Below are 56,104 nucleotides of genomic sequence, written 5' to 3'. Positions count from 1 at the left end.
GGGCTAAGCCTTGGAATTAATCCTAACTATTACTACCACCGTCTCTTTCAAAGAATAGTTGAAGCAAATGCAAAACATCAACCGATTGATAAGAAATCAACAGAAGGACATGAGCTCGAAGAGATGGAGTGGGAATCTAATTCTATTGGAGTAAAAAAGAAACTCTTTAAAGGTGAGCCACTTGAAGCAGATGAAGTGACTTTACTATTAAAGACTAAATTTCATAATGCACGTGAAGTTGAACACTATCAACACGATATTCTAAACCGTATTATTCAAAAGAGTGTTTCACTTGTTGCGCTTCCATCATCAAACCTTAAGCTCACAGGAGTTTTCCCAGACTTTAAAGACCATCCATTTTCATGGTGGGAAAAGAAAGGCGTTAAGCTTGGGGTTGGAACAGATAATTACATTACCCTTTCGACAAATTTCATTCGAGAGATGCTGATTCTACTCTACTCAGACCCAAAGAACCTTAAGATCACAAAGCTTCTAATGCTTACGACTAAGGAGTCGAGAAGGCCTTATATTAGTAATCTTCTATGGGAAATGCGAAAGAAATACGCGAAGTAAGATATTAATATTACATAATACTAAACTTTTTTGCGCGGTCTTCCGACAAGTCTCTATCTATCTATGATTTATAGAAGCTATACGATGAAGGACGTAATTAATGACATTTGAGTACTCTCATTTCAAGTCACTAATCAATGTCGCTATTGACAACAATGCGAGTGACATACATATAAGGGCAGACGAAACCCCTTGCTTTAGAATAAGTGGTGACATGGTCGCCGTTAAATCAAATAAATTACTAACCCAAGAAAGCATCTACGATATCCTTCGCCTACTCGTTGGAGATAAGGAACAGCAAGAGCTTGAGGCAATCAAGGATCTCGATGGCTCTTTTGACTTTGAAGATAAGTGTCGTCTAAGATTTAATTACTTTAAATTCAACAATAAGAATGGCCTTGTTTTTCGTGTCATTAAAAAAGAAATTCCAAGCTATAAGGCCTTAGGCTTAAGTGATTCACTAAAACAAATTATCCGTGCTAAACGTGGACTAATTCTTGTTACAGGAGCGACAGGCTCTGGTAAGTCGACGACTCTTGCAAGTATGATCAACTATATTAATGAGCGTCGTGCAAAACATATTATTACAATCGAAGATCCAATTGAATATATCCATGAACAAAAAAAATCGCGCGTCACCCAAAGAGAAATTGGAGTGGATACCGATAATTTTGAAGATGCTCTAAAATATGCTCTAAGACAGGACCCAGATATTATCTTACTTGGAGAGCTTAGGGATCAAAAATCAATTGAAATTGCTCTAAAGGCATCTGAAACTGGTCATTTGGTACTAGCAACGATTCATACGACAGATGCGATATCGACAATTAGTCGAATCATTTCAATGTTTCCAGGTGAAGAACAGGCCGATGCACGAAAACGTTTGGCCGACTCCCTTTATGCCACAATCTCACAACGAATGATACGTTCAAAAAAATCTGCTAATGGTGTACGAGTTGCCCAAGAAATTATGGTCACTGGCCCAGGTGTTAAAGAATGTATTCGTGGAGATGAGCCTCTTGATCGCATCATTCCAATTATTGAAAATGGTGGAACAAATTCAGCAGACATCCCTTGCCAGAGTTTTGATCAGGCAATCCTTAATCTTCTTGAAGGTAATTATATTAGTGAGGAAGATGCTGCTAAGGAAGTGCGAAGCGCAAGTGACTTCATGAGAAAACTAATGCTGACAAAGTAGTAAACAAGAACGCTACCTCAAGAATAGAAAAGGCCCTGGTGGGGGCCAGGGCCAATCCGTCTAACGCGAATTAGACTAACTTGATGTGAGGATAGTAAGAAAAGACTTACATGGTATTTATTATTCGCCATTTTTCCCTTTTTATTAAGAGGAAGAAATTTCAGCAAATAAAAAGTAAAAGGCCAAGTACTTATGACTTGGCCTTTGTTAATTTTTAATATAAAAAAAATCTAAAACTTTTACTCTTTTTTACCTTAAAAAATTATTTTTGATGTGAAAGAATCTCTTTTACGACTTTATCAACCAGCTTTTTTGCATCATCACATTGAGTCTTCCAATGTGCATGATCTAAACTAGGATCGTGATTCATTAACAACTCTCCTAAGGCCTTAGTGCTATCATTAAATTTTCTAAGTAGCTCAACTGATAATTGCTCATCATCCATTTCCTCAAGAACTGCCATCACATGATCAATATCTGAATTATCAATTAATTTATTAAAATCCATTTCTTATCCTTATTATTTCTTTGCTTCTTGAGCAATCATATCACGCATAATATAGATTGCTTCCTCAAGCCCTGCATCCTTACGTAGAGATGATACCCATTCTTCCTTACGTTGTTTAAAGTCTTCTTTCCACTGCTTTTCATCACCTTCTTTTACAGTCTCATGTGACTTTAGTGATTCTTCGAAGTGAGTAACAACTAAATCTTTATTTTCTAGATCTAGTTTTAGACTTTCTAGCTTCTTCTTATTTGCCTCTTCTTCTTTCATCCAAGAGTCAATATTAAGCTTAAGCTCAGTCTCTTTACGTCTCTTCTTAAGGTAAGCAACGCTCTCTTCAATCTTTTGCATGCGCTCATCTTTTTGAACACGTTTTTGAGACTCACTAATAAGCTTTTTCATATCATAAGACATACCTGCCCACTTCTGATATTTCTTTGGCTTAATTTCATCCCACTTAAGTGAGTAAGTTAAATCCTTTTCACGGTTTTCAGCATATGACATTGGATCTGGAATTACAATATCAGGTGTTACACCTTTATACTGTGTTGATACTCCATTTATTCTGTAGAATTTTTGGATCGTAAGTTTTAATGCTCCAAACTCTTCACCAATCATTTTATTTAGACCTTGATCAAGGCTATAGACAACCTGAACAGTCCCTTTACCGTGAGTAACTGCACCACCAACAATTACAGCTCTCTTATAGTCTTGCATTGCTGCCGCTAGAATCTCTGATGCAGAAGCTGAATAACGGTTAACCATAACAATTAGTGGGCCACCATATTCAATACTTGGATCTTCATCTGCAAGAGTTTCAACTTGATTCATATAGTTTCTAGTTTGAACAATTGGCCCTTCCTTAATAAATAGACCTGACATAAGTTGTGCATCAGTCAGGGCCCCACCACCATTATTTCTAAGGTCAAGGATGACACCATTAACTTTTTGTTTCTTTAATCTTTTTAGTTCAGCTCTTACATCATCAGTACAATTAATAGTTCCATTAAATTCACGGTAGAATTTCGGAACATTAATATATCCAAACTTACCTTTCACACCTTTAAGTTCAAGAACTGAAGACTTGGCAAAAGAGGCCCCCATCTTAACAACATCTCTTGTGATACCAATTGACTTACGTGAGCCATCGGCCTTCTTAACATGAAGCTTAACAACTGTTCCTTTCTTACCACGAATGTATCTAACGGCATCATCAACTCTCATCCCAACAAGATCAACCGGCTCCTTCTCTGAGTCACCTTCACTTACAGCAAGAATTAAATCATCAACTTCAAGTTCCTTTTGTCTCCATGCAGCTCCACCTGGAACGATTTCAACAACTTTGATATAACCTTCATCTTCAGATAAGACAGCACCGATACCTTCAAGTTGCCCTGACATATCGATATCAAAATCTTCTTTTCTCTTTGGAGCAAGGTACGCTGTGTGCGGATCAAATACAGCACCAACAGAGTTATAGAAAAGCTCCATATAGTCATCTCTTGTGTCTTTTAAAAGTCTTTCGAAATAAAGGCGATATTTCTTGTCGATAGCTTCGTGGGCCTTAGCTACGATTTCTTTTTCAGTTAGAATTTTTTCAGACTCAAGCTTCTTCTTTCCATTCTTTTTATTCTTAGCAGTCTTTTTAGCATTCTTCTTAGGATTCTTGAGGTCTTCTTGGTCTTCTTTAATCGAGATATAACGGGCCATTACTGATTGCTTGTAAGTAAGGCGCCAGTTCTTTTCAAACTCACTCTTATCTTTTGCAAAATGTCTCTTTTCTGGGTCTAGCTCAACAACTTCATTTCCATGAAAGTTAAACTTACCTTTAAACATTTTCTTTCTTAAAGCATCTGCTTCTTCAATTCTTTGCTTTTTAATTTTCATGGCATCAAGAACAAGCTTGTAGTTTCCTGATCTCATCTCATCATCCATTAAAGACTCATACTTCTTAAGTTCTTTAACATCCGAATCATATAGAAATTGCTTTGAGTAATCGACTTTTTGAACAAATTCTTTGAAAGCATTTTTAGAAAGATCATCATTAACTTTTAATTTTTTATAATGAAGTTTTTCGAGAACATCGATTAATAAGTTCCCTAAAACTTGATCTTTATTAATACTAAATAAACCATTTTCCGCTCTTAAAACAAATGGCGTTGATAAAAGAATGAGACCTAAAAATAGTCCCAACGACTTTCGAAATTTCTTGTGCATTGAAGCTCCAATTCTAATAATATTAGGTAGTTCCTAAATTATATTTTAAAGCCTCTTCAGTATTAATCAAAGATTAATTATTCAGGAAGAAATTACTTGCAATGCACAATAAAATCTCATTCCGCTCATTTTTTTTCAAAGTTACCTTGAATATCATACTGATATACTTCAGCATTATTAACGCATTCTTTAATTAACTCTGATAAATCATGCTCTTCGCAAAACTCCATAAAGTACTTTATTTCTGCCTTAATTACTGGATGTTTCGGTGCAAACATTGAACAAGCGTCATCATGTGGAATAATAGATGTTTCAAATGTATCAATCTTTTTGGCCTCTGTAATGATGTCCAGCTTATTCATCCCAATAAGTGGCCTCATCACAAGCATCGGACAAGAACGATCAAGTACACTCATATTCTGAAGAGTCTGACTTGAAACTTGTGAAAGGGCATCTCCCATAATTAGGGCACTCGCCTTTGCTCTTCTTGCAAGATACGCAGAAGTATCCATCATATATTTTCTAAAAAATAATGTTCTGTAATCTTCCTTACAATTTTTTGCAATATAGTTTTGAATATCTCCATAAGGAAGAACATATAATTTAAAGCTATCCTGAAACTTAGAAAGAATTTTTCCAAGCTCTAAAATCTTCTCTTTTACTTCCTCTCCAACATATGGATAGGCATAAAAGAAAGCAAAAGATTGTCTCACGCCTCTTCTTGCCATTAAATAACTAGCAACAGGTGAATCAATCCCACCAGATAAAAGAGTAATAGCATGTCCGCTTGTCCCAACAGGTAGACCACCAATACATGGAATTTTTTCCCAAGATAGATAGATCTCTTCATTCATGACTTTTACATCAACCATGAGATCAGGATTTTTTACATCAACTTTAAGTTCCGTATTTTTTAAGATTGCAGTTGCAATATAGCGGTTAATTTCATCACTATTTTTTGGAAATTGTTTAAGAGCTCTTTTTGTTTGAACTTTAAAAGTCTTAATATTTGATAATTGACTTAATTCTTTTACGGCAAGATCACAAACATAATCAAGATCTAATGGACACGCTCGCATCGGAGTAACAGAGCTTAGGCCAGCAACAGAAGTTAATCTATGGATTAGCTCTTCACTAAACTCTTCTTCACTTTCGGCCACTAGTCGCTGTTGATTATTTTTTAGCTTCCAAGATGTGTGATGATACTTACTAAATATTCGACTTAGATTTGTCTGAAGTTTCTTATAGTAGCTCTTTCTGTTCTTACCCTTAAGCCATAATTCATCAACTGTTAAAATTAAACTTTTATACATCTTTATTATTCCTATTTAATTAAAAAACCAATTTCTTCAATAACTTCGCCAAAACCTTTTAAAAGGCCTTCCACCTCTTCTTGTGTTGTTGACTTACCAATCGATATCCTAAGAATATTTTTATGAAACTTCTCTTCAATCCCAAGTCCTGCAAAGAGAGGGTTTAATCCCTTAATCTTTGATGAACAAGCTGTAGATGAAGAGATCATGATTCCCTTGGTTTCAAGGTGTCTCATGATGATATCACTAGCAATTCCCTCAAAGAGAACACATAGAATAAATGGTGAAGTATTTCGATCCTCAAATGGATAACTTATATTTTTATGTAGAGCACATAGCCCTTTTTTAATTACTTCTTTAAGAACTTCTGCTTTTTCAAATGAACTCTCTAAATCCTTAAAGGCCAATTCACATGCTCTCTCAAGAGCTACAACAAGAGAAGTAGGAGGTGTCGATGCTCTTAGGCCTTTTTCATGTGCGCCACCTCTTAGGTAGCGTTTAAGAAATTGAACCTTACTTTCTTTAAAAATAAGACCGCCAATTCCTCTTGGACCTCCCATTTTATGAGCACCAAAAGTGACATAATCAATTTCAGAGTCTTTGAGTGTGAAAGGAACTTTACCAAAGCCTTGTGTCGCATCCACATGAACGAGACACTTTCTATTCTTGGCCTTCACAGCTTGCGCTATTTTTTCAACTTCAAAGTATTGTCCAGATTGTGAGTTAACAAGGCTGATACATACAAGTTGTGTTTCACTTGTTACGCCATCGACAATTTCATCAATGCTTTTATAACCTTGTCCATTATCAATGACTTTAGTGACAGAAGGATGATCTCCACTAAAAAAAATAATCCCCTCCTCAATCGAGCGAATCACCTGATTATTTGCTTCAGTTGCAGAAGAAGTGAAGATTAGGCCATAGTTTTTGGCCTGAATAAGTTTTAAGATATTACTTCTAGCATCCTCAATTTTCTTAGCACATTCCTTTCCTGCTAAATGCTTAGCAGCAGGATTTGGATAGTCCAGTTCGAAGCTTTGCGATAAAACTTCAATAACTTCAGGATAGAGCTTAGTTGAGGCAGCGTGATCAAAATAGTACATAATTTGCCTTATACCATGTTTTAAACAGTAAGTACCTTAAATAACGATATTTTTAGACACTGTCCATATACTAAACACTCCAAGTTACTGAAAGCTCGTATAAAACTGCCCTATTTCTTGGCACTTTTCTTGCTTTATAAAATACATATGAAACTAAGATACTTTATCTTTATATTAATCGGAGTCTACTGGCTTTCAAATACGGTTCATGCAGTTGGACCTAAGGCCAATGACTACCTCTTTCGCTCTCAAGTGAAAATTGAAGAGTTTAATAACTTTTCAAAGAAAGGACTGGGCCATCTTGCGGCCAGAAGTCTTAACGAATCAAAAGATTATCTAGAAAGATTAGCACAGATTAAGCACGAACTCTCCCAAGAACAATTAAATCTCTTAAATAAACTACACGAAGAAGTGACTCAAAAAGAAAAAATTGAAGCCGAAACAATCAGCACTTGTGATTATCGAAATATTGAGCACTATAAAGAGATTGAAAAGCTAAAAGAGCTAAAAGTGAATGGTAGTATTCTCACATTCAGATCTCATAAGAATCTCTACTTATTAAAGGCCAAAGAAGTCCAAAAATGCCAACAATTCAGTACTTGGATGGAAAACTTTAACGAAATCTCTGTATAATGTTCATACTAACGCGATACATGGTGAAATTAGTGAATTCATTCAATATGATTTCTTCATGAAAACAAGAAAGATGAAATCAGTAATCCTAGTATTAATGTTAAACCTCTTAGCTTCGGCAACACTAGCTTTTACTAAAGATAGTGGGAAGACGATTCTAATTTCAGATATCGACGACACAATTAAAGTTGGCCATATCAGATCAAAAGTCGATGCCGTTTCAAACGCCTACCGCACAAATAATATTTTCCTTGGCATGGCCGACCTTTATCACATCATAAAGAATCGCCTTGATGCAGATGTTTTTTATCTAACAAATGCGCCAGAGGAAGTGATGGCATGGTCGCACAATGAACTCCTTAAAAACGGAAACTTCCCAGAGGGAAGCTTGGAAATTAGACCTTTTAAAGTATCGAGCAAGGTATTTAAAGCGCAAAGACTTCAAGAGCTAATCGCTGAGAATAGACCTGATACAGTTATCCTAGTTGGTGATAACGGAGAACACGATAACTCTTTCTATAATGGTATCAAACAGACTTATCCAGGAATTAAGTTTCATACTTTTATACGTGCTGCCTACAACTTTGATGAATCAAATGAACTATACAAAGGTCAAGCAAGTTTTGTTACACCATTTGAAATCGCAGATACTCTTTATCAGAGAAAAGTTTTAGAAAGATCTGATTCGAAAGAGCTCTTAGATAAGCATCTTCAAAATTATATGGAAGAGTACCTTTTAAGAGATAAAGGACAACTTTATACTCCTCACTGGCAAAGATGTTATGGACACGAAGTAAATAGCGGATCAAGCCTATTTTCAACACTACCTAAAGAACTGACAAAGAAGATCTCAATTCTTTGTCGAAATTACGATAACTAGTATAAGATTTTAGATATCAATCCAGCACAATCTACTTGTGCTGGATACTTTCTCTTATGGCATTTCGGTCAACTCGAGAAAAATGCCTTGAATCAACAGGAACTCGGCCAAATTCAACAAGCGCTTCACCAAGATTCCAATCATTTAAGATTTCACTAATATGTTCTTTTATCTTAACTTCACCCTCAACGAGACACAATATCGTATCATTGACTTGAACTAGAGCTGCTCTTTGAACACCATCAATACGGGCCAATTCATTCTCATAGTGAAATGTTGGAACGAGCTTGCCATTAACCTTTAAACAATCTTTGAGTCGCCCAAGAAGATAAATCTGTCCCCCACTCACATATCCAACATCACCAGTGAGGTGCCAAAGTCTTCCCTGTTCATCCCATCTCTTAGTCGTTTTATTGGCTGGATGATTATCAATATACTCTTTAATAACATGAGGTCCACTTAGATAGATTTCTCCCCAAACGACTCCTTCCTGAAAATCAAAACCATTAGCGACCTTATCAATCTTAGTATCTAAAACTTCAATGATATGCCCCAACTTAAGTCCAACTTTCTTATTTGAAATATACTCTTCAATTGGAACAAAACTAATGGGCTCAACTTCAGTAGAGCCATAGATAATATGAATCTCAACCAACGAACAGGCCCTATCGAATTGTTCCTTCACAAAACTTGCATGCTTTGTCGATATTTCAGCACCACCAATAATAATACTTCTTAACGATGGAATTTTGATATCATTTGATGCAAGGTAATCAGCAAGTCTTTTGATAATCATTGGATTAGCACTAAATCGTGTGACACCATATTGATTCATTTGCGCAATAACCCTTGAAGCATCAAACTCAGCTAATTTACGATAGTCGATATCTGGGAAAATTGTGGTGATTCCAAGGCCCAAGTTTTGTAGAACAAGAGTTGGGAAAAATGGCATATCAACTTCATCTTCTTTATGTAGCCAAAAATATTCTGAGACAATCTTTTGTGATAAAAAGATATCAAGACTTCGATTTGCAGCCTTAGGTCTTCCAGTAGAGCCAGTTGTAAAAGAAATAAGTGTCTGAGCATCTTGCTCAATTGGTGTTTGCGAGAAATTAAGATTATCTTGCGCTCTAATACTTGTTAAAGTTTTAGTAAAAAGACAATTTTGATCAAACGTAAAGCGCTTCATTTTCCACAGAGCAGGAATTAAAGGCGTCCATTTTAAAAGCTCTTTAACTGAGATGATCCCTTGAGCATTTGCATCTTCAATGGCCTGCTTAAGTTTATCCTTTGGCATAGTAGAATCAATTGAGACGACAACTGATCCCATATAGAACAATGCCACCATTATCTGATAAAGCTCCAGTCGCAATGGAATGAGTACGATAACTCGATCCCCTTTCTTTATTCCAGCATCAGATAATGTCTTTATCCATGCCCCAACCTGAGACATAAACTCGCCATAGTTCTGATCTTTATTTTGATAGATCAAGCATCGCTTTTCTAAATTATTTCGAAAGTGAGAATCCAGGTAGTGACATCCATTTATCGGTATACCTTCGTAACCCAGTTCTTGCCTTATATCTTCAATTTTTTTCATATGATAATATTAAATGAAAATAATATAATTTGTAATGTTAGGTAGTAAATGTATCTATTAAGTAAATTTGATTCTCTTCTTACAACAAAAACACAAGTTGGTGGTAAGGCCTATAACCTTGCTAAGCTTGAAAAGTGTCGTGTTAATACACCAGATTGGTTTTGTATCACTAGTGATTACTTTCAAACATTAGTTGACCAAAATGAGGTATTAAAGCAACTCATTGTAAGCTACACACAACTTCAATTTATTGATGATTTAAAAGAACTAATCGCAAAAATTCATGCTGAAATTGATAAGTGTGAAATTTCCATTATTGATGAAGTTATGGAGAGAATTAATCCTAATATTCACTATGCTATTAGAAGCTCAGCTGCTGATGAGGATGGTAGTCACTTCTCTTTCGCTGGACAATTAGAGTCTTTTCTCTATGTTCAAGGAAAAGATAAAATAGAAGATGCCATTAGAAATTGTTTTAAAAGCAACTTCTCTCTAACGGCCCTTACATATCGCTTTAAAAATCAAATCCATCAATCGACACCTAAAATGGCCGTCATCATTCAAGAAATGATTGATCCTGAGAAGTCAGGTGTTCTCTTTACGGCCAATCCAATTAATGGATACAGAGACGAGATGCTTATTTCAGCAAACTACGGTCAAGGAGAAGGTGTTGTAAGTGGTGAATGCAATACTGATGAATACACAATCAATGACCTTGGTATCATTAGAGATGAAATTAGAGAAAAAGACTTTAAGATAATTGCTGACTACGAAAACAAAACAACAAAGAAAGTTGAAGTTACAGGAAATGATATCAATTCAAGTGTCTTAACTCACGCAGAAATCATTGAGTTAAATAAACTTGCCCTAAATATTCTTGCATTAAAGAAGAAGCCTCAAGATATAGAATTTTGTTTTCAAAATGGAAATATCTATATTGTCCAGACACGAGATATCACATCTCTTCCAATGGATAAGCGTGAAGACTTCGCCAATGTTTTTGATAACTCAAATATCCAAGAGTCATTCAATGGAGTTACAACGCCCCTAACTTTCTCTTATGCCTCAAAGATGTACTATAAGGTCTATCATCAACTACTAGGCTTAACTGGGCTAAGTGAAGAAGAGTTAAAAAAGCACGAAAAAAGACATAAGAATATGATCGCTCTTATTGAAGGTCGAGTATTCTACAATATTCAATCTTGGTATAAAGGGCTCCTTTTGCTTCCGTCCTTTAAACAATCTAAAGGAGATATGGAGAAAATGATGGGGATTACAGACCCTGTCGACTTTATTGAAGATAAAGACCTACCTTTATGTGAGAGATTAAGAATGTTACCAGGTCTGATAAAAACCTTTGGAAGTCTTCTTTGGTATTTCTCAAAAATAGATAAAGTTGTTGCCGACTTTATGTCTGATTTTTATAAAGTTTATAATGACATTGATTTCACCAAACTCAATAGACTTAATCTTACTCAACTCTATGATCTAACTGAAGAGCTCGATCAGAAGATCACGAGTAAATGGCACGCTCCACTTATAAATGACTTCTACGTTATGATGATGAATGGAAAGATGTATCGCTGGATGGATAAGCTTGGTGTTGAAAATGCCGATATCACTCTTGGAAATTTATTATCAGGAGAACATGATATTGCCAGTACTCAACCAACTAAAGAACTTTTAAAAATAAGTGATGAAATTAAGAAATGCGATCAAAATCTTAAGGATCAATTCCTAAAACTAGAAAATTCAAAAGTTATGGACTTCTTCTACATCAACAAAAAGGCCATTTTTGATTTATGCCAAGATTATATCGAAAACTATGGTGATCGCACAATTGGTGAGCTTAAGCTTGAAAGCTTATCACTGAGAGAAAGCCCAGACTTTCTCATCAATATTCTAAAAAATTACGTGATTAAAGAAAGCCTAAGTTATGAAAGCTTCATTGCAAATGAGCTTGAACTTAGAGAGTCTGAAGAAAAAAAGATTGAGCCAATAGTTAAGAAAAAGCTTTCAATTTTTGGAAGAAAACGTTTTTATAAAGATCTGGCAAAACTTAGAAAGGCCATTCGTTATCGTGAAAACACAAGACTTCTTAGAACAAAATCTTTTGGTATCTCACGTCAAATTTACCGTGAAATGGGAAATCAATTAGCAAACTTCAATCTAATCAGTACACCAGATGATATTTTCTTTTTAACTCTTAGTGAAATTGAAGAACTAAAAGATGGGCGTATTGTTCAGACAAATCTAAAAGAACTAATAAGCTTAAGAAAGTCTGAGTACGATTCATATGAAGATGAGGAACCTGGTCATCACTTTAAGACATTTGGCTTCGTTCACGCAGGAAATAAATTTATCTATGAAGGCAATACAAATCTTGATCATGATGGTGCATTAAAAGGTATAGGATGTTACCCAGGTCACATCACAGGAGAGGTTGCCCTACTCTTTAAGCCGGATGATGGAATTGATGTTAATGACAAGATTCTATGTACAGTAAGAACTGATCCAGGATGGGCACCATTATTTCCGTCAATCAAAGGACTACTTGTAGAAAAGGGATCGACACTTTCTCACTCAGCAGTTATTGCTAGAGAACTTAAGATTCCTACAATCGTCGGAGTTCCAGGAATTACAAAAATTGTAGAAAATGGACAAGAGATTGAAATGGACTGTGAAAAAGGTCTAATCAACTTATTACAAGAAAACCAAGAATAATAAAGGCCTCATTAGAGGCCTTTTCTTTATGAAACTCTTTTATAAAATCTTATGTCGTAAACTCCGACCTTTTCTTTCTTTATAAGATCTTTAAATTCAGCTGTGATATCTTCAAAGCCTTCTAGTTCCGGCGTATGGACACGTAGATAATAACGGACACAAATAACTCCACCAATAGCAATTGATGGCCTTGCCTTCTTAATAAAATCCTTACCTAGTTTATCATCAAAGTAACTAGGAACATCTGAGTAAGAAAAGTAATCAAATTGATACTTACCACTTTCAAGCTCCGCAACCACATCACCAATATGATAATTAACTTGCGTTGTCTCTATGCACTCTTTAAGCTTAGAATAATTTCGACATCGAAGGGGTGTATTTGTCAAAGTAACTTCACCAAAAAAGCACAGGCTTAAGAAAAAATTATCTTTAATAAGATTGTTTTTAAATAAACGAGCAAATCGGTTTCGATAAAATTTCACATAACTTTCTGGGATATTCTTTCTAATGAAGTCACCTCGATACAAGAGAGAGTTCATTAAGGCCTTGTTTCCAACAATTGATAAAACAACTGTCCACTTAACCTTAAAGCTTACTGTATCCATTATATTCAATTGCTCTTGAATTGTTTTACAATTTCTAAGGGCCTCAATAATACGATGTCCTAAAATTTTACGACAAAGCTTTGAAAAGGTAATAAATGTTTTTTCCCATGATCCGGCAAGTGCCGCAATTTCATTGGCCTCAAAATAATCATTAAGTCCAACATTAGCACCAACTGTTTTTAAAATCGCGGAATCATCATGGTATGCTCTTAAATAATCCACTTCTTCAAGTGCAAGAATCGCCTTCTCATACGCTCTTGCCCATTCAATCTGAAGGCCCGATACATCAAAGAGGTCTAACTTTGAGTCAGTATTTGTAATAAGGTATAACCCTCTTGGTCCTGCACCACAAATAGAGCCAATTTTTTTAGGAGAAAGTTTTTCACAAACTTTTGACTCCATCTCAATATCTTCATTTGCTAGTGAGTAATTTAATTTGTCAGTAAAATATTTTGCCATGTCACAATTATAGTTGTTTTCATTATATAATGGTACAAAGAAAATAAATTCAGATGAGGATGTATGAGCAAAGATATAAGTCATATTACAATAGAAGATTCATTTATTAAGAGATATTTAGCTTGGTCAAACGAGCGCTTCCCAATGGCCAATGTCATCTCCGGTCTAATAACTTTCTTTGTCATGAGTCGCCTTGCTCTATTCTTACAAGATAAAGCATTAGATTTTACACCATTAGATATCCTAGGGGCAGTTGCTGTAGTCGGACACTACTTTGTCTTAAGAGTATTTGATGAACATAAAGATTTCAAAGTTGACTGTATTAATCACCCAGAGCGTGCGCTTCAAAGAGGCCTCATTAAACTTTGGCACCTAGATATTATTGCTGCAGTTTTTACTATTATTGGATTAATTTATTCTGCTTTAATTTCAAATAATTATTTAACGCTTATTTGCTACGGCGCTGTTTATCTGTGGTCCATACTTATGGCCAAGGAGTTCTTTATTGGTACATGGCTAGAAAAGCGCTTAACGCTTTATTCAATTAGCCACATGCTCGTTTCTCCTCTTATTATTATTTGGATTATGTCGGCAAAATGGCAAGTTCCTACATTTGAATTCTATGTTTATCTTATTCTTGCCATGTCTTTTGCATCAGGTTTCTCATATGAATTTACAAGAAAGACTCGTGGCCCTGAAGAAGAGACTGAAACACTTGATTCATATACAAAGATTTATGGCACAGGTGGAAGCGTTCTCATTATCACATTAATGAATATGATAACTCTTGGATGTTTTCTTTATCTCATCCCACTAATGCCGAATCTACGATCAATTCTAGCAGCAATGGGTATCGCAGGTTTTGCAGCTGCTCAATCGACACTTTTTAAATATTTAAAAAAACCAAGTCTTGAAGGACGTAAGAAGAATGAAAAGTCATTCGGACTCTTCGCTCTCCTACTTTATATCGCTCTTATTGTAGGTGTTTATGCAAATTAATTTAGACCGACTTACCCAAGAGCAAAAACAAGAGTTCCTACTTTTTAAAGATAACGAAGCAATCTCAAGTATTGAACAATTTGTTGATGGCGATGCTTCAGCAATTTTCTTTCTTATTGGTAAGCAAGCGTACTTTGGTTTTTGTAATGGGAAGCTATCACAAAGCTTTATTGCGGCCGCCAAAGATTATCGTGAAAAGTATGGAAGCGAAAAGATGGTTGGGCCATTAAATCTTTCTACATATAATAGCTACCGCTTAAAACAGAATGAAGATCTACCTCATCACTTAATGGAGCCCCCTTACGACAAAGAGTTGTACGAATTATTGAATTCTCATGGTGAGATCTTTGAGAGTTATGTAACTTATGAAATTAATGATTTTGATAAGCTCTTAAAATGGTCTGAGCAATTTGATGAAATTGATGATTCACCAATGACTGAAAATTATGACCTTAAAGTAATTGATGGACAATTTTGGCTTGATAACCTTGAACGATTTTACCAAAGTGCTGACCAAGTTTTTGGAGAGAATATCGCCTACTCACCAATTTCATTTGAAACATTCAAACTTAAGTATGGCCAACAAGCGGCTGGCCTTATTTGTCCTCATACCTCACGTGCTCTAATTTCAAAAGCAGACAATTCAATTATTGGGATCATCCTAAATTTTGTGGATCCCACAGCAACAAATATAAAGAGGCTCTTAATTAAGACTATGGGAGTCCATCCAGATCATCGTTACATGGGGCTAAGCTTCATTTACCTACTTAAGGAAATTATCCCCCAAGTAAGATCTCATTATGAGCAAGCTTATCTATGCTTGATGCGAGACGGGAACCTTCCCTCACTATTTGCGAAAGATATTTCGCAGAAAACTCGCTACTATCAACTTTTCGCCCTCTAACTCATTGATTTTACTGATACAAAACTGCCGTCTACTGTGTAGACGGCCATAGTACAATTTTCAATCAAACGTTCTCGTTCATCTTTATAAGCTATATTTGAACTATGAAGATCAATGAAATTAGCACAAATTCAGCTTCTGAGCAGGAAGCAAAAGTCGTAAAGCAGAAGCTTTCGGCCCCATCTCGTTTTGACTACTCTGAAGCGGCAAGGCTAAATCGTATTGCGATTTTAGAGGCCCAGTGTGGGGAAAATCTCGACTCAATTCAAATAACAGACCTAGATGGATTAAACCTCAAAGGTAATATCGAGTCTTATGCTGGAAGTATTTCAATTCCAATGGGAATTTGTGGGCCATTAAAAATTAATGAGAAAGGTGAAAAGGAAGATTTATATATTCCAATTGCAACCTCAGAGGGCGCTCTAGTTTCTTCGATCACTCGTGGTGCACTTGCTGTTTCTTTAAGTGGTGGCTTCAAGGCCAAGGTTTTAAGAAAGCGTATGTACCGTGCTCCTGTTTTCACATTTGATGATATTGACCATGCTGATGAATTTATCTCATGGCTAGAAGATAACTTCGATACGATTAAAAGTATTACTAAAAAGTATTCAAACTTTGCAGATCTAAAAAAGATCAAGCCAGTTCTTATCGGTCGCAATGTTCACGCGAAATTTATCTATGAGTGTGCCGACGCTTCCGGACAAAACATGACAACTGTTTGTACGTGGCAATCATGTCTTTGGATCAAAGAAGAGCTTTTAACTTCAAAAATTAAACTTGTTGAATTCTTCTTAGAAGGAAATGGTTCAAGTGATAAGAAAGTTTCTGTTGGTTCTGCAATGCAGACTCGTGGAACATATGTAACTGCAGAATGTGTAGTACCAGAAAAAGTATTAAAGCGTATTCTGAAAACATCAAGTACTGATCTCATCAATCTCTACTTAAGATCACTACCTATTACTCGCCTTGAAGGAATGACAGGATATAACGTAAACGTTGCCAACGCTGTTGCGGCCATTTTTGCTTCAACAGGACAAGATCTTGCTTGTATTCATGAGTCATCAACAGCTGTTCTAAATTTTGAAAAGCACGAAAAAGGTTTATACGTAAGCTTAACTCTACCTTCACTAGTTATTGGAACTGTTGGTGGTGGAACTGGACTTGGCCACTATAAAGACTGCTTAAAGTCGATCGGTTGTGCAGGAGCAGGAAAGGTCGAAAGGTTTGCAAAAATTATAGCTGGTGCGGCGCTATCTCTTGAGCTTTCAACAATGTCGGCCATCTGTGGTGGACAGTTTGCTTATGCACACGACAAGCTTGGTAGAAATAATCCGAAAGATCAGCTTAAAACGAAAGATATCACAAAAGAATTTATCAATGAAAACTTCACTGATCAGTCAACTTTAGTGAAAGAAAGTGAGTCAATTGAACACGACCACAAGATTAATATTGAAAATGGAATTATCACTGAAGCTACTTCAAGAGTGGTAAACAAATCTCTTGGTTTTACATCACTAGAGATCAACAAAGAAGATAAAATAATTCTGAAGTCAAAACCACTTGATACTGACGTAATTGCAGGTTTTGCGGCCATTGCAGGTTTTGCGGATAGTGATATCAGAAGAAAATTCATTAAAACAATTCACAATAATGAATTTACGAAATGTCATATTAGAGAAATTGAGGCATACCGTATGGTTTCAAAGGACTTCTCTCGCTATATGCCAGAGCTTCATGGAACATATATAAATGCTCAGAAAGAAGCATACCTTCTTCTTTTAGAAAATTTAAACTTTTCTCAAATTGAGTTAATGAACACTCAAGGATGTTTAGAATTATGGATAAGCTCAACTCGTGAATTAATTTTTGATGCTATATCTAAGATTCATCAGAACTTTGCAAATTCACAAGAAGTTTCTGAGTCGTCTCTTAACCTTGGAAAAGTAAATATTGATAAAGACTTAACGAAATCAATTATCACTTATATTCGTGCACAAAACTACATCAGTGCAAAGTCAGAGGAAAAGTTAGAAGAAGTTCTAAATACTTTTGAACAATGGTCAAAGATCATCAACGAAGGTCCAAAGACACTTACTCACAACGACTTTAATCCAAGAAATATTTGTTTTAAAAATGGTCGCCCATGCTTCTATGACTGGGAACTATCTCGCTACAACTCTCCATATAGAGACCTTGTGGAATTCATGAGCTTTACAACACCAAGTGGTGAAATTGCGAATGATATAAATTATTACTTCTCAAAAGATGGGCTTGAACTATCTAAGCAAGAAAAACTAGAAAATATGTTATCTTGTGCAAATGAATATCTACTTAACCGAGTCCTATTCTACTATGTAGGCCACAGTGTAAATGAATATGAGTTCATGCCACATATCTTCAATAAAACACTTGAGATCATCTCATACCTAGAAGGTCAGCTGAATGCGTAATCTCATCGACAAGCTACTTTCAAATAAAGATCAAGAAAAGAAGGTTCTCTTCTTTTACAAGAACTTTAAGCTTGCTAGCTCACTTTCTATAAATGAGCTTATGGAGAAGGCCCGTGTCATTGCTTCTAAAATTAAGGCAAATGATATTACTAAAAAAAATATAATTCTTTCATTTGAAAATGAAGAAAACTTTGTTACTTACTTCTTTGGTATCATCCTATCAGGTAACGTACCTGTACCAATGGCATCAAGTGCCTTAATGTTAAAAGATGATTACCAAGAATTACTATTCCAATTCGCATCTGCGGCACAAACAAAGTATATCGCAGCAAAGAACTCTCCAGAGGGCTTTACAAATATAGCAAAATTTAATGACGCTGAGATGGCAACACAATTTGCAAATCCTGAAAGCAGTGAAACTTGTTTTATTCAATTTTCTTCAGGATCAACTTCTGCACCAAAAGGAGTTGTGATAAGCCATAGCAATCTACTTGCAAATAATGATCAAATTAATCAAGGGATCAAATTGAGTGATTCTGACTCTATTTGTACATGGCTACCTCTTCACCATGATATGGGGCTGATAGGAAGTCTTCTCACTGCTCTTTTAAAGAATCTTGAATGTCATATTATTCGTACTCAAGACTATGTCATTGCGCCTCATAAATGGCTTCACCTTGTTTCAGAAACAAAGTGTAGTGCACTTTGTATCCCAAATTCAGCATATTATGTTTGTGCAACTAAAATCCCAGAAAAGAAGTTAGAAGGTCTTGATCTTTCTCATATACGCTTTGCTCAATGTGGAGCTGAGCCAATTAAGGCCAATGTTTTAAAGGCCTTTAGCAATCGTTTTGAAAAATATGGCTTCAATACTAATGCCATTATGCCAGTTTATGGACTAGCAGAAGCGACTCTTGCAGTAACTTTTCATGAGGTTGGTACACAGTTTGAGACAGTCACGATTAAAGATGAAGAGTTTATTTCTTGTGGAAAAGTTCTAGCACCGACTCAGCTTGAGATTAGAAATCAACACCAAGGTGTTGGTGAAATCTATATAAAAGGGCCATCAGTATCGACTAACTATTACGGTAGAGAAACTCATCTCGAAGATGGATGGCTAAACACAGGAGACCTAGGCTTCTTAGATGAAGAAGGTAGGCTCTACGTAACAGGACGAAGTAAAGATCTCTTAATCTGCAATGGTGTTAATATCTTTGCAAATGACATCGAGTTTATGGCCGCAAAGGTACCTGCGGTAAAGCTTGGGCGTATGGTTGCTTTTTCAATTCAAACAGATAAGAGCGAGAAACCTCACCTCATCATTGAGCTAAATGAGAAGTCAAAAGAGGCCCGTAACAAAGTCAAAGAAGACGTGGCAAATGCTCTAAAATCAAAATTAGCACTCACAGAAGACAATATTTCAATAGTGCCAGAGCTAACTCTTAAAAAGACAACTAGTGGGAAAGTAAAACGCCAAAATGCCCAAAAAAGATACATGGCCGGAGAAATTACAAAAATCGAGAAAAATTATCGATTTAATCTTATAGTATCTCGCTACATAAAAAATAAATTTAAGTTTAATTTCTTAATTAAAGAGAAATTGGGATAAATAGATGAAAGAGCAAATTTTAAAATATTTGAATGAAGCAATTGCTGAAGTTAGTGATGAAAAAGAGATCACACTGACTTTAGAGACTAGCTTTATCACTCTTGGGCTTGATTCTTATGATGCCATGTCATTTATTGGGCGTCTTAAGGAAGATTTTGAAGAACTACCTGTAACAATTTTTTTACAGTGTCAAACAACTCAAGATCTAATTAATTACTTAGAAAAAAATCATAACGAAGAACTGAGACAAGTACTTTCATAATTGGAGCTAAGATGGAAACAAGACTTATTAGCAAATTAGAAAAACTTAATAAGCAATCTGTAGAGCGTGCTTTCACTGTTGATGCACTTGATTGGTCTAAACCAATCGATAAGAATCTCAAGTGGACACCAGAAGAAATGGTCACTATCTCTTACTTACCTAGTTATGATCTGCTTACTGAAGCACAAAAACTTAGATTCAATCAATTAATTGGACTCTCTATTTGTGAGCAATTTATTTGGTTTGAAAATGTTCTTCTAAATCCGGCACTTAAAAGCTGTAAAAGAATCTATAAGCTTAATCCTCAAATGACTGAGGCCATTGATCACTTTATGGAAGAAGAAGATAAGCACGGTGAAATCTTTCTTAGAATGCTCATGAAGGCAGAGCCAGAAAACTATTCGAAAGAGAGACCTCTTCGTATTTTTAAACTTGGCCCAGTTCAAAACTTTATCATGAAGGTTGTTACGACATTTCCAAATATCTTTCTATGGTGGATTTGGATTGCTCTATTCTTTGAAGAGAGAACATTAGATATTTCTAAAAAATACAATAAGGCCCTTAAGGCCGGTGAAGTGGACTGGAACTTTTGGCAATGCCACTACTATCATATGCTTGATGAAGTAAGACATCAGCAAATTGATGAGTGTTTCCTTGCAGCTTTTTATGACAAAGCAAATCCTATTCTTAGAAAGATTAATGCCAGCGTTTTTGTGAAATTCATTTCGTCATACTTTGGTCCAAAGAGACTTGCAGGAAGAATTCTAGAGCTAATGCAAGAAGAGTTCAGCGATCTTTCACAAGAGACAGTAAATCAATTAAAGGGTGAATTTGAGTCACTTCGTACAAATGTAGAATTTCAACGAAGTGCCTTTTCGAGACAGGGGCTTGGCCGTACTTATGAGCTACTGGCCAAATATAATGAGATGGATGGTTTTTGGGATCTACTGCTTGAAGAAAGCAAAGAAGATCACATCGGAAAAAATCGATACGTACGTGGTACGCATTCGACAATTCTAAACTAGCCAAATAAAAAAGGGACCGCAAACGGTCCCTTTTTTTATTGTAAATCTCTTTTTAAGCTTGTTAGTAATTCATCTAAATCAAAAGGCTTATAAAAGAAACGAGTCACCCCTTCCTTCATAGCTTCTTTCAAAGAAATATCAGCTTGACCTGAAACAAAGTAGAAAACTTTTTCTTTTTGGCTATCGTTGCTATTTGTGCAATCAAGGACAACCTTTCCATTACCATCTGGCATTTTATAGTCAGAAATTATGGCATCAAATGTTTTCCACTATTGATAAGCTTTACAGCGCTATTTCCAGAGTTGGCGCACTCTGTCTCATAACCTTCAAACTCAAGCTCTTCGGCCAATAGTTCTAGAATATCTGGTTCGTCATCGACGATTAAAACTTTGTACGGCATATGTTAATTCTCTTCTAAACGTTAACAACGTAATTATAGTCATGCATCCTATTATAAACAGGATATTTTGTAAAATAAAATACATTGAGAAACTATATCTCTTAACCATCGAGGCCAAGGCCTTGTTATTTAAGATCGTTTCAACAAAAAATGGCGCACTGCTATAGTAAAAATCAACAAATGCTGCCCCTAGCGTCGTCTTCATCAAGTACTCATCGCGAATGACACGAAAGTAATTCAAGACATAATGATCTCTTTGAAAGCCTGCAGTCACGAGATAGCACTGATTTTGCGACAAAAGCTTTTCAATTGGCTTCGGTTGATAATTTCCAGTTTGCGTGGCCAAATCAGCATTACTCACACTCCCTGGACCGATATAGCCAAAATGATCAAGATATGAAATTGCCGAACTGTAGGTAGTATTATTAGTAAGGTTAGTTACCTTTACATTACCTTCATTTGATTGATCTTCAACAATTCTAATATCATTAATATTTCTCGTTACAACTCCACCGCCACTTTGCACGTAAAGGGCCATTCGAGAAATATAGGCACCATTACCACCATGATCACCGGTGTACTCAATAACAGCAGTCTGATCCCCTGCATATGTACCAATAATGTTAAGTGTTGCACGAGTTCTAATATCAGTAGCTGCTGCACTAATAACAAGCTTAAAGTAGATTGCTCTACCAACAGCATCCGGAATCTCTACTTCTTCATTTGAGCTGTAATCAGTATCATTAGGCATAAAGAATAACACTAATTCAACACTGTCTTTAATAGAAGCGATAGAGTCTGTAATACCAGCACAATTTAGCTCACTCGTTGAACAGATATCTGCAAAACTTACAAAGGGAGCTTCAACTTGAGAGCTTGGTATTTGAGTAACAATTCGAAAAGCAGGATTTGAATTGTCGTTATCTTTTAATGCAACGTAAAGCTCTTCATTAGTGTAAGCAAGTGAGTCAACATCTTGTAAGTAGAGACCACCTAACTCAGATGTTTCATCTGCCAAGTTTGGGCTTAGCCCCCCAGAGTCTGCAGTATAATAAGCAAAATCTTGAGTTCCCGTCCCAAGGCTTAGGGGAACATAAAGAGTAATCGCGGCTTCAGGAGTGGAACCATCCCCACCCAAATTATAAAAAAGCTCATTTAAGTTCTCACCTGTAGAATTTCTCAAGTAGAAGATTGGCTCAGTTTTGTCATCCAGACTCAGAGACGCACCGTAAGCACTAGTGATTGTAAGGTAAAGAAAAATGAAGATTTTAAATAATTTCTGCATAGTAAAATTATGGGTTAAGTTTTATTCATGGTCAAATAATTAAAGATTTGGCATGATAATCAAAATAGTTAAGTTGTTTAAATGACAAAGGTTTGGATCAAATTATGAAATATATTGTTCTCTCAATACTTCTGCTAACTTCTTGTATCGGAACTGATGGAATCAAGGATCAGAGAAAAGTTATTGGCAGTATGGCAACCGCCCTTTCTAAGAAGTACCCAAGCGTTGAAAATATCGACTGTGACTACCTAAAAAGACGCTTACGTTTAAAAGATAATCGCCTCGTAATTGTAGATGCACGAGATATTTATCAATTTGAAGTTTCTCACATTGAACGCGCAATTCCTTTATCGAAGCTTCATGAAGTCTATCCTCAACTTCAAGGCAAAGAAGTTGTCGTCTACTCTACAATTGGAACTCGTTCAACGAAGGCAATACTCGAGCTCTCTAAAACTAATCCTAATACAAAGTTTACAAATTTATTTGGTGGAATCCTCGAGTGGCTACAATGTGGCCAGAAGATTTATCTAATGGGTAAGGAAACAAAAGAAATTCGCTTCGAGAATGACGCCTGGAATATCATCCCAGAAGGATACAAAGCAATTCTCCCATGAAAGTAATAAGTATCAATGGCCAAATTCTAGAGCGAGAAGAAGATGCAAAAATATCTGTACTTGATCGCGGCTTCCTCTACGGTGATTCTGTCTACGAAGTAACGGAAGTTAGAAATGGTAAAATTGGTTTTCTAAAAGAGCACCTTGAACGCTTACAAAACTCTGCTTTAAAGATGCACATGCATCTTCAACTCAACTTTACTGAATATGAAAAGCGCATTGTAGACGTTGCAAAGAAGCTGCACGAAGCAGGTCATGACAGATGCTATATACGATTAATTGTCACACGAGGAGAGGGAGAAATTACTCTTGACCCGCAAGCGGCCAGTAATCAAAATGTCATTATCATCGGTAAAGAGCTTCCTGAAAATCCTAGCACTTGGTATGAAGATGGTGTTGAGGTAATTATCGCTTCAACTCTTAGAAATCCAGTCAAGTCGATGGACCCAAATATCAAATCTGGAAACTATCTTAATAATATCCTTGCATATAACGAGGCCAAAGAAGCAGGCTACTTTGATGCCATCATGCTTAACCAAGATGGCAATGTCACAGAATGTACAACGAGTAATATCTGGATAGTAAAAGATGGTATTTTTAAAACGCCCCCTATTGCAGCTGGACTTCTTAAAGGTATTACCAGAGAAAATGTTATTCGTATTCTTGGCGAACAAGGCATCCCATTTGAAGAGGTAAACTTCACGGGAAGTGAGCTTAAAGAAGCTGACGAATGCTTTCTTACATCATCAACAAAATACCTTGTTCCAATTGTAAAAGTTGACGACACAACGATCGGAAATGGAAAACCTGGAAGTAAAACTATACAAGTGCTTGATATCTTTAAGTCTGAACTCTGAAACTTATATAATATCTAATATTTACATCCTTTCCCATTGACAATAGTGGCCATTGTTCGCTATAAAGCTTCAGTTACATCCGAAAATATTAAGTAAGATTGATGGGCCTAAGGCGTTAGCCTTTGAGATGTGATGTAACTTTTCCTTGTCCCTAAAGTCTTTTTTATTCAAAAGGAGCCAACAATGGCAAAGAGTACTACAGCGAGATCACGCTTTAAAATCCAAAGAGCACTAGGTGTTGAACTTCCAGGTCTTGGTAAAGCTGGTGCATTAGCACGTCGTCCATACGGACCAGGTGTACACGGTAACAAAAGAAAGAAAATTTCTGACTACGCCGTTCGTCTAAAAGAAAAACAAAAACTAGTATTCCACTACGGTCTAAGAGAAAAGCAACTTGTTACTTACGTTAAGCAAGCTAAGAAGAACACTGCTGGTAAGCCATGGATGGAAGTACTTCTATCTAACCTTGAGTCAAGACTGAACAACGTAGTTTTCAGACTTGGATTTGCACCATCAATGATGGCAGCTTCTCAAATGGTTTCTCACGGACAAATCCTAGTTAACGGAAAGAAAGTTGACCGTTCATCTTTCATCGTTGGCCAAGGTGATGTTATCTCTCTAACTGAGAAAGGTTATAACAACCAACTTTACAAGCAAACTCAAGAAACTCCACGTTTCGCAGCAGTTCCAGCTTGTTACAATGTTGAAGGTACAGATAAGAAGAAAGCAACTATGGTTGCTGCTCCTCTTGAATCAGATGTACCATTTGAATTCAACTCTCAGCTAGTTATTGAGTACTACTGGAAAGTTAAGTAATAGAAATAAAAGAAGGCTCCTTACGGAGCCTTTTTTTATGTCCAGGATGGACGGTATGTCGACGAGAGGCAGGAGCCGATGTCGACACGAACTGCATAAAGACTACTTATTCCGAATCGCTGTCGAACTTAGCTCTTGATACTCATGAGGCTTAAGATAGATCACCTCAAGCTTTGAATTAAACTCTTTTATCTTAGCTTCCACTTCCCTATACTCATCCATTTTCTCATCACGAGGCACAACATAGATTTTTGAAAGCAGCTGACATACTTTTTCAACTTCATACCATTTTAAAAATGAGCCAAATGTATCATCACCCATCAACCAATTAATATTTGGGTATTTAACCTCTTGCAGCCACTCATATGTGGGTCTTCTAAGCTTCTGGGCCCAAAAGCCCGTATAGATAGGAAATCGAGCTCCTGTGGCATCTTTGATCTTTAGATACTCTCCGTACGGATCCTCTTGTTCATTGGACTTCCAAGGGCTGTAGTCTAAGACAATGATAATATTGTCTTCAAACTCACTACATTGATTTAGACACTCAAGATGCCCTTGATGAAATGGATGAAAACTTCCTCCAAACAATGTAACTGTCGACTTGGTCTCAGAAGAATAAAGCTCTACACTATTGGCTATTTCATCTAATTTGGACATTACTTAAAAATCTTTTTCTTGAAGTGTCTTTCTTCCGCTTTGCTTTGCACGCTCGGCCGCAGAATCGCATTTTACTCTAATGATATCAGACAAGATTTCCATGACATTTGCAGAAGTATTTAGGCCATGCTTATCCTTAATATATTTCTTAAGTTTTGAGGCCACAATTAAGATATCTTTATCAGCAAGGTTAAGAGTTTTTTTATCACTTGAAACTAGAATGCGACGAGGCTCTTTCCTGTCTTTCGACTTATTTTCTTCGCTCACGTTATCTCCATTTGAGTTCATTAAATAATCAACTTTCACATATATCTCCAAGTCTAGTATAATATTAGTGTAACTTAAATTTAAATCTAATAAACCAACGAGCAAAATATGAAGTTCTCTTGCGAATTTAACGATATTGAGTATTTTTTCACTACTGAAATCGGCCCAGACACAAATGATAAATACCATTTATTTCTATCTGGTACAAAGCTTACGAAGTACCAAAATAATGAAATGAAATTTCATACATTAACGATAAATGCTAAGTATGAAGGTCAAGAGCTTAACTACTTTATCACTGGTATCCCCCTGTCTCTTGATGAAGAAGAGCAAATGGAAGAGCTAGAGGATTTCTTTGAGGCCAAGGAAATTTTTGAAAAAATAGAAGATGCCTTTGAGCTTCTTTTAAGTGAGCGCAAAGCACCTCCATGGGGTCTAAAGGAGTATAAATAATGAATCAACAACAAGGAATTCTCCCTAATAACTCTCACAGTAAAGTCATGGGATATCTATTGTGGCTTTTTGGATTTATGGGAGCTCATCGCTTCTACTATGGTAAGCCTATCTCAGGAACGATCTGGATGCTAACACTAGGCCTTTTAGGGCTTGGCTGGCTAGTAGATATCTTTCTAATTCCTTCTATGGATGAAGAATGTGATAATCGCTATTATGAGGGCGTCCTTGATTATAATATCGCTTGGATTCTTCTAACATTTCTAGGTGTCTTTGGATTTCATAAGTTTTATCAAGGAAAGATTCTTATGGGGATACTCTATCTTCTAACGGGTGGCTTCTTCCTCTTTGGCGTTCTTTATGACTTTTGGACACTTAATGAGCAAATCGACGATATCAACAAAGGTATAGCATAAAAAAGGCCCTCACACAGAGGGCCTTTTCATTTAGTTAATTTTGATTTAATTAAAAACCACAACGTCCTTGATAAAGGTAAACACGGTCGTAGTCTCTAGAAGTTGCATCAAAAGTCGAGTAAGTTTGACCAGCATCTGCAACATCAATTCTAAATACTTTAGAAATAATGTCATCACGGTACTCAACAAAACGACGACCTGGGTAGCGACGATATACTGTCGTACACTGTCTTCTTCTACTGCTACAAACAACTTCAGGAATAGTAATTTCACAGAATTCATCACGGTGGCGAATTGGTCCACGCTCGATATCAGTTGTGATCGTTCCATGAAGATCATAATTTAGAGTTGTGTCGGCCTTATCAAGTGTAAACTCTCCATTACTTGGAAGCTTAAACTTCTCATCGAATTTAACAGTTAGCTTTTCACCAGCAACTTGAATCTTAAGCTTTCTCTTACCGATAAACTTCAGCTTAGCTTTGTACTCACCTTGAGCAAGTGAAATACTATCATCTTTAGACTTAAGCTCTACAGCAGAGTCAACTGCTAGAGTACCTTTAAATTCAGTCTTACAACCAACTAATAGCCCTAGTAATAAGGCAAATGTAAAAAATCTCATATCCCCTCCATATGATGAAAATAAAAATAAATTGTATTTAAAATACAAAAAATGGATTGTCCATACTTGCATAAGTGCCATGAAATTTATACTTATTTCGAATCTAAACAAAAAACTGATAAAGAACATGTTTTCTATTTCATATTTGTAGTAAGTTAATACTGGACAATTTTCTTAAATTGTTTAATATTGACGCAATATCGACTACTTAAACGGAGACCCCATGGAAAACACTAAAGTTTACGAGACGTCTATTGTTCCTAAAGGTGAAATGCTAGAGCCAGTTAGAGATACAGCATATATTGCATCTTCTCTGACGATTGAAGTTCTTCACGTTATGACTTTCTTTGTGATCTTTGCCTTCATCTTTGCTGGAATTTGGAAAACAGCAGTTAGAATGGAGAAAAGAGAAAAAGAAGGATCTAAATCTAAAGTTACTGCTTAATTAAAATTCAATATGAAAAGTTACTGGCCCGTCGTTATGTATTACGACGGCCATGCTTTCTCCAAAGACTCCCTTCTCTACAGGGACAGTGTTTTTTAGTATCTCAACAAACTCATCAAATAATTTATTTGCAACTTCAGGCTTGGCGCTTCCATCAAAGCTTGGTCGATTACCTTTCTTACCATTCCAAGAAAGAGTGAATTGTGAAACCGCAAGAATACTTCCTTCAATATCCACAACAGAACGATTCATTCTTCCTTGCTCGTCTGCAAATATTCTTAAAGCAAGGATCTTCTCACAAGCCTTTTGGATTGTTTGTCGGTTGTCGTCATGTTCAATACAGACTAGTAAGTGAAGGCCCTTAGATATCTGGGCCACAACTTTATTATTTACTTTTACATTAGAACTAGAGACTCGTTGAATAACTACTTTCATTAAACTTGCTTATACTCTTCAATTTGTTTTAATTCATATTGTTTTTTAAGGTTCTTAATCTTCTCTTCGTAACTTGAAACAAGTTGATCTCTAAGTCTTTGCGAGTCGCTCATTTGTCTCTCTAGCTTTTTCTGAGCAAGATTAAGTTTTCTTCTCATATCTGTATTGTGATCTGCTGTCATCTTCTGTTTTTCAAGATTATGATTATGGGTCATACGAGATGTTTTTACTTCATTTTCTCTTTTTACCAATTTAAGGCGAGTGTTAAAGTCGTCACGAAGCGCTTGGAATTGTTTCTCATACTGATCCTTAATATGATCCAAATTTTCCTTCATTTCGCTTCTTTGCATACGAGACTGTTCTTGAAAGAATTCACTTTCAGACTGCTGCTTTCTCTTTGAAGTTGTTCTCAGCATATATAGCTTTTCTTCAGCATCAGCAATTGACTTCTTTAAGTGCTCTTCTTGAACTTGAAATTTACTTTCATATGATGCCTGGATATCAGAGATTTTCTTATCCATTTCTTGGCGATGAGATTTTAGTGTATCTGCATACATCTCGTGATTACGAGCATTGATCTCTTCTTTTTCTTCTCTAAATGAATCTTGCAAAGACTTAACTGTTTCGAGATTCTTCTCTTCTGTACGAATAAGATTATTTCTAAAGTGATTTCTCTGGCCATCCATCAACTCACGAAATTGATTTTCTTTTTGAACAATATTGTCTTCAGCAACCTTTTTTTCATAAGAAATATTTCTATTATATTGGGCCTTTTTAATTTCATGCTGTCTTTGAGAGCGAGCTTGTATCTCATCAGCATTCGCTCTGGTCTCACTTTGGAAATCGGCCATACGGGCCTGTTGCTCACGAGACTGATCCTTAACTCTTTTTGTTACCGCATTGTCTTTTTCAACTAACTTATCCTCAAAATCTTTAATGACTTGAGAGTTAAGCTCTTTTAAGCGATCTATCTTTTGTTGAAATTTATCTTCAACACCTTTTTGCTCCATTTGGCTCATCGACTGAGAATTTTTGAAACGAGCAATATCGAGATCATGATCACCTTTGATATCTTCTCTTTTACTAACCTGATCTCTGATTAACTCAGAGACCTCTTTTTCATGACTGAGTCTTTGGTCTTGTAGAGACTTTTGCGTTTTCATATGAAGATCGCGAGCAATTTGATCAACACCTGCTTGCTTTTCATTAATTTGACGAAGATAAGATTGGTTTGCTTCTTCCAATGCATTTTTCTTAGAAGCAACTAAGAAGTCCTCACGTCTCTTGCCTTCATCGACAACTTTTCTAAGATTTTTGTCAGCGGCATTTTTAAGGTCACGATTCTCTAGAGAAAATTGTGACTTAAGCTCATTTAATTGGTCACGATTTCTTCTTACTTGTGCTTTTTCACGGGCAGCGAAGTCAGCATTAAGCTTTTGATTTGATTCACTCGTGTGCTCATTTAATTGCTTAATCGTATCTTGGAAACGGTCTTGATTAAGTGCAATTCGCTCTTGTGATCTTTTATTTTGTGACTCTAAACTACTTTCGTATGTAGTATCTCTTTGTTCAATAGTATCTGCATAAGCTTGTTTTAAGGTAGCAAGCTTTTCGTCGAATTTAGACTTTTGATCAGTGGAAGTCTTATGAAAGTCTTCTCTAATTTGCTCATTTCTTTCGCGAAAGAATTCTTTTGACTTGGCCATAGCAAGCTTGGCCTTCTTTGCAGCTTCATCAAGTTTTTGCTGATTATCCTCAATAAGGGCCTGCTGCTTCTTAGCGTGCTCATGCTTAATATTATCGATTTTATGAGAATTCTTATCTTGAATATTTTGAAGATTGGACTGATAGCCTTCACGAATATGATTGAGCTGCTTTCGCTGCTCCTGATTCATTTGAGTAATTTTCTTAGAGTAATCTTCGACTTTCATAAATTTACACTACCGCCCGTCCTAAAAATTATACCTTCTTTATAGTCTCGCGTTCACTAGGCAAAGAGTGTCATGCCTAAATAGCTGATTTTTCGGTTGTGCTAAGATATTTCAATGAATAGTATAAGTGATGATAAGAAGTACGATAGTTTCCTAAATATGTGGAGAACACTAGTTTCTCTGACTCATCTCGATAATATTGTTTCAGAACAAGAAAAAACTCTAATTCAAGACTTTATCAACAATGCCAAGCTTGAAGATAAAGATAGACTTCAGCTAAAAGAAGACCTGATTCAAAGACATCGCCCAGATGAATTCATTCATAAAGTAAACTACCCTGCTCACTTAAGCCAACTCCATCACCTAGCAAATATTGTCTTTCGCTCTGATGAGCTCGACCCAAAAGAAGAAGCATTTCTTAAGAAAATCCTCGATGATATTGAGGCGAAGATTGGTATTCTTAACGCTACTACCCATAGCGCTCATGCTATAAGTGAGCTCAATAAAAACAATCTAAAGAATACAGTAAATGGACCAAAAAGTGCATTTGCAGAGATCATTCGCTTCTTTTCGAAGTAGCGACGAATCCCTTTTTATTGGGCCTGATAAAACTTCCTAGACTATCCTCTTTGTGCTAAGTTAATGCCAAAATATTCACAAAAAGGATTAATAATGACTAACTCAGAGCTAAATGATTTCTTAGAGAAATATGGAAAAATGTTTAGGCCAAATCCATGGCATGGTATCAAGACTTGGGACAATGAAGATAAGAAAGTTCTTAATGCTTATATCGAAATTACTCCTAACGACCGCGTGAAATATGAAGTTCATAAAGAAAGTGGATACCTAATGGTAGATCGTCCACAGAAGTTCTCAAATATTATTCCACAATTATATGGATTAATCCCACGCACTTACTCTGACTCAAAATCAGCAAGCTTTGCTGAAGCAGAAACAGGACGCACAGGAATTGATGGAGATCATGATCCAATCGATATTTGTGTACTTGCGGAAAAGAATATTGTTCAAGGTGATATCCTAGTTAACTGTATTCCTGTTGGTGGTTTTAGAATGCTAGATGGTGGTGAAATTGATGATAAAATCATCGCTGTACTAAAAGACGATGCAATGTTTGGTCACATCACTGATATCGATCAAGTTCCTGCTGCTGTACTTGCAGAACTTAAGCACTACTTCCTAACTTACAAGGAAATCCCTGTAAAAGATGGTGAAGCTAAAGTAGAAATTACAGAAACATACAATGCTGAAACAGCAATGAAAGTTATCAACCTCGGCGTAGAAGACTATAATGAAAAATTTGTTAAATAATTACAAAGGGTGCCTTATTGGGCACCTTTTTTTTGCCCTACTAATTTCCCTTAATACTCTTGGATCTTCTTATATTGTTAATAAAGAACATTCAAAATTAAAGTTCAGTGTTAAGTACATGGCCTTGACTGATGTTGAAGGTCAATTTGACGATTACACAATTTACTTTAAGAAAGACGATAATACGATCTCTGATCTTCAAGGTGAGATCATCGTTAAGAGTATCAATACTTTTGATAAGAAAAGAGATCAGCACTTAAAGAAAAATGAATTCTTCAATGCTGAGAATTTTCCAATTATCAAATTTAAAAGTGCTCAGGCCATTGTTTTAAAAGACAAAAAGGCCGATGCAAAGCTAGCGATAACAGTAAAAGAAAAAACGAAGACTGTTCCTGTTAGCTTAAAATATCTTGGTAAGCGTACTGATCCTTGGACTAATAAAGAAGGGATCTACTTTGAAGGAAGCTTTAAGATCAATCGTTTTGACTTTGGTATCAACTGGAGTAAAAACTTTGACGGCGGACTTGTTGTTGGTGAAGAAGTTATCATCAACTTTACGATCGAAGCCTATCAATCAAATGATAAGCCGGCTTTTTCTCGCTTTTACCTTCCAACAGAATCAGTAAAACGTGAAGTCTCTCTGGATGCTCAGACATCCGGAGGGCCTCTCATCCTTCCAAGTGGAAAAATCACAAAGAACACGACAGCAAATGTCGCTCCTGATAGTGACTATACTGAAATTTCAAATATCCTCCTGACACTTGTTTCAACAGGTATTCTATTTATTGTAACCATCGTTTTTGGTATCTGGGGACAGGCCAAGCTAGTTAATTATTTAGAAGAGAAAGGAATGTCAGAAAATGTTACACTCCTACTATCAACAATAATCGTAACATCTTTTATTGTTGCATGTATCTACATCACTAGTGAATACACGGGTGTAGGAACTCACCCTCTTTTTAAGCGTTAACGAACCTTAAGATAACCTTAAGAAACGGGGCTTTAGAGCATTTCTTAAGAAAATCTTTACTTGTTCACCTTTAATCACTTGTCTTAAAATTTCTTCATGAAGAAGGAGATAGAGTTTATGACAATTGAAGCAGTTGAATACAGAGTAGTAGATGGAATTATTTTCACAAAGGATATAGATGGATTATTTCGTCAAGAATACGATATCCCTCTAGACCATATTCGTACATTGAAGTTCAGGTTCTCTGACATCGATTATGACGATTATAACTGTTATTAATTCCTAATATACAAGAATACGGTTAATCCCTTACAATCTAAGTAAATATTGATTTACAAGGGATTAACCAATGAAGAAGTTACTAGCTCCGTTAGCAATAATAAGCTTATTCTCGTATAGCTCATGTACGAAGAACGACTCCACTTACAAGAATAGTTATCATATTGAGAGATCAAGCCAGAATGTGGCCTCTGAAGAAGAATTACAAAATATAAACCCTGTACTTCTTATTTCTCTTGATGGTTATCGATACGATTATACAAAGAACTATAAACCAAAATTTTTAACAAAATTTTCAAATGAAGGAACTCAATTAAAAAGTCTCATTCCTTCTTATCCGACGAAAACATTTCCAAATCATCTCTCGATTGCAACAGGTAGCTACCCGATGAATCATGGAATTGTGGCAAATCATTTCTATGCTCCAGATCTAAAGTTAAACTACTCTCTAAAAGATCGAAAAGCGGTAAGAAATAAGAACTTCTATCTTTCACCTACGATTTGGACAGCTGCAGAAGAGCAAGGACTAAAGACTGCTACTCTATTTTGGCCAGGATCTGAAGCTGATATTTCAGGAATAAGACCTTCGTATTGGTATGACTATATTCATAAAATGCCACATGAAAATCGCATCAAACAGATCCTAGAATGGCTGAAACTACCGACTAAAGAAAGGCCATACTTCATGACTCTCTACTTCCCAGATGTGGACTCTGCCGGCCACCATTACGGAACAAAATCAAAAGAAGTAAAAGAGGCCATTGAGAATGTAGACACCTCTCTTGAGAAATTAATCACAGCAGCAACAAAACTTGTTCCAAATCTAAATATCATAATTGTTTCAGATCATGGAATGGAAGATATTGATCAGAACAAGAAGGAAATCATCTTAAAAGATGAAACGCTGGCCCTGTTAAAAGATGATTATCGAATTTTTGGAGAGGGACCAATTGTTCAATTCTATAAAAAAGAAATAGAACAAAAGATCGTCTTAGATATTCAAGCAACACTTAAACAAATAAACGCAAAAGCAAAGAACTTTAAGTGCTATGATAAAGATTCAATTCCATCACGATACAATTTCAAAAATAATGTTCGTATTGGAACATTTGCCTGTATTGCTAATGCTGGTTGGTGGATTGCCGCAACAGACTTTGATACACCGGCGGGCTCACATGGCTGGGATCAGTTTACAAATCAGAGGATGCATGGAATTTTCTACGCTCAAGGGCCAGATTTTAAAAAGAATTACATTGCAGACTCAAAAGAGAATATTCACATCTTCCCTCTTGTCTTAAGGCTTCTAGGCCTTGATAACCATTATCAAATTGATGGTAAAATTGAAGCGATCCAAGAAGTCATCAATCAATAGAAATAAAAAAGGCAGGTTTAAAACCTGCCTTTCTTTTTATATATAATTTAAAATTTAATTACATATTTTTTGGCTTATACCAACATAGTGGTCTAATACCTGTTTCGTAGTTATCTACTCTGTTACAAGTACCAGCAAGAGCATCTGTTTTAGATACGTCATCATTTAGGTCTTTGTCACAAAGAGCACCTTGGAAGTAAGTATCTAGACGACACTGACCAGCTGGGTGCTTGTCATCAGTTTTTCTAACAACAGACATATCTGGTGTTGTGAAAGATACTGAACGACCAGAGTTCAGAAGAGTCGCTAGACCTTTTGAAGCTTGTGCCATTCTCTTACATAGAGCATTTTCATTTGAATCAGACCAAACAGCATTACACTTTGACTCAACTTCTGGATCGATATCCATTTTTGATACGATACGAGCATTGTCATCATCTTGGAAGATTCTTCTGAAACACTTAAGTGAAGCCCAGTAATCAGACTGACCTTCGTTTGATGCCCATGAAGAAACCCAAAATCTTTTGATTTTTGGAGCACCAGCTAGGTGGTGACCTAGTTCGTGACATACTACAAGAGCAAATCCATCTGGAGATACTAGCTCGTGACGAGCAAGACCACCAAACATGTGAACATTCCATACTCCGCCACCTTGGTTAGCGTAAGCATTTACTGTTCCATCTTCCCATTTACGGTGAAACTTTAGAGTCGCACCTTCAGTTTCAACAACTGGAGCGTAAACTTCGTTTGCACGATCAATGATGATATTGAATAACTCTTCAGTCATTCCATTACCTGTTAGTGCGTCAACACCACGGTATAGATCGTTCTCTGGCATGATTCCTGTTTTTCCATGAATATCACATGAATAAGATTGAATTGAAAAGATTGCAGCAAAAAGAGCAATCAATAGCGTTGATTTTCTCATCTCTTTCCTCCCTGAAAGCACATAAATAAATATAAACAAGTTATTATAGAAATTAAAAAAACAGTCTGTGAAGAAAAAAATTTAACTTGCCAGATTTAATTAGAAAGTATTTTGGTCAACTATCTAAACTTCTTAACGATTTGAGATGTGTAAATTGTCTTCTTACCCGAGACAAATTGTCCTACGGCCATCGCAACAAAGAGATATGGCAATAATTCATAACCAAAGATCTCAGCTCCCATAGCAATACAAGCAAGAGGTGTATTTGAAGCACTTCCAAAAACAACACAGAAACCAAGAGCAGCGAGAAAGTTTGGATTGATCACAACAATCGATGACATCCAAGAGCCCATTGTCGTTCCAATATAAACAAGAGGTGTAAACTCTCCTCCTTTAATTCCTGAAACAAGAGAAATTGCCGTGAGTATGAATTTTAAAATAAAATCTTTTATTGAAACAACTTCTATTAATGCCTGCTGAATAACTTCGATACCTAGTCCAGTGTAGCGCTGCTTGTAGAAGTCATTAAGTACAAAGTAGAAAAGTAATAAAACAACACTTCCCGTAAATGTAATTAGCAAAGGTTTTCCCAAAGTTTTAATTTTCAATTTTGATTTCTCAACAGTTAAAACAAATATCCTTGCAACTAGACCAAAGGCAGCTCCAGCAATAAGTGCATAGAAGATTAGATTCCATGAAAAACCTAAAAATTTGAATCGAATATAATTTGAGTGTGGCGCATATAATAGATGTGTTGTGTAAAAGCCAATATAAGAAGCAATTAAGCACTCAAGAAAAGTCGATAACTTTATTCTTGCATTTAAGTAAATGGCCTCAATGCCAAAGATTGCTCCAGCAAAGGGAGCACCAATAGCAGAGCCAAACCCGGCCCCACATCCGGCCATAAGAAGAACCGCCCTCTTTCTTTTTGAATGATTGAATAATTTAGCCAGATAATTGCCAATTGCTCCCCCCATCTGAACAGCACTTCCCTCTCGGCCAACACTTGCACCAAATAAATGAGAGAGTAGCGTCGAAAATAAAATCAGGGGAATCATGATAAGGGGAATATCCCTTTTTGGATTGTGAATTTCATCAATAATAAGATTATTTCCCTTCTCACTTATTGGAGAAAATTTCTTATAACAGAAATTTACAGCAACCATTGCAATTGGAAGAAAATAAATAAGGTAGCTATAACGAAACCTTAAAGATGTAACGATTTTTAAAAGGTGTAAAAAGACAGACGAAGCAATTCCAGTTAGGACGCCAAGAGCGATAAAAGAAAAGTAGTATTTTATATTTCGGGTATCATTACCAATGTCTGCTGCCATATTTCTATTCTAGGTTAGAAACACAGCAGCGTCCATTAATATGAATTTTACCAAGATCCGATATTCTCCATATCTTTCCATGGTGCAGATGGGGCCAATGGCTCACCTTTTTGAAGTAACTCTATTGAGATATCATCTGGCGATTTTAAGAATGCCATATATCCATCTCTAGGTGGACGATTAATTGTCACCCCTTGATCCATTAGTTTCTGACAAGTTTCATAAATGTCATCAACACGAAACGCTAGATGGCCCCAATTTCGACTACTCGTAGGTAGCTTTTCAGTATTACCATTTTCATCAGGCCAATTATAAGTAAGCTCGATTAGTGGAGCTTGCTCCTTTAATGCTTTTTCTTCATCTTCAGGTGCACTTAAATAGACAAGTGAAAATCTACCCGCTTCACTCTCGATACGGTGAACCTCTTTAAGTCCAAGTTTATTACAATAGAAGTCCATACTTTCGTCTAGGCTAGTTACTCTAACCATTGTGTGGAGAAACTTCATTTTAACCTCCAAAATTAGTTGTCAAATATTGGTCTACTTTACCAAGACTTATCTATATAAAGTACTAAAATTTCGTTAGTTTTTGGTCAAATCTGTTTCTCATTTATAATCTCTGCATGAATTTGGTATATGAATAGAGAGAGACAAATATGAATTATTTAAGGCCATTGATACTTATTTTATCACTTAAACTATCGACATTTGTCTATGCTCAGCAAATAGATCGCAATGCAACAGTCTCAATGATTGACCAAATGGTTGCCAGAGGAATCATTGGTAAAGATGAAGCTGAGCAAGCAAAGTCAAAACTGGTAGCAATGCCAGATCAAGAATGGAACCAACTAAGTGAATTAGGAAGAAAGCTTGCCTCACAGCAAACGACAAATACAAACACAGAGCTAACAGTAGATAGTGCTGCCCAAAATATTGATTTTAACTCCAAGCAATTTAAGAATATCCAATCTCAGGTAAAAGATATTATGGGGAATCCGTAATTTATAACAAGATTAGATTAATTTTTTCATATATACTCAATGCTAATTGACCTATCAAAACAAAATTCATATAAGCTCTTTAAATCAATATGAGGAGCCCTTATGAAATCATTTATTCAACTAGTACTTGTTTCTATTATTGCATTATCAAGCACATACGCTTCATGTCGCTTAGAAGCTGAACTTCAGTCAATGGATATCCTAGCTCAAGAGCTAGCAGTTTCTTACGACGAAGTTTATAACGAATATCAAACTAATATCTCTTTTAACGGACTAAACGAAGAAGGACTAGATCTTTATTCGGCTTACTTCAATACTTACTCAGGTGCATATAAGCTTGAGACGGTAATTGACGAGAGATGCGATGTCGTAAGCTTTGAACTATCACTACTATAATAAAAAAGGCTACTTTATGTAGCCTTTTTTTTAACGTTCTCTTGTTTCTGATTGGAGTACCTCGCGGTAATCCTGGATGTCATCATAACTTCTCTTGTAGTTCTTTCTTTGATGACTTCTCTTTTTTCCATTTGCATAATTGCTTAATTCATTCACTTTACTCTTTGGCGCATTGTAAGTTTCAGAGCTGTTAATTTTTCTCTCATTAGCTGCAAAAGAAAGTGGCGAAGTTAAGAAAATAGCAAGAATAAATAAACGCTTCATCTTACACTCCTAATTTTCTTAAACTGAATCAACGCCTAAACGTTGCTACCATTCTATTCTAATGCACTTCTACGACGGGCGAAAGGGCCCGGCAATTACTTATTCAAAACTTAACATACTTAACAAAAACCAAACAATTTACTATTACATTCTTAATTGTTAAGCGATCTTCTTTTCAACAGCAACATTCATTGCCTTTGTGATTTCTTGAACTATATCTTCTTCGGAGAACGGCTTATACAAAAATCCGTCAACCATTTCAGCAACTTCACGATCTTCGCCTTCAAAGTTTATACTCACACAGCCTGTTGAAATTAAAATTCTCGGCTGCTTTAATTGTTTATTGTTTCTGATACTTTTAATTAATTTTGGGCCACTCATAACAGGCATTTTCATATCAGTTATAATTAGGTCATAGTCCTCTGGCCTTTGGAGGTACATTTCATAAGCAACCTTACCATTTTCTGCTAGCGATACAGTAATTCCTGCATCCTGTAGAATCTCCTGAAGTAGATCTCTAATACCTTCTTCATCATCAACTACAATTGCACGAAACTTCATCTTAAAATCACTTAAACTAACCACTTTATTCTCCTGTGATGGTAGTTCTTCTCTTCCATAATGTATCGGGAGTGAAACTTTAAATACTGTTCCAATACCAACAACACTTTTCAATGCAATCTTTCCGTTAAAATCATCTTTAATAAATCCATGAGCAATGGAAAGTCCCATTCCTGTACCTTTACCAACATCCTTGGTGGTATAAAACAGATCAAATACTCTCTCACGTTCTTCTTCACTAATTCCATGGCCATTATCTTCGACTTTAAAAATAATTCGATCATTATTTTCTTTTACAATGACATTGATCTTTCCATTTTCCTTCCCTTCAACTGCATCTCGAGCATTTGAAATTAAATTGATTAAAACTTGTTGAAATTTTCCTCTCTCACCCTTTATCAATGCTTCATCACTCACATGCATATAGAGATTTAGATGTACATTATCTTTATCATAGAAGTCTTTAAGCATTGAGACAGTATCTTTAAAAACATTTTGCACACTAAAATCTGTTGGCTCATCATCTTGAGTCTGCCGTGAAAACTTTCTTAAGCCTGATACAATTTTTTCTATTCGAAGTGCAGCTGACTCTGACTTTTCAATCTTTTCAATAATTTCTTCTTTATGACTATTAGTAACTCTTTTTTTCAAAGACTTTAAATGACCTAAGATAATTGTTAATGGATTATTTATTTCATGCCCAATTCCTGCAGCAAGAATTCCAATCGAGGCCAACCTTTCATTTTGGCTTGCCAACTTCTTTTGTCTTCCTAATTCTTCATACTGCTTTTTTATTGCTTCTTCTTGTCTTTTTACTTTTTTTGAAATCAGATACTCTCGCTTTCTTCCTGTTTCAATAATGTAAACAGTTAGGATAATGATGAATAAAAAGAGAACAAGGTTAATAATGTAATCAAATGAAACCGTAAGTGTTGATAAAGTTTTTGGACTAGATACAGTTAAGTAATAATTTGTATTACCATCTGTAGCAAATGGCTCCTCTTGACGATAAAAATTGTAATTCTTATCACCTTCACCATAACCGACATCTAGATTCACTCGATAATCTGACAAGTCTCCTCGATTGACATTTGAAGGTAATAAAGAGGAGAACGAAAAGATCATATAGGCCCTCCCCTTAGTTCCATCAACAGAGCTTACAAATTCTTGTAAGATAATATCGGATGTTGCAGTATCAAAAATCACCTTATTATTCTTGCCAAACTTGCCACAAGTCTTTCCCTTAGACTGCAAAGTTTCGTAAGTTGTTCCATTTTCACCGCTATAACAAATGGCCGAGATATTTAATTTATTTAAAGTTGATTTTGTGAAGTTATTGAACTCCCATTTATTTACATTTAATGACGAAGCAAAGAAATGTGAGATCCCAACCAAGGCTTCACCACGAACAATTCGATTGGCCTGTATACTTGAAATAATCTTTTGAGCACCACTAGTAAACTCTTCTTGATACTTGTCACGAAGAAGCACTTCTCTTTGATGATATAAGAGCGCAAGGAAAGAGATTCCCAAGACAAGAATTATTAATGAGATTTTTGACAGGCCAAGTTTCACAGTAAACAAATCGTCTATGTTTACTGCGAACTTAACTTAAGATTATGACCTGATATACGCCATTATTTTTAACCAAACTTTACCTACGACAAGATATATTCGTAACAGCACTTACTTGTGGGTATGAGCCCTCAATTAAGCCCTCTAAAGCTTTTGACTGAACTGGAAATTTGAAAACATTACCTAATGTTAATTGAATTTCAGTTTTACCAATACGTGCGTTTTCTAAGTCTCCACACTTTTCAATGGCCGCTTCAAAAATCTTATCCTTCAATTCAGCTTCCATACTAGAGAAAGAACCAACATATAAATTTATCGAACTTTGTGGAATAACAACAACCTCTGCGTAAACAGCTTTAGAAAAACTCAGAACAACTGCAAGACCTAAAATTAACTTTTTCATAATACTCTCCTTAATCCAACCCCAAATCATTTTGAGTAAGAAGACTTTAGTTAATTCAATTTAATAAAAAAAATGAATAGATTCGATTGCTGGAATAAGAGTTTTTCATGATGCTTCGCAAACCACTGGATATTACATAAAAACAAAAAACCTATTAGATATGACTAATTTTAAATATTAGACAACTTAATACTACTACCTTATAACATTTATACACACACAATAATGAACACTTGGAGAATTGAATGTTTAAACTTTTAATTGTATCCGCACTTTGCTTATGCGCATACTCATCAAGCAACCTCGAAAAGGCCAAAGAAATCCTAGCAAGCTCAGGATCTTCTGATGGTATTCGCTATGAACTTGAAAGACTTACGACAAAAGGTCACACGAAGAACTCTTATAAAGTTGCAAGAAAGCACCTTTTTGGAAATCTTCACCTAGAAAGAGACAATGGAAATAGCTTATATATTCGCGATGTATACTGTGACGAAGTATATACAAACTCAACTCCAAGAATTGGAAAAATCGCTAAGGGCACAATCCCTAACCACGAGGTAGTAAATTGTGAGCACACTTGGCCACAATCTAAATTTGATCGTGGTGCTCTGGCAAAATATCAAGTAGGTGATCTTCACCACCTATACCCTTCTCAAAACAGAGCAAATAGTACGCGTGGTAATTATAACTTTGGAAAAGTAGACGCAAAGAACTCAAGACTAGACTACTGTCCAGCATCTAAATTTGATGGAAATACATACGAGCCACCAACTTACCACAAAGGTAATGTTGCAAGAGCAATGTTCTACTTTTCTATTCGTTACGACCGTAAAATCAGCACGGAAATGGAAGAAACTCTTCGCCAATGGCATGAGCTAGATCCTGTTGATGAAGATGAGCGTGTAAGAAATGATAGAATTGAAGACATTCAAGGAAATAGAAATCCTTTTATCGACGCTCCAGATTTAGTTTCAAGAATTACTGACTTCTAGAATTAATTTACATAGATAAAAAACAAGGGCACTTATTAAGTGCCCTTTTTTATTTTTAAAAACTTTGTGAAAAACTAAATGCAAGGCCATCGAGCTTCGCTGTAGGAAGCACAGTTAACCAGTAAGGCTTATTATACTCCACATGATTAAAATAAATTCCCCATCCATAACTTAAGCCTATAGTCATTCCAGCAGTAACATCATGTAGATAGTGCCAACTATCATTTAAGCGACTAAAAGAAATAAAAATAGCGGCCAAGTGTGCTGCAGAACCCCAGCCCCAGCCATGTTGTGCAGTTACAACAGAAGCAAATGCAAATGAAGCAGAAGCATGACCAGAAGGAAACGAGTCATTTTCGTCGGGATATCCAGGTCTTGTTTCATGAACGGCAGTCTTTAAAGCAACTGTTGTTCCAACTGTGTAGGCAGTCGCTTGTAACATATGTGAAGCACGCTCTTTACCAAGCCTTCCGCCCCAAAAATATTGTCCAATAATATAGGCACCATTTAGAACACCATAACCAATATCTCCACCAAATTGACCAAGATCTTTAAGGTGGTTTTTCTGAGCAGCACGTTCTTGAATTTCATCAATTCCTTTATATTCTTTTAGCAAACGAAGTCCGAGTGTAATCCCTGTCCCGGTCCAAAAGATGTACTTAGCATCCGTACAAATAGGTGCCGTAAAATCAGAAAGAAAGCTGCCGCATTCATTGGCGTAAGTTTTTTGAAAACTTAATATCAAAATAAGTAAGATTAACTTTTGTTTCAGCTTCATTACTTATCAATGTGTAGAATTTTACTTCTTGTATAATCTCTTTCTTCTTTTGATAGTATCTGTGGTTCTACTTTTGGCAGACCAGAATCAAGATCAAAGAAAGAATTAGGCTTTGTTAATCTAAGAATTGTGCCCAAAGAAAGAAGTTTTAAAATAAAAAGTCCCGCAAGTTTTGAAAATTTTTCGAAGCCATTTTTTGGCCACTCACTAGATTTAAAAGAAGAAAACTTCATCATATTATAAGACTGAATATCCCCTAACGCTGACTTATCGCCTGTAACAAATGCACAAACAAGTCCATTAAATGGAATTTTTGCACCTAGAGTATTAACCATTGGAAAATTACAACATCCTGCATACCAGCGGTAGAGGCCTTTTGGAGATAACCTTAAACACGAAAGATGTTCTTGGCCTTTCGTGATTTTTATATAGCGAGGCGCAGTTTGAAAAAGTTCCGTACCATTAAACTTATCAAGAAGATCTTTTCGACCTAAATACTGTGCATACGTCTGGCAGTCATCACAACAGCAAACGACATGATTATTTAAGCTTTTATTTATTGTTAACTCACCTTCAACTGAGCCACACTCACACTTTAGAGAAATTAATTTCCTACCCACCTTTCTTATCCTTTTAGTAAATGCGTTTACAAGAGGCAGAGCAATCTTCAAAATTTTGAATATCAGCTCGTTGACTTAAGTGAAGCCCATGTATATTGGCCAAAAGATCTGCCCATTCAGCATGGCCACCACCAAAGAGATCATAAATCTCTTTTGCAACACCAATGACAGCAGAAGAGCTAACACCACATTCGATACCAACAATACATGAAACACTACAGTGTCTATACTTATCTACTTCTAAGTTTTGTGACTCAAGAACTCTCTTATAATATGTTGCTGATTCAACAGCACAAAGAAGTCCATCTAACCTTTTATTAGAGTTGGCCGAAGCGTAGGATAAATTCATCAAGAAAATTGCTAATAGCATTAATACGCATCGCATATAAAAACCTTTTGTAATTGAAGTTTAATTATAAGAACTTCAAAGACGTTCTGGCAAAAATCAAATTCAAAAACATAAATAAAAATTAAAGACATTAATAAGCATTTTTCATATATAATTTAAGAAAAAATTATTTACTCATCAAAGGAGCATTAATTATGTGGGGAACTAATAATAACGATTGGTGGCCAGAGCGCCTAAGACTTAACATTTTAAGACAACATTCTGAACTCGCAAATCCAATGGGAAAAGATTTTGATTACACAAAAGAATTTAGCTCACTTGATCTGAGTGCACTAAAAAAAGATATCTTTGCATTAATGACAGACTCACAACCATGGTGGCCTGCAGATTACGGACACTACGGTCCTCTATTCATCCGCATGGCCTGGCACGCTGCCGGTACATATAGAACATCTGACGGACGTGGAGGGGCCAATACAGGTAACCAACGATTTGCACCACTAAATAGTTGGCCAGACAATGGAAATCTAGATAAGGCCAGAAGACTTCTATGGCCAGTGAAACAAAAGTACGGAAATAAAATTTCATGGGCAGATCTATTTGTACTTGCAGGTAACTGCGCTCTAGAGTCAATGGGATTTAAAACATACGGCTTTGCTGGAGGACGCGAGGATATCTATCAACCAGAAGAAGATGTTTACTGGGGAACAGAAGCACAGTGGCTTGGTGACAAGAGATACACAGGGGAGCGTGAACTTGAAAAGCCTCTCGCAGCAGTTCAAATGGGCCTAATTTATGTAAATCCAGAGGGACCAAACGCCAACCCAGATCCTGTTGCATCAGGAATTGATGTACGTGAAACATTTGCTCGTATGGCGATGAATGATGAAGAAACAGTTGCACTTGTTGCTGGCGGGCACACTTTTGGAAAGTGTCACGGGGCAGCTCCAGACTCAAACCTTGGACGAGAACCAGAAGCTGCTCCAATAGAGCAAATGGGACTTGGATGGAAAAATAACTTTGGTACAGGAAAAGGTGGTGACACGATTACAAGTGGTATCGAAGGTGCATGGAAGCCAAATCCGACAAAATGGGATAATGGCTATCTGACAACTCTATTCAAATACGAATGGGAAAAAGTTAAGTCCCCTGCAGGTGCATGGCAGTGGCTTGCAAAAGATGTTGCTGATGAAGATATGGTAGTAGATGCACATGATCCTTCAAAAAAACACAGACCAATGATGACAACAGCTGATCTTTCTTTACGATTTGATCCTGCTTACGAAAAAATTGCTAGACGCTATATGGAAAACCCTGAAGAGTTTAGAGAAAATTTTGCAAAAGCATGGTTTAAGCTTACACACAGAGATATGGGACCTAAAGCTCGCTACCTTGGGCCAGAAGTACCAAGTGAAAGCCTGATTTGGCAAGACCCAATTCCAGCTGTTAACCATGAGCTTATTAATGAGATTGATATCGCTGAATTAAAAAATCAAATTCTAAACTCACCTCTTACGATCTCTCAAATGGTAAGAACGGCTTGGGCATCAGCTTCAAGCTTTAGAGGTTCAGATATGCGTGGTGGTGCCAACGGTGCACGTATTCGCCTTGCTCCTCAAAAAGATTGGGCAGTAAATATGCCAAGCGAGTTAAGTGAAGTTCTAGCAACACTAGAAAAAATTCAAAAAGATTTTGATAAAACCGTTTCCCTTGCAGATGTTATCGTTCTAGCAGGTTGTGCAGGTGTTGAAAAAGCTGCAGCTGCCGCAGGAGTAAAAATGGAAGTTCCATTTACACCAGGACGTATGGATACAACACAAGAAAATACTGATGTTGAATCATTTGCAGTTCTTGAACCAGAAGCAGATGGTTTTAGAAACTACTTAAAAACAAAGTTCACAGTAGCAACAGAAGAGCTTCTACTTGATAAGGCGCAACTATTAACTTTAACTGCTCCAGAAATGACAGTTCTAATTGGTGGGCTTCGTGTACTTGGAGCAAACCATGACAATTCAAAGCATGGTGTATTCACTAATAAAGTTGGTGTCCTTTCTAATGACTTCTTCACAAATCTTCTTGATATGAAGTATGAATGGAAAGCAAAAGATAGTAATAATGAAATTTTTGAAGCTATCGAACTTTCTTCAGGAAAATCAACTTGGACAGCAACTCGTGCTGACTTAATCTTTGGTTCTAACTCAGAGCTTAGAGCAATTTCAGAAGTATACGCTCAAAATGATTCAAAAGAAAAATTTGTAAATGACTTTGTTACGGCCTGGAATAAAGTGATGAATCTCGATCGATTTGAATTGAAAAAATAAATATACTGAAGGTCTGCCTAACTAGGTAGACCTTCTAATTTTAAAATGCTCTCTAAGTTATCATCCCAATTTGCCTTACTTTTAATAAAAAGATGTGCTCTAGGTTTAATATCAACAAGAGTATCTAGGCATCCGGCCGGAATGACCACAAGCTTCCCTTCGCTAAAAACTCCTGGAACGGCCGAGCCACAAGTCTTACAAAAAGATTTAGAGTGTCTCGTCTCAGGTAATTGGTAAGATTGAATATTATCTTCCCCACTAAGCCAGTTAAACTTCAAATTACCTGCAAAAAGATTTGCAGCATGTGCAGATCCCGTATCCTTTTGACAGTACTTACAATGGCATAGAAAGAAATTATCAAAAGCCCCTTCCGCTTCAAATTCAATGGTGCCACATAAGCATGAACCTTTATGTAAATTACTCATTTAAACTCTCCCTTGGACTAATGTAGACGTGCTCCATTTGGCACATCTTTATCCAGGTTAAATAGGACAATATCGTTATTAGAATCTGAGAATCCCATAACAAGAACTTCCGACATGAACTTTCCAATTTGCCTTGGAGGAAAATTAACAACGGCCAAGACCTTCTTTCCAATCAGCTCTTCCTTCTTATAGTGGACAGTAATTTGAGCACTTGATTTTTTAACACCTACACCTGGGCCAAAATCAATTTTGAGTTTATAGCTAGGCTTTCTTGCTTCTGGAAAATCTTCAATCTCAAGAATCTCCCCTATTCTCATATCAACTTCTAAAAATTTACTAAAATCTATATCAGTAAGCGCCGGCGCGCTCGGCTCAAAATCCAAATGCATAAGTATCCTTTCTTTTATTACTTTTTAAATTATACAAGAAAAATAAGTGGTCACCAAATAATTAAAATTCACACAAAATTGACAAGGTACTAACCACAGAATTTTCATTTGAAAAATACAATAGATGTAATGAAAAAATTTAAATTAAGCTTAACCATCTCTTTCTTACTTCATACTCTCTTGCTCTTTTCATACTCAAAGAATGATCAAATCAAAAAAATTACACAAAGAGAACCAATCAAAATGAAAGTAAAATCCTTAAAACAAAAAAAGAGCTCTATACAAAAGAATTTCTCAAAAAACTATAGAGCAAAGGGATTAAAGCTTTCAGACTTCTCCATTAATCCAAAACACCTAAACATAGACGATGCCAAGATTTCAACGAACTCGAATATTGGAATAGCAAAAGCAAATCAAATATTTTCAAAAATTGAACAAAACTTAACGTACCCAGAAGAACTCGTTGAAATTGAGGCCCAAGGACATTTTCAAGTCACATTCTATCTGGATAAGAACGCACAATATGAGGAGAAGCGAACTAAAATTTCAGTTGGTTCGAGATTCTTGAGGGCCTATATTGCTAAAGTGCTAAGAAAATCACTAAAGAATATAGATCAAAAAGATTTGAAACTTCAAAAGCTAACAAAATTTAATGCTGTCTTTAAATTCAACCTAACAACATCAGCCACTGAACTTGGTCAGTCGCAACTCTTAAAAGATCGCTATTTCTTTTATCGTCAAAGGTATGGTGTCTCTACTGGCAGAGATAGAGTTATGAATGGTGTCACAAAAACGCTTACAGGAATTACAAATATTCTTAGTCTACTAGAGTATTTACCAGATAGTGATGCAACAAAACTTAGAAAGAAAAGAGTCTTAGAAACTTATATCAAAGACCCATTCTATTAAGTGTAACTTCTATTTTAAATATTGTAATAAATCTTTGGGATCGGCCCTTTTCGTATAATCAGCATCTGCAAAAGCATAAATGATCTGTCCTTCCTTATTAATGATATAAGTACCAGGCAAAGGTAGCTCAAATTTATCATTACCTTGATTTTTCTCAATATCGATCCCGAACTTTGAATAAACGGCTTTCAAACTTTCTTCGAGTTTAAAAGCTAATCCAAATTTTTTTGCAATCTTATTATCGACATCCGAATAAATTGGAAAATTTAATTTATGATTTCTTTTAGTTTTAGCAATTTCCTTCTTGGTATCTGGTGCTAGAACAATAAGTTTTGCACCTTTATTTTGAATTTCTTCATAATACTTTTGATACTCTTTGAGTTGAATCATGCAGTATGGACACCAACTTCCACGGTAGAAGCTTACAATGATATTTCCATCTTTATAATATTCACTAATATCTTTCCCACCAATTTTAAAACTCGGAACTTTAGTGCCTTTTTTCACACTCTCTTCGACAATTCCAGAATCTTTAAGATGTTTAAGGGCTTCATCCATAACCTTAGTTACTTCAACAGAGCGCTTTTTATTGGCCTTCTCTTTTCTTTCGTTAAGTCGATCTTGAAGAGAAGTTTCTGCAAAAGATGAAAGAGTAAGTATAAGTGCACTTAAGATTGATATAAATTTCATTGATATCCCTTTTTAAAAATAAATTAAAAAAATAATATCCTTAGTATGGGATTTGAATGTTAGGTTTTTGTAAACTCTAAGTATGACTATAAGTTTTTTTCTAGAATTAGCTGTTCGATATGATTTTCTTTGATTCTAGTATCAATTAACTTAAAACCAAATTTTTCATTGAGTTCAATCATTTCTGGATAGCGAGCATCAGTGTGAGTACGAACCTTTGTGAAGCCTTGCTCTTTGGCCCACTCATGTTGCCTCTCCATCAATTTTGTCGCTAATTTTTGACCACGATAAAATGGCACAACACCACCTACCCAGCTGTAGAAATAATCACCACAATCATAGCCAACTTTAAAGGCGATTGGCTGGCTGCCATCAAAGTAAAATTGTGCAAGAAACTTAGTGCAGTCTTTTGTTTTTGAGTACATTCTGTCGACACAATACGGCGTACTAAAGATCTGTGAATTCGTTTGAGAAACGATTTCAAAGACCTCATCAGAGATTTGCGAATATTCTTTATACTCATAATGGTTCATAAGGACGCAGAATATACCACAAAATTTCCAAAGGTACACGGGTACCGATGGAAATTTCAACAACTTATAACAAGTTAGCTAATACCTATTTATGATCGACTTGTTGAAAGATAGAATGCCCCGAATGCAGCACTGAAAACACTGTAATCAAAAACGGGTTTTACACCAAGCGTAAAAATCATCGCAAGTCCAAAGATTGCTAATAAGACGCCACTTACAAATGCCACTTCCTTAGTCTTTATATTCGTCAAAAGAGCCAAACCTAAAACAACTTCCAAGATAGTCACAAACCACGCAAGTATCGTCACTAAAGCTGCAGGTGCCCATGGGTTTAGAAGCTTAGTGTATGAAATAAAATTATCAAAGTTTCCCCAGAATACACCTTCACTTCCTGCTGCACCCCAAAGTCCAAATCGATCAGCTACTGCACTAAAAAAAGCAAAAGAAAGTGCTAGTTTTAATCCATAATAAAAAACACGATTATAATTTAATCTATTCATATAAAAACTCCCCTGATTGTTTTATTTTATAACTTCACACACCAACGTTTGCTACCAATACACTTTTGCATCTCAACACGATATCCATCAGGACAACTTTTTCCATCTTCAAGAATGATAGATTCAGAGGCCTTGGCATTTCGTATAGAGCTTTCACAACAACTATTACCATTGCACTTTTTTATGTATTGGTCATAGTCAACTTCAGATTTCGATTGGCAGCTTAGACAAAAAATAAGAGTCGCTAAAGTAATGAGATATTCCATGACCTAATTGTAGCATAACCCTTTCAAAATATAACTGCCATGAGTCCAAATCAAGGCTCCACCAACACTATCAATTACTTCAGCTGTAAAGTTAGAATTTCTTTGAGTAAGAGTCTCTCCAAAATCTGGTGAATGAACTGGGCTATAATCATGTTTCCCATATAGATGGAATACGTCTGTTGTAACTTCTTCAAGATTGAAGCCCCAAGGAGATAAGCACATAAATAGGTCTTGATAATAAGACTCAAATGAACTTCCAATCCCTTCTTGAAGACATTCGCCATACATCTTCTTATATGAATCTTGCGTATAGACCTTCTTATCGACTTCAGAAGATGTTCCAATAACGAACTCTATAAAACCATCCAGATTGAAAGTTTTTTGAAATTCATCGCATGTTAATTGGCCACTACTTACAGAGTTAACAAAACCTTTCGTATTCTCATCAAGTAACTCATAAGTACTTTTATAATGTAGATCATCTTGACCAGAAACTATGACGGCCTTTTTAACAATCCCATGCAAGCACATATGGTACAAAAAAGGCGCACCTTGAGAGAATGCGATAGCGTCAATCTGATCTAACTTAAGCTCTCTTAATAACAATTCTACTGATTCAGTGATACTAGAAAAAGACTTATCTTCATTGAAGTCCGACTGACCAAAGCCAGGCCTATCAATCGAATAAAGCTTGATATTATTATTTATAAGGTCTTCTTGATAGAAATTTAAACTACCACTCATCCCTGCACCATTTATATAAAGGACAGGTTTCCCAGATTCTGCTCCACTTACCCTAAAGCATGTCTTTAAATTATCTTTTAAAATATATATGTCTTTCAATTATTAATGCTCCATTCTAATTTATCTGATATTTGTGACAAGCCAGTTGGAAAAATCATCCACTTCACTATGATGATCTTGAAAGTCCTCTTTAAGTTTATTCAAGGTATCTTGAACAGCATTAACATCATAAGCAATGCCTTTTAGTTTTTCAGCAAAAGACTCAATTAAAGGTGGGTGTAAGCAGTCACTAAAGATTGTCACCTCTTCCATTATTCCTTTATTTGAATTTATATGAACTTCAACACCACCCCAGTCAAAGCGTTCATCAAATTGATGATTAAACTTCGGCGTTTTCCCGTAAAGCCAATTCCAATCCTTTAATTCCTCATAGTATTCATTAACTTTAGGAACAGACTTTAAGAAGTCGTAGTTTAAAACCTCTACCTGTGTTTGGGCATCGTAGAAACGACAAAACTCTTCAACAATGGCCTTTGAAAGACTCTCATGATTGATTTCAGAGTTAAGTTCTGAAAGGTTCATCACACGTGCACGTGCTGACTTGATCCCCTTTGACTCTAGTTTTTTCTTATTAGGGTTTAAGTAGTTAGCAAGTTTACTTAGATCAGCATTAATGAGAAGTGTTCCATGATGAAAGCTTCGATCTCTCTTTACCTTAAAGGCCGAACCAGAAATTTTTCTTGATCCTTCTTCTTGTGCAATTTTCACTTCAATATCATTTCTTCCATTAGCAAAGGCTTCAACCCCAAACGTTTTTAAAGCATTTGTAATGATCTTATTATTGGCGTCCTTATCGTATGACTCTTTAGATGACATGAAAGTGAAATTAGTATTTCCAAGATCATGAAAAACCGCCCCGCCACCACTTTGGCGTCTAGCAAGTTTCACCCCGTCTTCTTCCATCTTACTTGTAATACACTCTGTCCACGGGTTTTGGTGCTTTCCAATGACAACAGTTTCATCATTTTGCCAAAGAAAGAGAACATGAGAATCCGTGTCCATATCGTTAAAAATCCAATTCTCTGTCGCGAGATTAAAATATGGATCATATTGTTCAGCTACAAAAATTTTTACTTTCTTACTCATATTATTCCTATTTATAAATCTGTTTTCTCAAATCGCAGGCCATTACAATCATCGTAGTAATCTTTCTCGATTTCAGTTTGTTTAAAACCAAATTTCTTATATAAAGCAATTGCCGAATAATTATCTTCTCTAACAGTCAAAGATAAAGGCATTTGAGCATGATTTTTTAAACATTCTTCAAGTAACGTTGAGCCATGACCCCTTCCTTGAAAATCTTTTGAGACTGCAATATCAACTAGCTCGATATTTCCGTCCTCTTCCACGGTACAATAAAATCCGATTACCTCTGCATCTACTAGTACCTTAAGCTCATAGCCGATATAGTCTTCTGGAAATTCAACTAGGGCCTGAAAAGTTTCTTTCTCAGTCGCCTCTTGCTCACCATAGTTTTCTAATTCGATTTGAAATAACTTATCTACGTCTGACAGACTAGGCGTTCTAATATTCATTGTGGCCTCACTATATCTAAAAAATTTTAATTATTATAGTTTAGACCAAGAAAGATTACTATAATGATAAGTAAAACCAGTATTTTTACTCTTAGAATTATCAATTATTCGAAGTTCTGAATTTTCTGAATCAAAAGATATCGTCGAATTAAAGCTACGATAGAATTCCTCTTTAGTAGGATGATCATCGCAAACCAGATTAAAATCTTCATTACTAATATTGTGACCAATTGCGTAGTGTAAAAATGCAGCAACATCACTTGTGTGAACTAGATTAACATTAGTTTTTGACTTTGATAGCTTTGACATTTTCTTAGAAAAGAACTTTGGATGGCGTTTACTATCAATAAGGCCACCTGGCCTGACAATTACATAATCATTCAACTGTGATATCAATTTTTCGCACTCAATAAGCTCTTTAGCATTTCTTGTATGACCAACTTTCATACTATCTTCATTTATCTGGCCTGTGCCGAAAACCGAAGTCGAACTAATAAAAATAACTTTATTTAATGGCCCTAAATCATCTAATAGTTTTTGAAGTTTAAGAGAGTATTCTTCGACAGGTGGAAATGAAATGATAATAACATCAAAGTCCTTTGAAGCTTTCCAGCTCTCACCTAAAGAGAATTCGATGAGGTTAGTTTCTAATTCATCTGACTTTCTTCTTGTCCCAATAACTTCGTGTATTTTATTTTGGGAAAGAAAGTGCTGTCCTAAATGTCCAAGTCCTAAAAAGAGAATTTTCTTCATAAGTTAATTATAGTTAGATATAATTCGCTATAAAAAGGCAAAAATGCACTTAAACGCAGTAAATACAATTAAATTTAAGAAATTACTTAGATTAGTGCGTCGTTTAACGTATATTGATTGCTATGACAAATAATATACCATTTGAAGACTTTAATTTAAGCGCAGGCCTCCTTGAATCCATCAAAAAATGTGGATTCACAACAGCAAGCGCCATCCAAGAACTAACAATAGATCCAATTTTAGAAGGTAAAGACATACTTGCTCTTGCTGAAACAGGCTCTGGAAAGACTGCATCATTTGCAATCCCGATCATCGAACATATCATTCATGATGACCTCGTGGAAGTTGATGAGGTTCATTACGTTGTCCTTTCTCCGACAAGAGAGCTAGCGCAACAAACTGCAAAGGTCTTTAAAGATCTAGGTAGTGACTCTGGAATTAAAACAGTTTGCGTTATTGGTGGTGAAAGCCTCGAAAAGCAAAAAGAGCAAATAAAGAAGGGTGCTCATATCATTATTGCAACCCCAGGACGTTTAGTAGACCTACTTAAGCAAAAAGCCGTCCTCATTGATCGCACTTACGGAATCGTATTTGATGAAGCTGATCGATTATTTGATATGGGCTTCCAAAGAGATATTGAATACACACTTGGCCAAATGCCAGATGATAGACAATTAATCATGGTATCGGCCACGACTAATATGGCAGTTCTAAATACGGCCTACAAGTTCAACTCAACTCCAATTGAGATCAAGCTAAATGAAGACAATATGGTTGTTGATCACATCGATCATAAGCTAGCGATGATTAATGAAAATGAGAAGATGGGACTTCTTGTCAACCTCATACGAAATCATGAAGATGCATACGCCCTAGTCTTCTGTAATACTAAATTTCAAACACATTTAGTTGCTGAATGGCTGATCGCAATGGATTTCAAAGCAAAGGCAATTTCAGGTGGCCTTTCTCAAGTTAAGAGAACAAAGCTTATCAAAGACTTTAAATCGAAAGAGACGACAATCCTTGTTTGTACAGATGTTGCAGCAAGAGGTCTCGACATAAAAGATGTTAATCTTGTTATCAATTACGATCTTCCACAAGATGCCGCAAATTATGTTCACCGAATTGGTCGAACAGGTCGTGCAGGCTGCGAAGGAGAAGCAATAAGCTTTTGTTCATTTGATGACTGTGAATACCTAGATCCTATTCAAGATTTTATTGGTGATAAAATTCCAAAGTTAGACGTTGGCCCAGAAGATATATCGAAAAATCTTTCAAAGAAGCCATTCATTGACCGCAAAACTTTTAAAGTTGTCGATAGAACAACTGGCAAACCATTAACACAAGAGCAAAAAGATCAGCGCAAGAAACCTCTACGCAAAAAAGCCCAAAATAATACTAAGAAGAAAACTCCAGAAAGAGAGAAGAAAACAACTGTTAATGATCAATCAATAAGTAAGCCAGTTGTAAAAATAGAAAAGAAACCAAATACACCAACGTTTACGATTCAAGCAGACTCTCAAGAAAGTGCGAAGGCAGCCGCTCTTGCATTCTTTAAGATAAAGTATGATTCACAACTAAGCCTTGATGAATCGACACAGGGACGCAAGAAGTTCTTCTTATTTGGAAAGAGGCTTACAAAGTTCACTTATAGCCTTAGGCCAACGTATAAAAAAATCGTGATGCCATTTCTAATTAATCTTATTAAAAAGGCAAACTTGAAGCTATTTGCAAAGTTCTCATTTAATGGAAAGGATATTAAGATCTTCTTTTCTGGAGCAGATGAGAAAATATTAACAAGAGATAATAATGAACTACTCCAAGCTCTTGAGCACCTGACAAGACTTCACCTTTACAACAGTGTTGAAGTTCCTAGAGAAGTTAGACTAAATTTCAAGTGTAAGGGTGTAAAGAGTCAGGAAGACAGTCTTATTAAGATGGTTGAGCGTGAGACAGCTAAAGTTCTAGACTCTCGCGAGCCAGTAACACTAAAAGCATTAAACGCATCAGATCGCAGACTTGTTCATCAACACCTTGATAAGCATAAAGAAGTTAAAACAGTCTCAATTGGTGAAGGCCGAATGAAGAAGATTAAAATAACATTGGCCTAATCTTTTGTTCCAGGTACTTTTCACTTGCCGTACGTAAAGGAAGAGCACCTGGAATGCATATTCTATAAATAGGGCCTTTGATTCTTTTTATTCCATCATGAGGCTTTTCAATAGACTTTCAACCCATTTCGATTTTTTGCTTCTATATTCATCTTCATTAAGATGAGAAGAACTTCGTTTGAGCTCATTATACTCTTCAACGAGAGAAGGTTTGGTAGACAATAATTTTTTAAATTTCAAAAAGTCTTCAAATTCACTTCCATTCTCAACTAACTGGATTGCTACATCATGATTATATTTTTCTGTAATCAGCATGCAAAGCTGAGGAGTTCTTAAAGTGCCCTCTTTCTCAACGTAGCCAAGGTTCTTAATTGTTACTAAACTTGATTCGAAGTCTTTCTTATCCACACCAACAAAAACATCTAAGTCTCCTTTAGAGACAGCACCAGGGATTGATGATGCTCCAATATGAATGATTCGAACATTAACAAGATGTTGAGATAGCTCAGACTCTAAGTCCTTAAAAATTTCATTCACTTTATCTTGATAGTCTTGTGCTTCATAAAATTTCATACTACTTCTTTCTTACAAGATAAGACATATCCATTTTTTGAATATTTCCATTTATCCATGTTTCCCTATGAAAAACATACTTATCTCCCATAGTATAAAGCCTAAACTTAAAAATCATCTCCTCATACTTCCCCTCTAGATAATATACATTCCCCTTAACAATCCCCTCTGCTCTGAAAGGTCCTTGTGACATGATAACTTTTTCACCTTTAACTTCTAGGCACATATCCTTAGTTAAATCTTTTCCGTCTCTAAACCCATGCGCCGTGATTGTAATGACATGCTCACTCTTACCAACCATCGTTTCAGGATAAACTTCTCTTTTGACTTCTTTTCCATTTGAAATTTCAAAGCTAACATTATCCCACTCGCCAATAAGAAACCCCACCAATGGGTTATATAATTCTTTTGTCTTCATAAAGAGAACTCCTTTCTTTATATGCCTCTTTTAATAGCTCTGAGATAATTTCTGTTTTTGCATTTGAGTATTCACTTCTTGGTATATCCAAAGATTTTTTAAGCTCTTCATATCTCAATGCTGCACTTGGATTGGAAATAAGATAATCTTTGAAAATAATATGGTCTTTAAGTTCCTTACTACCTGATTCAAAGATGTGAAGATGACAAAACCCTTTTGTCTTTTCGAAGTTATAGAGAACAGAGTATCTCCTACCTTCGATCCCATATTCACCTTTATATTCGTAACCGAGCTTCTCAAGTAAATCTTTCTTTTTATCTAACTCTTCTAAACAAGAAATCTCACCAACGATATCAAGTATTGGTTTTGCGACAATATTTGGAATTGCAGTGCTTCCGCAGTGGTGCAATTTTAACGAATTAATATTTAATGATTCAACGATTCGATTAGGGCTCTTCACACTTGAAGGTGTT

At 35.9% G+C, this 56,104-nt stretch carries 64 protein-coding genes (1 of these 64 cut by a window edge); 28 read left to right on the top strand and 36 right to left on the bottom strand.

Going from position 1 to position 56,104, the window contains the following annotated elements:
• A protein-coding gene (locus C0Z22_RS14825; protein ID WP_103219153.1) for a hypothetical protein crosses the window boundary here: on the top strand, positions 1–573 show its final stretch. Its footprint begins 1,071 nt before the window's first position; 573 of the gene's 1,644 nt are visible here — the last part of the coding sequence; the start codon falls outside the window, past its left edge; the stop codon is at positions 571–573.
• Positions 574–673: 100 nt separating this feature from the next.
• Complete coding sequence (locus C0Z22_RS14820; protein ID WP_103219152.1) at positions 674–1,771, top strand: type IV pilus twitching motility protein PilT; 1,098 nt, start codon at positions 674–676, stop codon at positions 1,769–1,771.
• Between the two features lie 262 nt (positions 1,772–2,033).
• On the opposite strand, the gene C0Z22_RS14815 is transcribed toward C0Z22_RS14820, so the two are convergent.
• From C0Z22_RS14815 to C0Z22_RS14800, 4 genes are all read right to left on the bottom strand, one after another.
• Positions 2,034–2,279: a hypothetical protein gene (locus C0Z22_RS14815; protein WP_103219151.1), complete on the bottom strand. Its 246-nt coding sequence runs from the start codon at positions 2,277–2,279 to the stop codon at positions 2,034–2,036.
• Between the two features lie 12 nt (positions 2,280–2,291).
• On the bottom strand, positions 2,292–4,493 hold the full coding sequence (locus tag C0Z22_RS14810; protein ID WP_103219150.1) for a carboxy terminal-processing peptidase: 2,202 nt from the start codon (positions 4,491–4,493) through the stop codon (positions 2,292–2,294).
• A 125-nt stretch (positions 4,494–4,618) separates the two neighbouring features.
• The gene (thiI, locus tag C0Z22_RS14805) at positions 4,619–5,806 is read right to left on the bottom strand and encodes a tRNA uracil 4-sulfurtransferase ThiI (RefSeq protein WP_103219149.1); all 1,188 of its coding nucleotides are present in this window, start codon (positions 5,804–5,806) and stop codon (positions 4,619–4,621) included.
• An 11-nt stretch (positions 5,807–5,817) separates the two neighbouring features.
• On the bottom strand, positions 5,818–6,909 hold the full coding sequence (locus C0Z22_RS14800; protein WP_103219148.1) for a cysteine desulfurase family protein: 1,092 nt from the start codon (positions 6,907–6,909) through the stop codon (positions 5,818–5,820).
• Positions 6,910–7,056: 147 nt separating this feature from the next.
• On the opposite strand from C0Z22_RS14800, the gene C0Z22_RS14795 reads away from it, so the two are divergent.
• Both C0Z22_RS14795 and C0Z22_RS14790 read left to right on the top strand, forming a co-directional pair.
• Complete coding sequence (locus C0Z22_RS14795; RefSeq protein WP_103219147.1) at positions 7,057–7,542, top strand: hypothetical protein; 486 nt, start codon at positions 7,057–7,059, stop codon at positions 7,540–7,542.
• 58 nt (positions 7,543–7,600) lie between these two features.
• A complete protein-coding gene (locus C0Z22_RS14790; protein WP_103219146.1) occupies positions 7,601–8,422 on the top strand; it encodes a phosphatase domain-containing protein in 822 nt (273 codons plus the stop codon).
• 31 nt (positions 8,423–8,453) lie between these two features.
• Here the strand turns inward: C0Z22_RS14790 and C0Z22_RS14785 are convergent, their stop codons facing one another.
• Entirely contained in the window at positions 8,454–10,022 is a 1,569-nt protein-coding gene (locus C0Z22_RS14785; RefSeq protein WP_103219145.1) for an AMP-binding protein, read from the bottom strand.
• A gap of 48 nt (positions 10,023–10,070) precedes the next feature.
• On the opposite strand from C0Z22_RS14785, the gene C0Z22_RS14780 reads away from it, so the two are divergent.
• Positions 10,071–12,746: a PEP/pyruvate-binding domain-containing protein gene (locus C0Z22_RS14780; RefSeq protein WP_103219144.1), complete on the top strand. Its 2,676-nt coding sequence runs from the start codon at positions 10,071–10,073 to the stop codon at positions 12,744–12,746.
• 26 nt (positions 12,747–12,772) lie between these two features.
• On the opposite strand, the gene C0Z22_RS14775 is transcribed toward C0Z22_RS14780, so the two are convergent.
• Positions 12,773–13,810 carry a DUF3419 family protein gene (locus C0Z22_RS14775; RefSeq protein ID WP_158246947.1) on the bottom strand — a complete coding sequence of 346 codons (1,038 nt, stop codon included), beginning with the start codon at positions 13,808–13,810 and terminating at the stop codon, positions 12,773–12,775.
• Positions 13,811–13,873: 63 nt separating this feature from the next.
• Between C0Z22_RS14775 and C0Z22_RS14770 the strand changes: the two genes are divergently transcribed.
• The 6 genes from C0Z22_RS14770 (at position 13,874) to C0Z22_RS14745 (ending at position 21,059) form a co-directional block, all read left to right on the top strand.
• Positions 13,874–14,809: a hypothetical protein gene (locus C0Z22_RS14770; RefSeq protein ID WP_103219142.1), complete on the top strand. Its 936-nt coding sequence runs from the start codon at positions 13,874–13,876 to the stop codon at positions 14,807–14,809.
• Positions 14,799–15,713 (top strand): hypothetical protein, encoded by a 915-nt coding sequence (locus tag C0Z22_RS14765; RefSeq protein ID WP_103219141.1) that lies wholly within the window; start codon positions 14,799–14,801, stop codon positions 15,711–15,713. Before C0Z22_RS14770 ends, C0Z22_RS14765 begins: the two co-directional genes overlap by 11 nt.
• Before the next feature lie 104 nt (positions 15,714–15,817).
• Positions 15,818–18,163, top strand: a complete 2,346-nt coding sequence (locus C0Z22_RS14760) for a phosphotransferase (RefSeq protein ID WP_103219140.1) — start codon at positions 15,818–15,820, stop codon at positions 18,161–18,163.
• The gene (locus tag C0Z22_RS14755; protein ID WP_103219139.1) at positions 18,156–19,772 is read left to right on the top strand and encodes an AMP-binding protein; all 1,617 of its coding nucleotides are present in this window, start codon (positions 18,156–18,158) and stop codon (positions 19,770–19,772) included. The genes C0Z22_RS14760 and C0Z22_RS14755 overlap by 8 nt, the downstream gene beginning before the upstream one ends.
• A 4-nt stretch (positions 19,773–19,776) precedes the next feature.
• The gene (locus tag C0Z22_RS14750; protein ID WP_103219138.1) at positions 19,777–20,034 is read left to right on the top strand and encodes an acyl carrier protein; all 258 of its coding nucleotides are present in this window, start codon (positions 19,777–19,779) and stop codon (positions 20,032–20,034) included.
• A gap of 11 nt (positions 20,035–20,045) precedes the next feature.
• On the top strand, positions 20,046–21,059 hold the full coding sequence (locus C0Z22_RS14745; protein ID WP_103219137.1) for a diiron oxygenase: 1,014 nt from the start codon (positions 20,046–20,048) through the stop codon (positions 21,057–21,059).
• A 35-nt stretch (positions 21,060–21,094) separates the two neighbouring features.
• Here C0Z22_RS14745 and C0Z22_RS14740 read toward each other — a convergent pair whose 3' ends face one another.
• From C0Z22_RS14740 to C0Z22_RS14730, 3 genes are read right to left on the bottom strand one after another with little or no spacing between them, the layout of a single operon-like run.
• Complete coding sequence (locus tag C0Z22_RS14740; protein WP_103219136.1) at positions 21,095–21,292, bottom strand: hypothetical protein; 198 nt, start codon at positions 21,290–21,292, stop codon at positions 21,095–21,097.
• A 14-nt stretch (positions 21,293–21,306) separates the two neighbouring features.
• Positions 21,307–21,459, bottom strand: coding sequence for a response regulator (locus C0Z22_RS14735; protein ID WP_103219135.1), 153 nt, complete (start codon positions 21,457–21,459; stop codon positions 21,307–21,309).
• Positions 21,431–22,744 (bottom strand): CFI-box-CTERM domain-containing protein, encoded by a 1,314-nt coding sequence (locus C0Z22_RS14730; RefSeq protein ID WP_103219134.1) that lies wholly within the window; start codon positions 22,742–22,744, stop codon positions 21,431–21,433. Before C0Z22_RS14730 ends, C0Z22_RS14735 begins: the two co-directional genes overlap by 29 nt.
• A gap of 104 nt (positions 22,745–22,848) precedes the next feature.
• Between C0Z22_RS14730 and C0Z22_RS14725 the strand changes: the two genes are divergently transcribed.
• The 3 genes from C0Z22_RS14725 to rpsD all read left to right on the top strand — a co-directional run bounded on the left by C0Z22_RS14725 (position 22,849) and on the right by rpsD (position 25,031).
• Complete coding sequence (locus C0Z22_RS14725; RefSeq protein ID WP_103219133.1) at positions 22,849–23,358, top strand: rhodanese-like domain-containing protein; 510 nt, start codon at positions 22,849–22,851, stop codon at positions 23,356–23,358.
• Positions 23,355–24,215, top strand: a complete 861-nt coding sequence (locus tag C0Z22_RS14720) for an aminotransferase class IV (protein ID WP_103219132.1) — start codon at positions 23,355–23,357, stop codon at positions 24,213–24,215. The genes C0Z22_RS14725 and C0Z22_RS14720 overlap by 4 nt, the downstream gene beginning before the upstream one ends.
• A gap of 183 nt (positions 24,216–24,398) precedes the next feature.
• Complete coding sequence (rpsD, locus tag C0Z22_RS14715; protein WP_103219131.1) at positions 24,399–25,031, top strand: 30S ribosomal protein S4; 633 nt, start codon at positions 24,399–24,401, stop codon at positions 25,029–25,031.
• A gap of 102 nt (positions 25,032–25,133) precedes the next feature.
• On the opposite strand, the gene C0Z22_RS14710 is transcribed toward rpsD, so the two are convergent.
• Both C0Z22_RS14710 and C0Z22_RS14705 read right to left on the bottom strand, forming a co-directional pair.
• Entirely contained in the window at positions 25,134–25,688 is a 555-nt protein-coding gene (locus C0Z22_RS14710) for an adenylyltransferase/cytidyltransferase family protein (protein WP_103219130.1), read from the bottom strand.
• A 3-nt stretch (positions 25,689–25,691) separates the two neighbouring features.
• Entirely contained in the window at positions 25,692–25,994 is a 303-nt protein-coding gene (locus tag C0Z22_RS14705) for a hypothetical protein (protein WP_103219129.1), read from the bottom strand.
• Positions 25,995–26,063: 69 nt separating this feature from the next.
• Between C0Z22_RS14705 and C0Z22_RS14700 the strand changes: the two genes are divergently transcribed.
• Positions 26,064–26,408, top strand: a complete 345-nt coding sequence (locus tag C0Z22_RS14700) for a hypothetical protein (protein ID WP_103219128.1) — start codon at positions 26,064–26,066, stop codon at positions 26,406–26,408.
• Positions 26,408–26,824 (top strand): TM2 domain-containing protein, encoded by a 417-nt coding sequence (locus C0Z22_RS14695; protein WP_103219127.1) that lies wholly within the window; start codon positions 26,408–26,410, stop codon positions 26,822–26,824. Before C0Z22_RS14700 ends, C0Z22_RS14695 begins: the two co-directional genes overlap by 1 nt.
• A 49-nt stretch (positions 26,825–26,873) precedes the next feature.
• Here C0Z22_RS14695 and C0Z22_RS14690 read toward each other — a convergent pair whose 3' ends face one another.
• Positions 26,874–27,443, bottom strand: a complete 570-nt coding sequence (locus tag C0Z22_RS14690) for a hypothetical protein (RefSeq protein WP_103219126.1) — start codon at positions 27,441–27,443, stop codon at positions 26,874–26,876.
• A 223-nt stretch (positions 27,444–27,666) separates the two neighbouring features.
• Here C0Z22_RS14690 and C0Z22_RS14685 point away from each other — a divergent pair, with 223 nt between their 5' ends.
• On the top strand, positions 27,667–27,888 hold the full coding sequence (locus C0Z22_RS14685; protein WP_103219125.1) for a hypothetical protein: 222 nt from the start codon (positions 27,667–27,669) through the stop codon (positions 27,886–27,888).
• On the opposite strand, the gene dtd is transcribed toward C0Z22_RS14685, so the two are convergent.
• Entirely contained in the window at positions 27,889–28,323 is a 435-nt protein-coding gene (gene dtd / locus C0Z22_RS14680) for a D-aminoacyl-tRNA deacylase (RefSeq protein ID WP_103219124.1), read from the bottom strand.
• Entirely contained in the window at positions 28,323–30,254 is a 1,932-nt protein-coding gene (locus C0Z22_RS14675) for a hypothetical protein (protein WP_103219123.1), read from the bottom strand. Before C0Z22_RS14675 ends, dtd begins: the two co-directional genes overlap by 1 nt.
• A 114-nt stretch (positions 30,255–30,368) precedes the next feature.
• Between C0Z22_RS14675 and C0Z22_RS14670 the strand changes: the two genes are divergently transcribed.
• The 5 genes from C0Z22_RS14670 (at position 30,369) to C0Z22_RS14655 (ending at position 34,204) form a co-directional block, all read left to right on the top strand.
• Positions 30,369–30,833, top strand: a complete 465-nt coding sequence (locus C0Z22_RS14670) for a hypothetical protein (protein ID WP_103219122.1) — start codon at positions 30,369–30,371, stop codon at positions 30,831–30,833.
• Between the two features lie 93 nt (positions 30,834–30,926).
• Entirely contained in the window at positions 30,927–31,583 is a 657-nt protein-coding gene (locus tag C0Z22_RS14665; protein ID WP_199177579.1) for an inorganic pyrophosphatase, read from the top strand.
• Positions 31,564–32,553 (top strand): YceI family protein, encoded by a 990-nt coding sequence (locus C0Z22_RS14660; RefSeq protein ID WP_103219121.1) that lies wholly within the window; start codon positions 31,564–31,566, stop codon positions 32,551–32,553. Before C0Z22_RS14665 ends, C0Z22_RS14660 begins: the two co-directional genes overlap by 20 nt.
• A 96-nt stretch (positions 32,554–32,649) precedes the next feature.
• Entirely contained in the window at positions 32,650–32,832 is a 183-nt protein-coding gene (locus C0Z22_RS15940) for a hypothetical protein (protein ID WP_146037917.1), read from the top strand.
• Positions 32,833–32,902: 70 nt separating this feature from the next.
• A complete protein-coding gene (locus C0Z22_RS14655; protein ID WP_103219120.1) occupies positions 32,903–34,204 on the top strand; it encodes an ectonucleotide pyrophosphatase/phosphodiesterase in 1,302 nt (433 codons plus the stop codon).
• A gap of 58 nt (positions 34,205–34,262) precedes the next feature.
• On the opposite strand, the gene C0Z22_RS14650 is transcribed toward C0Z22_RS14655, so the two are convergent.
• The 3 genes from C0Z22_RS14650 to C0Z22_RS14640 form a co-directional block, all read right to left on the bottom strand.
• Positions 34,263–35,132: a hypothetical protein gene (locus tag C0Z22_RS14650; RefSeq protein WP_103219119.1), complete on the bottom strand. Its 870-nt coding sequence runs from the start codon at positions 35,130–35,132 to the stop codon at positions 34,263–34,265.
• A gap of 119 nt (positions 35,133–35,251) precedes the next feature.
• Positions 35,252–36,466, bottom strand: coding sequence for a chloride channel protein (locus C0Z22_RS14645; RefSeq protein WP_103219118.1), 1,215 nt, complete (start codon positions 36,464–36,466; stop codon positions 35,252–35,254).
• 47 nt (positions 36,467–36,513) lie between these two features.
• The gene (locus tag C0Z22_RS14640) at positions 36,514–36,972 is read right to left on the bottom strand and encodes a VOC family protein (RefSeq protein ID WP_103219117.1); all 459 of its coding nucleotides are present in this window, start codon (positions 36,970–36,972) and stop codon (positions 36,514–36,516) included.
• A gap of 149 nt (positions 36,973–37,121) precedes the next feature.
• On the opposite strand from C0Z22_RS14640, the gene C0Z22_RS14635 reads away from it, so the two are divergent.
• Both C0Z22_RS14635 and C0Z22_RS14630 read left to right on the top strand, forming a co-directional pair.
• The gene (locus C0Z22_RS14635; protein ID WP_103219116.1) at positions 37,122–37,466 is read left to right on the top strand and encodes a hypothetical protein; all 345 of its coding nucleotides are present in this window, start codon (positions 37,122–37,124) and stop codon (positions 37,464–37,466) included.
• A 102-nt stretch (positions 37,467–37,568) separates the two neighbouring features.
• Positions 37,569–37,862 carry a hypothetical protein gene (locus C0Z22_RS14630; RefSeq protein ID WP_103219115.1) on the top strand — a complete coding sequence of 98 codons (294 nt, stop codon included), beginning with the start codon at positions 37,569–37,571 and terminating at the stop codon, positions 37,860–37,862.
• Between the two features lie 30 nt (positions 37,863–37,892).
• Here C0Z22_RS14630 and C0Z22_RS14625 read toward each other — a convergent pair whose 3' ends face one another.
• The 3 genes from C0Z22_RS14625 to C0Z22_RS14615 form a co-directional block, all read right to left on the bottom strand.
• Positions 37,893–38,126: a hypothetical protein gene (locus C0Z22_RS14625; protein ID WP_103219114.1), complete on the bottom strand. Its 234-nt coding sequence runs from the start codon at positions 38,124–38,126 to the stop codon at positions 37,893–37,895.
• A 159-nt stretch (positions 38,127–38,285) separates the two neighbouring features.
• The gene (locus tag C0Z22_RS14620) at positions 38,286–40,262 is read right to left on the bottom strand and encodes a hybrid sensor histidine kinase/response regulator (RefSeq protein ID WP_158246946.1); all 1,977 of its coding nucleotides are present in this window, start codon (positions 40,260–40,262) and stop codon (positions 38,286–38,288) included.
• Between the two features lie 79 nt (positions 40,263–40,341).
• Positions 40,342–40,665 (bottom strand): hypothetical protein, encoded by a 324-nt coding sequence (locus tag C0Z22_RS14615; protein ID WP_103219112.1) that lies wholly within the window; start codon positions 40,663–40,665, stop codon positions 40,342–40,344.
• A gap of 245 nt (positions 40,666–40,910) precedes the next feature.
• On the opposite strand from C0Z22_RS14615, the gene C0Z22_RS14610 reads away from it, so the two are divergent.
• A complete protein-coding gene (locus C0Z22_RS14610; protein ID WP_103219111.1) occupies positions 40,911–41,657 on the top strand; it encodes an endonuclease I family protein in 747 nt (248 codons plus the stop codon).
• Between the two features lie 55 nt (positions 41,658–41,712).
• Here the strand turns inward: C0Z22_RS14610 and C0Z22_RS14605 are convergent, their stop codons facing one another.
• The 3 genes from C0Z22_RS14605 to C0Z22_RS14595 are packed head-to-tail and all read right to left on the bottom strand — an operon-like array spanning position 41,713 to position 43,404.
• Positions 41,713–42,435, bottom strand: coding sequence for a phosphatase PAP2 family protein (locus C0Z22_RS14605; protein ID WP_103219110.1), 723 nt, complete (start codon positions 42,433–42,435; stop codon positions 41,713–41,715).
• The gene (locus C0Z22_RS14600) at positions 42,435–43,055 is read right to left on the bottom strand and encodes a DUF6151 family protein (RefSeq protein ID WP_103219109.1); all 621 of its coding nucleotides are present in this window, start codon (positions 43,053–43,055) and stop codon (positions 42,435–42,437) included. The genes C0Z22_RS14605 and C0Z22_RS14600 overlap by 1 nt, the downstream gene beginning before the upstream one ends.
• A gap of 13 nt (positions 43,056–43,068) precedes the next feature.
• On the bottom strand, positions 43,069–43,404 hold the full coding sequence (locus C0Z22_RS14595; protein ID WP_146037915.1) for a hypothetical protein: 336 nt from the start codon (positions 43,402–43,404) through the stop codon (positions 43,069–43,071).
• Positions 43,405–43,598: 194 nt separating this feature from the next.
• Here C0Z22_RS14595 and katG point away from each other — a divergent pair, with 194 nt between their 5' ends.
• On the top strand, positions 43,599–45,725 hold the full coding sequence (katG, locus tag C0Z22_RS14590; protein WP_103219107.1) for a catalase/peroxidase HPI: 2,127 nt from the start codon (positions 43,599–43,601) through the stop codon (positions 45,723–45,725).
• Positions 45,726–45,742: 17 nt separating this feature from the next.
• On the opposite strand, the gene C0Z22_RS14585 is transcribed toward katG, so the two are convergent.
• Positions 45,743–46,150 (bottom strand): GFA family protein, encoded by a 408-nt coding sequence (locus tag C0Z22_RS14585; RefSeq protein ID WP_103219106.1) that lies wholly within the window; start codon positions 46,148–46,150, stop codon positions 45,743–45,745.
• Positions 46,151–46,167: 17 nt separating this feature from the next.
• On the bottom strand, positions 46,168–46,539 hold the full coding sequence (locus C0Z22_RS14580) for a tRNA-binding protein (RefSeq protein ID WP_103219105.1): 372 nt from the start codon (positions 46,537–46,539) through the stop codon (positions 46,168–46,170).
• A 129-nt stretch (positions 46,540–46,668) separates the two neighbouring features.
• Between C0Z22_RS14580 and C0Z22_RS14575 the strand changes: the two genes are divergently transcribed.
• Complete coding sequence (locus C0Z22_RS14575; protein ID WP_103219104.1) at positions 46,669–47,448, top strand: hypothetical protein; 780 nt, start codon at positions 46,669–46,671, stop codon at positions 47,446–47,448.
• Between the two features lie 9 nt (positions 47,449–47,457).
• Here C0Z22_RS14575 and C0Z22_RS14570 read toward each other — a convergent pair whose 3' ends face one another.
• The 8 genes from C0Z22_RS14570 to C0Z22_RS14535 all read right to left on the bottom strand — a co-directional run bounded on the left by C0Z22_RS14570 (position 47,458) and on the right by C0Z22_RS14535 (position 52,529).
• Positions 47,458–48,138: a peroxiredoxin-like family protein gene (locus C0Z22_RS14570; RefSeq protein ID WP_103219103.1), complete on the bottom strand. Its 681-nt coding sequence runs from the start codon at positions 48,136–48,138 to the stop codon at positions 47,458–47,460.
• A gap of 86 nt (positions 48,139–48,224) precedes the next feature.
• Positions 48,225–48,671: an N-acetyltransferase gene (locus C0Z22_RS14565; protein WP_103219102.1), complete on the bottom strand. Its 447-nt coding sequence runs from the start codon at positions 48,669–48,671 to the stop codon at positions 48,225–48,227.
• Positions 48,672–48,760: 89 nt separating this feature from the next.
• A complete protein-coding gene (locus C0Z22_RS14560) occupies positions 48,761–49,171 on the bottom strand; it encodes a hypothetical protein (protein ID WP_103219101.1) in 411 nt (136 codons plus the stop codon).
• A gap of 26 nt (positions 49,172–49,197) precedes the next feature.
• Entirely contained in the window at positions 49,198–49,437 is a 240-nt protein-coding gene (locus C0Z22_RS14555; protein WP_103219100.1) for a hypothetical protein, read from the bottom strand.
• A gap of 3 nt (positions 49,438–49,440) precedes the next feature.
• Complete coding sequence (locus C0Z22_RS14550) at positions 49,441–50,280, bottom strand: alpha/beta hydrolase (protein ID WP_103219099.1); 840 nt, start codon at positions 50,278–50,280, stop codon at positions 49,441–49,443.
• Positions 50,281–50,301: 21 nt separating this feature from the next.
• Entirely contained in the window at positions 50,302–51,327 is a 1,026-nt protein-coding gene (locus C0Z22_RS14545; RefSeq protein WP_103219098.1) for a lipoate--protein ligase, read from the bottom strand.
• 11 nt (positions 51,328–51,338) lie between these two features.
• Positions 51,339–51,776 carry an N-acetyltransferase gene (locus C0Z22_RS14540; RefSeq protein ID WP_103219097.1) on the bottom strand — a complete coding sequence of 146 codons (438 nt, stop codon included), beginning with the start codon at positions 51,774–51,776 and terminating at the stop codon, positions 51,339–51,341.
• A 33-nt stretch (positions 51,777–51,809) separates the two neighbouring features.
• Positions 51,810–52,529: a hypothetical protein gene (locus C0Z22_RS14535; RefSeq protein WP_103219096.1), complete on the bottom strand. Its 720-nt coding sequence runs from the start codon at positions 52,527–52,529 to the stop codon at positions 51,810–51,812.
• Between the two features lie 122 nt (positions 52,530–52,651).
• On the opposite strand from C0Z22_RS14535, the gene C0Z22_RS14530 reads away from it, so the two are divergent.
• On the top strand, positions 52,652–54,640 hold the full coding sequence (locus C0Z22_RS14530; RefSeq protein WP_103219095.1) for a DEAD/DEAH box helicase: 1,989 nt from the start codon (positions 52,652–52,654) through the stop codon (positions 54,638–54,640).
• An 87-nt stretch (positions 54,641–54,727) separates the two neighbouring features.
• On the opposite strand, the gene C0Z22_RS14525 is transcribed toward C0Z22_RS14530, so the two are convergent.
• The 3 genes from C0Z22_RS14525 to C0Z22_RS14515 form a co-directional block, all read right to left on the bottom strand.
• Positions 54,728–55,213 (bottom strand): GrpB family protein, encoded by a 486-nt coding sequence (locus tag C0Z22_RS14525; RefSeq protein ID WP_103219094.1) that lies wholly within the window; start codon positions 55,211–55,213, stop codon positions 54,728–54,730.
• Position 55,214: 1 nt separating this feature from the next.
• On the bottom strand, positions 55,215–55,631 hold the full coding sequence (locus C0Z22_RS14520; protein WP_103219093.1) for a hypothetical protein: 417 nt from the start codon (positions 55,629–55,631) through the stop codon (positions 55,215–55,217).
• On the bottom strand, positions 55,609–56,104 hold a 496-nt coding region (locus tag C0Z22_RS14515; protein ID WP_103219092.1), incomplete at its 5' end, for a GrpB family protein. The genes C0Z22_RS14515 and C0Z22_RS14520, both read right to left, overlap by 23 nt.

This window comes from Halobacteriovorax sp. DA5 (assembly GCF_002903145.1).
GTDB lineage: Bacteria > Bdellovibrionota > Bacteriovoracia > Bacteriovoracales > Bacteriovoracaceae > Halobacteriovorax_A.
The sequence above is the reverse complement of the archived record's forward strand: the minus strand, read 5'-3'. Positions and strand labels throughout refer to the sequence as shown.

What these genes read in the sequence shown, in the direction of transcription:
- C0Z22_RS14820 (WP_103219152.1), top strand. Translation starts at nt 674, where the DNA reads ATGACATTTGAGTACTCTCATTTCAAGTCACTAATCAATGTCGCTATT.
- C0Z22_RS14815 (WP_103219151.1), bottom strand. Translation starts at nt 2,279, where the DNA reads ATGGATTTTAATAAATTAATTGATAATTCAGATATTGATCATGTGATG.
- C0Z22_RS14810 (WP_103219150.1), bottom strand. Translation starts at nt 4,493, where the DNA reads ATGCACAAGAAATTTCGAAAGTCGTTGGGACTATTTTTAGGTCTCATT.
- thiI (WP_103219149.1), bottom strand. Translation starts at nt 5,806, where the DNA reads ATGTATAAAAGTTTAATTTTAACAGTTGATGAATTATGGCTTAAGGGT.
- C0Z22_RS14800 (WP_103219148.1), bottom strand. Translation starts at nt 6,909, where the DNA reads ATGTACTATTTTGATCACGCTGCCTCAACTAAGCTCTATCCTGAAGTT.
- C0Z22_RS14795 (WP_103219147.1), top strand. Translation starts at nt 7,057, where the DNA reads ATGAAACTAAGATACTTTATCTTTATATTAATCGGAGTCTACTGGCTT.
- C0Z22_RS14790 (WP_103219146.1), top strand. Translation starts at nt 7,601, where the DNA reads ATGAAAACAAGAAAGATGAAATCAGTAATCCTAGTATTAATGTTAAAC.
- C0Z22_RS14785 (WP_103219145.1), bottom strand. Translation starts at nt 10,022, where the DNA reads ATGAAAAAAATTGAAGATATAAGGCAAGAACTGGGTTACGAAGGTATA.
- C0Z22_RS14780 (WP_103219144.1), top strand. Translation starts at nt 10,071, where the DNA reads ATGTATCTATTAAGTAAATTTGATTCTCTTCTTACAACAAAAACACAA.
- C0Z22_RS14775 (WP_158246947.1), bottom strand. Translation starts at nt 13,810, where the DNA reads ATGGCAAAATATTTTACTGACAAATTAAATTACTCACTAGCAAATGAA.
- C0Z22_RS14770 (WP_103219142.1), top strand. Translation starts at nt 13,874, where the DNA reads ATGAGCAAAGATATAAGTCATATTACAATAGAAGATTCATTTATTAAG.
- C0Z22_RS14765 (WP_103219141.1), top strand. Translation starts at nt 14,799, where the DNA reads ATGCAAATTAATTTAGACCGACTTACCCAAGAGCAAAAACAAGAGTTC.
- C0Z22_RS14760 (WP_103219140.1), top strand. Translation starts at nt 15,818, where the DNA reads ATGAAGATCAATGAAATTAGCACAAATTCAGCTTCTGAGCAGGAAGCA.
- C0Z22_RS14755 (WP_103219139.1), top strand. Translation starts at nt 18,156, where the DNA reads ATGCGTAATCTCATCGACAAGCTACTTTCAAATAAAGATCAAGAAAAG.
- C0Z22_RS14750 (WP_103219138.1), top strand. Translation starts at nt 19,777, where the DNA reads ATGAAAGAGCAAATTTTAAAATATTTGAATGAAGCAATTGCTGAAGTT.
- C0Z22_RS14745 (WP_103219137.1), top strand. Translation starts at nt 20,046, where the DNA reads ATGGAAACAAGACTTATTAGCAAATTAGAAAAACTTAATAAGCAATCT.
- C0Z22_RS14740 (WP_103219136.1), bottom strand. Translation starts at nt 21,292, where the DNA reads ATGCCAGATGGTAATGGAAAGGTTGTCCTTGATTGCACAAATAGCAAC.
- C0Z22_RS14735 (WP_103219135.1), bottom strand. Translation starts at nt 21,459, where the DNA reads ATGCCGTACAAAGTTTTAATCGTCGATGACGAACCAGATATTCTAGAA.
- C0Z22_RS14730 (WP_103219134.1), bottom strand. Translation starts at nt 22,744, where the DNA reads ATGCAGAAATTATTTAAAATCTTCATTTTTCTTTACCTTACAATCACT.
- C0Z22_RS14725 (WP_103219133.1), top strand. Translation starts at nt 22,849, where the DNA reads ATGAAATATATTGTTCTCTCAATACTTCTGCTAACTTCTTGTATCGGA.
- C0Z22_RS14720 (WP_103219132.1), top strand. Translation starts at nt 23,355, where the DNA reads ATGAAAGTAATAAGTATCAATGGCCAAATTCTAGAGCGAGAAGAAGAT.
- rpsD (WP_103219131.1), top strand. Translation starts at nt 24,399, where the DNA reads ATGGCAAAGAGTACTACAGCGAGATCACGCTTTAAAATCCAAAGAGCA.
- C0Z22_RS14710 (WP_103219130.1), bottom strand. Translation starts at nt 25,688, where the DNA reads ATGTCCAAATTAGATGAAATAGCCAATAGTGTAGAGCTTTATTCTTCT.
- C0Z22_RS14700 (WP_103219128.1), top strand. Translation starts at nt 26,064, where the DNA reads ATGAAGTTCTCTTGCGAATTTAACGATATTGAGTATTTTTTCACTACT.
- C0Z22_RS14695 (WP_103219127.1), top strand. Translation starts at nt 26,408, where the DNA reads ATGAATCAACAACAAGGAATTCTCCCTAATAACTCTCACAGTAAAGTC.
- C0Z22_RS14690 (WP_103219126.1), bottom strand. Translation starts at nt 27,443, where the DNA reads ATGAGATTTTTTACATTTGCCTTATTACTAGGGCTATTAGTTGGTTGT.
- C0Z22_RS14685 (WP_103219125.1), top strand. Translation starts at nt 27,667, where the DNA reads ATGGAAAACACTAAAGTTTACGAGACGTCTATTGTTCCTAAAGGTGAA.
- dtd (WP_103219124.1), bottom strand. Translation starts at nt 28,323, where the DNA reads ATGAAAGTAGTTATTCAACGAGTCTCTAGTTCTAATGTAAAAGTAAAT.
- C0Z22_RS14675 (WP_103219123.1), bottom strand. Translation starts at nt 30,254, where the DNA reads ATGAAAGTCGAAGATTACTCTAAGAAAATTACTCAAATGAATCAGGAG.
- C0Z22_RS14670 (WP_103219122.1), top strand. Translation starts at nt 30,369, where the DNA reads ATGAATAGTATAAGTGATGATAAGAAGTACGATAGTTTCCTAAATATG.
- C0Z22_RS14665 (WP_199177579.1), top strand. Translation starts at nt 30,927, where the DNA reads ATGACTAACTCAGAGCTAAATGATTTCTTAGAGAAATATGGAAAAATG.
- C0Z22_RS14660 (WP_103219121.1), top strand. Translation starts at nt 31,564, where the DNA reads ATGAAAAATTTGTTAAATAATTACAAAGGGTGCCTTATTGGGCACCTT.
- C0Z22_RS15940 (WP_146037917.1), top strand. Translation starts at nt 32,650, where the DNA reads ATGAAGAAGGAGATAGAGTTTATGACAATTGAAGCAGTTGAATACAGA.
- C0Z22_RS14655 (WP_103219120.1), top strand. Translation starts at nt 32,903, where the DNA reads ATGAAGAAGTTACTAGCTCCGTTAGCAATAATAAGCTTATTCTCGTAT.
- C0Z22_RS14650 (WP_103219119.1), bottom strand. Translation starts at nt 35,132, where the DNA reads ATGAGAAAATCAACGCTATTGATTGCTCTTTTTGCTGCAATCTTTTCA.
- C0Z22_RS14645 (WP_103219118.1), bottom strand. Translation starts at nt 36,466, where the DNA reads ATGGCAGCAGACATTGGTAATGATACCCGAAATATAAAATACTACTTT.
- C0Z22_RS14640 (WP_103219117.1), bottom strand. Translation starts at nt 36,972, where the DNA reads ATGAAGTTTCTCCACACAATGGTTAGAGTAACTAGCCTAGACGAAAGT.
- C0Z22_RS14635 (WP_103219116.1), top strand. Translation starts at nt 37,122, where the DNA reads ATGAATTATTTAAGGCCATTGATACTTATTTTATCACTTAAACTATCG.
- C0Z22_RS14630 (WP_103219115.1), top strand. Translation starts at nt 37,569, where the DNA reads ATGAAATCATTTATTCAACTAGTACTTGTTTCTATTATTGCATTATCA.
- C0Z22_RS14625 (WP_103219114.1), bottom strand. Translation starts at nt 38,126, where the DNA reads ATGAAGCGTTTATTTATTCTTGCTATTTTCTTAACTTCGCCACTTTCT.
- C0Z22_RS14615 (WP_103219112.1), bottom strand. Translation starts at nt 40,665, where the DNA reads ATGAAAAAGTTAATTTTAGGTCTTGCAGTTGTTCTGAGTTTTTCTAAA.
- C0Z22_RS14610 (WP_103219111.1), top strand. Translation starts at nt 40,911, where the DNA reads ATGTTTAAACTTTTAATTGTATCCGCACTTTGCTTATGCGCATACTCA.
- C0Z22_RS14605 (WP_103219110.1), bottom strand. Translation starts at nt 42,435, where the DNA reads ATGAAGCTGAAACAAAAGTTAATCTTACTTATTTTGATATTAAGTTTT.
- C0Z22_RS14595 (WP_146037915.1), bottom strand. Translation starts at nt 43,404, where the DNA reads ATGAATTTATCCTACGCTTCGGCCAACTCTAATAAAAGGTTAGATGGA.
- katG (WP_103219107.1), top strand. Translation starts at nt 43,599, where the DNA reads ATGTGGGGAACTAATAATAACGATTGGTGGCCAGAGCGCCTAAGACTT.
- C0Z22_RS14585 (WP_103219106.1), bottom strand. Translation starts at nt 46,150, where the DNA reads ATGAGTAATTTACATAAAGGTTCATGCTTATGTGGCACCATTGAATTT.
- C0Z22_RS14580 (WP_103219105.1), bottom strand. Translation starts at nt 46,539, where the DNA reads ATGCATTTGGATTTTGAGCCGAGCGCGCCGGCGCTTACTGATATAGAT.
- C0Z22_RS14575 (WP_103219104.1), top strand. Translation starts at nt 46,669, where the DNA reads ATGAAAAAATTTAAATTAAGCTTAACCATCTCTTTCTTACTTCATACT.
- C0Z22_RS14570 (WP_103219103.1), bottom strand. Translation starts at nt 48,138, where the DNA reads ATGAAATTTATATCAATCTTAAGTGCACTTATACTTACTCTTTCATCT.
- C0Z22_RS14565 (WP_103219102.1), bottom strand. Translation starts at nt 48,671, where the DNA reads ATGAACCATTATGAGTATAAAGAATATTCGCAAATCTCTGATGAGGTC.
- C0Z22_RS14560 (WP_103219101.1), bottom strand. Translation starts at nt 49,171, where the DNA reads ATGAATAGATTAAATTATAATCGTGTTTTTTATTATGGATTAAAACTA.
- C0Z22_RS14555 (WP_103219100.1), bottom strand. Translation starts at nt 49,437, where the DNA reads ATGGAATATCTCATTACTTTAGCGACTCTTATTTTTTGTCTAAGCTGC.
- C0Z22_RS14545 (WP_103219098.1), bottom strand. Translation starts at nt 51,327, where the DNA reads ATGAGTAAGAAAGTAAAAATTTTTGTAGCTGAACAATATGATCCATAT.
- C0Z22_RS14540 (WP_103219097.1), bottom strand. Translation starts at nt 51,776, where the DNA reads ATGAATATTAGAACGCCTAGTCTGTCAGACGTAGATAAGTTATTTCAA.
- C0Z22_RS14535 (WP_103219096.1), bottom strand. Translation starts at nt 52,529, where the DNA reads ATGAAGAAAATTCTCTTTTTAGGACTTGGACATTTAGGACAGCACTTT.
- C0Z22_RS14530 (WP_103219095.1), top strand. Translation starts at nt 52,652, where the DNA reads ATGACAAATAATATACCATTTGAAGACTTTAATTTAAGCGCAGGCCTC.
- C0Z22_RS14525 (WP_103219094.1), bottom strand. Translation starts at nt 55,213, where the DNA reads ATGAAATTTTATGAAGCACAAGACTATCAAGATAAAGTGAATGAAATT.
- C0Z22_RS14520 (WP_103219093.1), bottom strand. Translation starts at nt 55,631, where the DNA reads ATGAAGACAAAAGAATTATATAACCCATTGGTGGGGTTTCTTATTGGC.